The 50550-nt window shown below is 74.6% G+C and carries 41 protein-coding genes and 5 tRNA genes (1 of these 46 running past the window's edge); 9 read left to right on the top strand and 37 right to left on the bottom strand.

Annotated features, from left to right (window positions below):
* The 6 genes from HCK00_RS17575 to nsdA form a co-directional block, all read right to left on the bottom strand.
* Nucleotides 1–432 carry the 5' portion of a hypothetical protein gene (locus tag HCK00_RS17575; RefSeq protein WP_168102929.1) on the bottom strand. 186 nt of this gene lie to the left of the window's left edge, so only the first 432 of its 618 coding nucleotides appear in the window; the start codon lies at nucleotides 430–432; the stop codon falls past the left edge of the window.
* A 756-nt stretch (nucleotides 433–1188) separates the two neighbouring features.
* A complete protein-coding gene (gene ffh, locus HCK00_RS17580; RefSeq protein ID WP_168102930.1) occupies nucleotides 1189–2736 on the bottom strand; it encodes a signal recognition particle protein in 1548 nt (515 codons plus the stop codon).
* A gap of 123 nt (nucleotides 2737–2859) precedes the next feature.
* Nucleotides 2860–5418 (bottom strand): [protein-PII] uridylyltransferase, encoded by a 2559-nt coding sequence (locus HCK00_RS17585; protein ID WP_168102976.1) that lies wholly within the window; start codon nucleotides 5416–5418, stop codon nucleotides 2860–2862.
* 106 nt (nucleotides 5419–5524) lie between these two features.
* The gene (locus tag HCK00_RS17590; RefSeq protein WP_168102931.1) at nucleotides 5525–5863 is read right to left on the bottom strand and encodes a P-II family nitrogen regulator; all 339 of its coding nucleotides are present in this window, start codon (nucleotides 5861–5863) and stop codon (nucleotides 5525–5527) included.
* On the bottom strand, nucleotides 5860–7146 hold the full coding sequence (locus HCK00_RS17595; protein WP_168102932.1) for an ammonium transporter: 1287 nt from the start codon (nucleotides 7144–7146) through the stop codon (nucleotides 5860–5862). The genes HCK00_RS17590 and HCK00_RS17595 overlap by 4 nt, the downstream gene beginning before the upstream one ends.
* Before the next feature lie 298 nt (nucleotides 7147–7444).
* Nucleotides 7445–8929: a transcriptional repressor NsdA gene (gene nsdA / locus HCK00_RS17600; RefSeq protein ID WP_168102933.1), complete on the bottom strand. Its 1485-nt coding sequence runs from the start codon at nucleotides 8927–8929 to the stop codon at nucleotides 7445–7447.
* Between the two features lie 681 nt (nucleotides 8930–9610).
* Between nsdA and HCK00_RS17605 the strand changes: the two genes are divergently transcribed.
* Entirely contained in the window at nucleotides 9611–10294 is a 684-nt protein-coding gene (locus tag HCK00_RS17605; protein ID WP_168102934.1) for a bifunctional DNA primase/polymerase, read from the top strand.
* Nucleotides 10295–10498: 204 nt separating this feature from the next.
* Here HCK00_RS17605 and ftsY read toward each other — a convergent pair whose 3' ends face one another.
* The 5 genes from ftsY to HCK00_RS17630 form a co-directional block, all read right to left on the bottom strand.
* Nucleotides 10499–11704, bottom strand: coding sequence for a signal recognition particle-docking protein FtsY (ftsY, locus tag HCK00_RS17610; protein ID WP_168102935.1), 1206 nt, complete (start codon nucleotides 11702–11704; stop codon nucleotides 10499–10501).
* A gap of 116 nt (nucleotides 11705–11820) precedes the next feature.
* Nucleotides 11821–13245 (bottom strand): sugar porter family MFS transporter, encoded by a 1425-nt coding sequence (locus HCK00_RS17615; protein ID WP_168102936.1) that lies wholly within the window; start codon nucleotides 13243–13245, stop codon nucleotides 11821–11823.
* Nucleotides 13246–13496: 251 nt separating this feature from the next.
* The gene (gene smc, locus HCK00_RS17620) at nucleotides 13497–17096 is read right to left on the bottom strand and encodes a chromosome segregation protein SMC (protein WP_168102937.1); all 3600 of its coding nucleotides are present in this window, start codon (nucleotides 17094–17096) and stop codon (nucleotides 13497–13499) included.
* Between the two features lie 221 nt (nucleotides 17097–17317).
* The gene (locus HCK00_RS17625; protein ID WP_168102938.1) at nucleotides 17318–17524 is read right to left on the bottom strand and encodes a hypothetical protein; all 207 of its coding nucleotides are present in this window, start codon (nucleotides 17522–17524) and stop codon (nucleotides 17318–17320) included.
* A gap of 381 nt (nucleotides 17525–17905) precedes the next feature.
* The gene (locus HCK00_RS17630; protein WP_168102939.1) at nucleotides 17906–18232 is read right to left on the bottom strand and encodes an acylphosphatase; all 327 of its coding nucleotides are present in this window, start codon (nucleotides 18230–18232) and stop codon (nucleotides 17906–17908) included.
* 372 nt (nucleotides 18233–18604) lie between these two features.
* Here HCK00_RS17630 and HCK00_RS17635 point away from each other — a divergent pair, with 372 nt between their 5' ends.
* Nucleotides 18605–19408 carry a CAP domain-containing protein gene (locus HCK00_RS17635; RefSeq protein WP_168102940.1) on the top strand — a complete coding sequence of 268 codons (804 nt, stop codon included), beginning with the start codon at nucleotides 18605–18607 and terminating at the stop codon, nucleotides 19406–19408.
* Nucleotides 19409–19453: 45 nt separating this feature from the next.
* Here HCK00_RS17635 and mutM read toward each other — a convergent pair whose 3' ends face one another.
* The 9 genes from mutM to HCK00_RS17680 form a co-directional block, all read right to left on the bottom strand.
* Complete coding sequence (mutM, locus tag HCK00_RS17640; protein ID WP_168102941.1) at nucleotides 19454–20362, bottom strand: bifunctional DNA-formamidopyrimidine glycosylase/DNA-(apurinic or apyrimidinic site) lyase; 909 nt, start codon at nucleotides 20360–20362, stop codon at nucleotides 19454–19456.
* Nucleotides 20363–20668: 306 nt separating this feature from the next.
* A complete protein-coding gene (rnc, locus tag HCK00_RS17645) occupies nucleotides 20669–21589 on the bottom strand; it encodes a ribonuclease III (protein WP_240965652.1) in 921 nt (306 codons plus the stop codon).
* A gap of 19 nt (nucleotides 21590–21608) precedes the next feature.
* Entirely contained in the window at nucleotides 21609–21782 is a 174-nt protein-coding gene (gene rpmF, locus HCK00_RS17650) for a 50S ribosomal protein L32 (RefSeq protein WP_168102942.1), read from the bottom strand.
* A gap of 2 nt (nucleotides 21783–21784) precedes the next feature.
* The gene (locus HCK00_RS17655; RefSeq protein ID WP_240965653.1) at nucleotides 21785–22474 is read right to left on the bottom strand and encodes a YceD family protein; all 690 of its coding nucleotides are present in this window, start codon (nucleotides 22472–22474) and stop codon (nucleotides 21785–21787) included.
* Between the two features lie 229 nt (nucleotides 22475–22703).
* Nucleotides 22704–23894, bottom strand: a complete 1191-nt coding sequence (locus HCK00_RS17660; RefSeq protein WP_168102943.1) for a cell division initiation protein — start codon at nucleotides 23892–23894, stop codon at nucleotides 22704–22706.
* Between the two features lie 103 nt (nucleotides 23895–23997).
* Nucleotides 23998–24507, bottom strand: a complete 510-nt coding sequence (gene coaD, locus HCK00_RS17665; RefSeq protein WP_168102944.1) for a pantetheine-phosphate adenylyltransferase — start codon at nucleotides 24505–24507, stop codon at nucleotides 23998–24000.
* The gene (gene rsmD / locus HCK00_RS17670) at nucleotides 24488–25132 is read right to left on the bottom strand and encodes a 16S rRNA (guanine(966)-N(2))-methyltransferase RsmD (RefSeq protein WP_168102945.1); all 645 of its coding nucleotides are present in this window, start codon (nucleotides 25130–25132) and stop codon (nucleotides 24488–24490) included. Before rsmD ends, coaD begins: the two co-directional genes overlap by 20 nt.
* Before the next feature lie 407 nt (nucleotides 25133–25539).
* Entirely contained in the window at nucleotides 25540–27807 is a 2268-nt protein-coding gene (gene recG, locus HCK00_RS17675) for an ATP-dependent DNA helicase RecG (RefSeq protein ID WP_206320494.1), read from the bottom strand.
* A 46-nt stretch (nucleotides 27808–27853) separates the two neighbouring features.
* A complete protein-coding gene (locus HCK00_RS17680) occupies nucleotides 27854–29815 on the bottom strand; it encodes a DAK2 domain-containing protein (protein ID WP_168102978.1) in 1962 nt (653 codons plus the stop codon).
* A gap of 265 nt (nucleotides 29816–30080) precedes the next feature.
* On the opposite strand from HCK00_RS17680, the gene rpmB reads away from it, so the two are divergent.
* The gene (rpmB, locus tag HCK00_RS17685; RefSeq protein ID WP_168102947.1) at nucleotides 30081–30266 is read left to right on the top strand and encodes a 50S ribosomal protein L28; all 186 of its coding nucleotides are present in this window, start codon (nucleotides 30081–30083) and stop codon (nucleotides 30264–30266) included.
* 358 nt (nucleotides 30267–30624) lie between these two features.
* Here rpmB and thiD read toward each other — a convergent pair whose 3' ends face one another.
* Nucleotides 30625–31443: a bifunctional hydroxymethylpyrimidine kinase/phosphomethylpyrimidine kinase gene (gene thiD / locus HCK00_RS17690; RefSeq protein WP_168102948.1), complete on the bottom strand. Its 819-nt coding sequence runs from the start codon at nucleotides 31441–31443 to the stop codon at nucleotides 30625–30627.
* 48 nt (nucleotides 31444–31491) lie between these two features.
* Nucleotides 31492–32460, bottom strand: coding sequence for a thiamine-phosphate kinase (locus HCK00_RS17695; RefSeq protein ID WP_168102949.1), 969 nt, complete (start codon nucleotides 32458–32460; stop codon nucleotides 31492–31494).
* Between the two features lie 236 nt (nucleotides 32461–32696).
* Here HCK00_RS17695 and HCK00_RS17700 point away from each other — a divergent pair, with 236 nt between their 5' ends.
* Both HCK00_RS17700 and HCK00_RS17705 read left to right on the top strand, forming a co-directional pair.
* A complete protein-coding gene (locus tag HCK00_RS17700) occupies nucleotides 32697–32930 on the top strand; it encodes an Lrp/AsnC family transcriptional regulator (RefSeq protein WP_168102950.1) in 234 nt (77 codons plus the stop codon).
* A gap of 51 nt (nucleotides 32931–32981) precedes the next feature.
* On the top strand, nucleotides 32982–33551 hold the full coding sequence (locus HCK00_RS17705; RefSeq protein ID WP_375781974.1) for a DUF3515 domain-containing protein: 570 nt from the start codon (nucleotides 32982–32984) through the stop codon (nucleotides 33549–33551).
* 17 nt (nucleotides 33552–33568) lie between these two features.
* On the opposite strand, the gene HCK00_RS17710 is transcribed toward HCK00_RS17705, so the two are convergent.
* From HCK00_RS17710 to HCK00_RS17720, 3 genes are all read right to left on the bottom strand, one after another.
* Nucleotides 33569–34798, bottom strand: a complete 1230-nt coding sequence (locus HCK00_RS17710; protein ID WP_168102951.1) for a D-alanine--D-alanine ligase family protein — start codon at nucleotides 34796–34798, stop codon at nucleotides 33569–33571.
* A 233-nt stretch (nucleotides 34799–35031) separates the two neighbouring features.
* Entirely contained in the window at nucleotides 35032–36033 is a 1002-nt protein-coding gene (locus HCK00_RS17715; RefSeq protein ID WP_168102952.1) for an NAD(P)H-dependent glycerol-3-phosphate dehydrogenase, read from the bottom strand.
* A complete protein-coding gene (locus HCK00_RS17720) occupies nucleotides 36030–36803 on the bottom strand; it encodes a lysophospholipid acyltransferase family protein (RefSeq protein ID WP_168102953.1) in 774 nt (257 codons plus the stop codon). The genes HCK00_RS17715 and HCK00_RS17720 overlap by 4 nt, the downstream gene beginning before the upstream one ends.
* Nucleotides 36804–36970: 167 nt before the next feature.
* Here HCK00_RS17720 and cofC point away from each other — a divergent pair, with 167 nt between their 5' ends.
* Together cofC and HCK00_RS17730 are read left to right on the top strand one after the other, a co-directional pair.
* Nucleotides 36971–37606 carry a 2-phospho-L-lactate guanylyltransferase gene (gene cofC, locus HCK00_RS17725; RefSeq protein ID WP_168102954.1) on the top strand — a complete coding sequence of 212 codons (636 nt, stop codon included), beginning with the start codon at nucleotides 36971–36973 and terminating at the stop codon, nucleotides 37604–37606.
* A gap of 25 nt (nucleotides 37607–37631) precedes the next feature.
* On the top strand, nucleotides 37632–37868 hold the full coding sequence (locus tag HCK00_RS17730; protein WP_168102955.1) for a hypothetical protein: 237 nt from the start codon (nucleotides 37632–37634) through the stop codon (nucleotides 37866–37868).
* A 514-nt stretch (nucleotides 37869–38382) separates the two neighbouring features.
* Here the strand turns inward: HCK00_RS17730 and HCK00_RS17735 are convergent.
* The 4 genes from HCK00_RS17735 to leuC form a co-directional block, all read right to left on the bottom strand.
* Nucleotides 38383–39003: an HU family DNA-binding protein gene (locus HCK00_RS17735; RefSeq protein WP_168102956.1), complete on the bottom strand. Its 621-nt coding sequence runs from the start codon at nucleotides 39001–39003 to the stop codon at nucleotides 38383–38385.
* Between the two features lie 134 nt (nucleotides 39004–39137).
* A complete protein-coding gene (locus HCK00_RS17740) occupies nucleotides 39138–39371 on the bottom strand; it encodes an SCO5555 family protein (RefSeq protein WP_168102957.1) in 234 nt (77 codons plus the stop codon).
* Nucleotides 39372–39544: 173 nt separating this feature from the next.
* Nucleotides 39545–40138, bottom strand: coding sequence for a 3-isopropylmalate dehydratase small subunit (gene leuD / locus HCK00_RS17745; RefSeq protein ID WP_168102958.1), 594 nt, complete (start codon nucleotides 40136–40138; stop codon nucleotides 39545–39547).
* Between the two features lie 6 nt (nucleotides 40139–40144).
* Nucleotides 40145–41569 carry a 3-isopropylmalate dehydratase large subunit gene (leuC, locus tag HCK00_RS17750; protein ID WP_168102959.1) on the bottom strand — a complete coding sequence of 475 codons (1425 nt, stop codon included), beginning with the start codon at nucleotides 41567–41569 and terminating at the stop codon, nucleotides 40145–40147.
* A gap of 229 nt (nucleotides 41570–41798) precedes the next feature.
* Between leuC and ndgR the strand changes: the two genes are divergently transcribed.
* The gene (ndgR, locus tag HCK00_RS17755) at nucleotides 41799–42527 is read left to right on the top strand and encodes an IclR family transcriptional regulator NdgR (RefSeq protein WP_168102960.1); all 729 of its coding nucleotides are present in this window, start codon (nucleotides 41799–41801) and stop codon (nucleotides 42525–42527) included.
* A gap of 287 nt (nucleotides 42528–42814) precedes the next feature.
* Here ndgR and HCK00_RS17760 read toward each other — a convergent pair.
* The 8 genes from HCK00_RS17760 to HCK00_RS17795 all read right to left on the bottom strand — a co-directional run bounded on the left by HCK00_RS17760 (nucleotide 42815) and on the right by HCK00_RS17795 (nucleotide 46276).
* Nucleotides 42815–42887: transfer RNA gene (locus HCK00_RS17760), tRNA-Glu, on the bottom strand.
* Between the two features lie 51 nt (nucleotides 42888–42938).
* A tRNA-Gln gene (locus HCK00_RS17765) sits at nucleotides 42939–43010 on the bottom strand.
* A 13-nt stretch (nucleotides 43011–43023) separates the two neighbouring features.
* A tRNA-Glu gene (locus HCK00_RS17770) sits at nucleotides 43024–43096 on the bottom strand.
* A 56-nt stretch (nucleotides 43097–43152) separates the two neighbouring features.
* Nucleotides 43153–43225: transfer RNA gene (locus HCK00_RS17775), tRNA-Glu, on the bottom strand.
* A 59-nt stretch (nucleotides 43226–43284) separates the two neighbouring features.
* Nucleotides 43285–43356, bottom strand: a tRNA-Gln gene (locus HCK00_RS17780).
* Nucleotides 43357–43589: 233 nt separating this feature from the next.
* A complete protein-coding gene (gene gltX, locus HCK00_RS17785; RefSeq protein ID WP_168102961.1) occupies nucleotides 43590–45083 on the bottom strand; it encodes a glutamate--tRNA ligase in 1494 nt (497 codons plus the stop codon).
* Nucleotides 45076–45858 carry a fumarylacetoacetate hydrolase family protein gene (locus HCK00_RS17790; RefSeq protein ID WP_168102962.1) on the bottom strand — a complete coding sequence of 261 codons (783 nt, stop codon included), beginning with the start codon at nucleotides 45856–45858 and terminating at the stop codon, nucleotides 45076–45078. Before HCK00_RS17790 ends, gltX begins: the two co-directional genes overlap by 8 nt.
* A gap of 226 nt (nucleotides 45859–46084) precedes the next feature.
* Nucleotides 46085–46276 carry a hypothetical protein gene (locus HCK00_RS17795; RefSeq protein WP_168102963.1) on the bottom strand — a complete coding sequence of 64 codons (192 nt, stop codon included), beginning with the start codon at nucleotides 46274–46276 and terminating at the stop codon, nucleotides 46085–46087.
* Nucleotides 46277–46847: 571 nt separating this feature from the next.
* Between HCK00_RS17795 and HCK00_RS17800 the strand changes: the two genes are divergently transcribed.
* Nucleotides 46848–50549: a sensor histidine kinase gene (locus tag HCK00_RS17800; protein ID WP_168102964.1), complete on the top strand. Its 3702-nt coding sequence runs from the start codon at nucleotides 46848–46850 to the stop codon at nucleotides 50547–50549.
* Nucleotide 50550 lies beyond the last annotated feature (1 nt).

Consider the following 50550-nt stretch of genomic DNA (forward strand, 5'->3'; position numbering starts at 1 on the left):
CGCCGGCCCGCGGAAGCTGCGGCCGGCGTCCCCGGCGGTGGCGGCCGAGTGGGCCTTCAGCGCGCGGCCCAGCCGCTCGATCGTCGGCCGGTAGCGGCGCTTCGCCTCGGGGGTGAGGGCCACCAGGGAGAAACCGCTGCTCGGGTGCGGCTCCTCGGAGTGGTCCAGCCCGAGTTCCTCGGCCACCGCAAGGAATCTGCGGTTGTGGTAGCGGCCGGCCCGCGAGGTGTCGCGGATGCCGCGGGCGGCGGCGATGCCGTGGACCGCTTCGTGCAGCAGTCGTTCGAAGGAGAGCCCCACGCCGCAGGCGGAGGAGGACTCCCCGATCAGGGATTCGGGCGCGGCGAGATCCGGCAGCTCCGGGTGGTGCCGTTGAATATCGGCCCACGCGTGCGCCAGTTCCGCGGCGAGAACTGGTGGTGTCGTGCTCACGTCGTAAAGAACGAACCGGGACTGTCCGGTGTTCCGATACCGGGCATCCCAAATAATTTGCACGTACCAGTCAGTTTCCGCTCTGTTACGGAACCGCGGCGTCCCAGGACGGCGGCGCCCCCGGCGCGAAACCTCCGCCGGGGACGGAACCGGGGCGTCCGCGGTATGGCGGAGTCCCGGCGGCGGTGGCAGGCAGGCTGAGAGCGCAGCGGTGCTCCCCGCGCACCCCGCGTTCGGACGCGGCGGAGCGGCCCGGGGAGCGCCGGGCACTCCGCGGGCACGCGCCGGAATGACGGACGCGACGCCCTGGAGGACTCGGCCCGCCGGGCCGGGCTGCGGCCGGACGGCCCGGGCCGGGTCTCCCGCCCGTTCGGCTACGCCGACCTCGACAGCGCGGTACGCGGCCTGCTCTCCACCGGGCCGTCCGGCACGGAGGGGGCGGCCACGGAGCGGAACCGGGACCTGGCGGAGAGGGAACTCGCCGCGGCGCTCCGCCCTCACCGCCGGGCGGACGGCACCGTCTGGCTGGAGAACGTCTTCCGCCATCTCGTCGCCCGGACCTGACGGCCGGGCGCCGGACCGTCGCCGTGCCCGGCCGGGAGGCGCCCGGCCGGGGAGCCCTCTGGCCGTTCCCGCGGACAGCGGCTCCACCCCACCAGGCCCCGCGGCGGAGACCGCGGCGCGGGACCACGGCCGGTTCAGCGGCCCGCACGGCCGGCCGAGATCACCGGCAGGCCGGCCGAGGCCACCGGCGGGTCAGCGGGTGAACTTCTTGAACTCGTCCGGCAGTTCGAAACCCGGGCCGCCCTCGCCGCCCTGGGGCAGCCCCAGCGGGTTGGCGGCCTGCTGCTCGCGGCGCGCCGCGGCGGCCTGCTCCTCGGCCTTGCGCTTCATCGGGTTGCCACTGCGGCGCTTGCCCTTGGCGGGCTTCTGCGGCTTCTTCTTCCGGCCGCCACCGCCGGGCATCCCCGGCATCCCGGGCATCCCCGGCATGCCGCCGCCCTGCGCCATGCGGGACATCATCTTCCGCGCCTCGAAGAACCGTTCCACGAGGTTCTTGACGGCGCTGACCTCCACGCCGGAACCGCGCGCGATCCGGGCCCGGCGCGAGCCGTTGAGGATGACCGGGTCCTGCCGTTCGGCCGGGGTCATCGACCTGATGATCGCGGCCGTGCGGTCGACGTCCCGGTCGTCCAGGTTGTTGATCTGTTCCTTCATCTCCCCCATGCCCGGGAGCATCCCGAGCAGCTTGGAGATGGAGCCCATCTTCTGGACCTGTTCCATCTGGGCCAGGAAGTCCTCGAGCGTGAACTCCTTCGGGCCCTTGGCCAGCTTGCCGGCCATCTTCTCGGCCTCGGCCTGGCTGAAGGTCTGCTCCGCCTTCTCGATCAGGCTGAGGACATCACCCATGCCGAGGATGCGGGAGGCCATCCGGTCCGGGTGGAAGGCGTCGAACTCGTCCAGCTTCTCGCCGTTGGAGGCGAACATGATGTTGCGGCCGGTGACATGCGCGATGGAGAGCGCGGCGCCGCCGCGCGCGTCGCCGTCGAGCTTGGAGAGCACCACGCCGTCGAAGCCGACGCCGTCCCGGAACGCCTCGGCGGTGTTCACCGCGTCCTGGCCGATCATCGCGTCGACGACGAAGAGGATCTCGTCCGGGCGGACGGCGTCGCGGATGTCCGCGGCCTGCCGCATCAGCTCCTCGTCGATGCCGAGACGGCCGGCGGTGTCGACGACGACCACGTCGTACTGCTTGGCCCGGGCGTGCTCGACGGAGTCCTGGGCGACCCGCACCGGGTCCCCGACACCGTTCCCCGGCTCCGGCGCGAACACCGCGACACCCGCGCGTTCGGCGACGACGGAGAGCTGGTTCACCGCGTTGGGACGCTGGAGGTCACAGGCGACCAGCAGCGGGGTGTGGCCCTGGCCCTTGAGCCAGCGGCCGAGCTTGCCCGCGAGGGTCGTCTTGCCCGCGCCCTGCAGACCGGCGAGCATGATCACGGTCGGCGGGGTCTTGGCGAAGCGCAGCCGGCGCGTCTCGCCGCCGAGGATGCCGACCAGCTCCTCGTTGACGATCTTGATGACCTGCTGGGCGGGGTTGAGCGCCTGGGAGACCTCCGCGCCGAGCGCCCGCTCCTTGACCTGCTTGATGAAGGCCCGGACGACGGGGAGCGCGACATCCGCCTCCAGCAGGGCGATACGGATCTCGCGGGCGGTGGCGTCGATGTCCGCCTCGGACAGACGGCCCTTGCCCCGGAGGTTCTTGAACGTCGCTGCGAGGCGGTCGGAAAGAGTGTCGAACACGGCGGTCGCGAATCCTCGGATCGATGGGGGCGGGCATCCAGCTGACCCCCAGGGTATCCGCACGCTCCCGGTACGGTCTCCCCCCGCCGCCGGGTCGCCGTGCCGGAGAGCGGTCAACCGCCGTCAGGACAGCGCGTCCTGGACCGCGCGCGCCAGCTCGGCGGCCCGGTCACCGGGGAGCGGGGAGCCGTCGGTGGCGGTGAGGTAGAAGGCGTCGACCGCGTTGGAGCCGAGCGTGCTCACGTGCGCGCTGCGCAACCGCACCCCGGCTCCTTCCAGGGCGCGTCCGATGCGGTGCAGCAGGCCGGGGGCGTCCTGGGCCCGGACCTCCAGGACGGTCGCGTGGTGGGAGGCCGTCGCGGGTGCCACGGTCACCTGGGGCGGCGGGGGCCGCACACCGTGGCGGCGCGGCTGGGCGGACTCGCGCTCGGCGAGCCTGGCGGCGACGCCGAGCGAACCGTCCAGCGCGCGCAGCAGGTCGGCACGGAGCCGGGACTCCTCGGGCGCGGAGCCGTACTCCGCCGCCACCCGCCAGCTCAGCAGCAGTACCGGGCCGTCCGCCACCCCGCCCGTCCGGTCCGGGGCGCCGGTCCGGGGCACCCCGGGCGCTCCGGGGTCGAGCAGACGGAGTTCGGCGGAGCGCACCGTGAGCCGGTGCAGGGCGAGCAGCCCGGCCAGCAGCGGCAGCAGCCCTGGGCGTTCCGGGGCGGCGACCACGAGTTCGGCGCCGCCCGGCTCCGGGGGCCCGGGGGATCCCTCGGGACCGGACGCACGGGGGGAGCTGAGCGCGAGGACGGGCCCACCGGTCCGCAGCGCTTCTCCGGCCAGCCGGAGTTCCGTGGGCGTCCACGCGGCGTCGTCCTCGCGGCGGGGCGCCGGCTCACCCGCGAGAACGGCCGAGGTGCGGCGCACGAGGTCGGTGACGAGGAAGGCGCGCCAGGCGCTCCAGGCGGCGGGCCCGGTGGCGAGGGCGTCCGCCTCGGTGAGGGCGTGCAGCAGGGCGAGGGTCTCGTGGTCCCCGACGGCGTCGGCGACCGTCCGGACGGTCGCCGGGTCGTCCAGGTCCCGCCGGGTCGCCGTCTCCACCAGCAGCAGATGGTGGCGGACGAGCGTGGTGACCGTCCGGACATCCGCGGCGCCGAGGCCGATCCGGCCCGCGATCCCCTCCGCGAGGACGGCGCCCGCGGCGGAGTGGTCCCCGGGCCCGCCCTTGCCGATGTCGTGCAGCAGCGCGGCGGTCAGCAGCAGATCGGGGCGGCGGACGCGGCGGCTGAGAGCGCCCGCGCGCACGGCGGTCTCCACCAGATGCCGGTCGACGGTCCAGCGGTGCACGGCGTTGCGCTGCGGCCGGCAGCGGACCAGCTCCCAGTCCGGCAGCAACCGGGTGACCAGCCCTTCCGCCTCCAGCGCCTCCCACACCCGCACGGCGGGCGGGCCCGCGCCCAGCAGGGTCACCAGCTGTTCCCGGGCCTCGGCGGGCCAGGGCACCGGCAGCGGGGCGGAGGCGGCCGCCAGGCGGCGGACCGAGTAGGGCGACAGGGGCAGCCCCGCGCGGGCCGCCGCCGCGGCGGCGCGCAGCGGGAGCACCGGGTCGCGCTCCGGCCGGGCGGAGCGGGCCAGTACGGCCTCGCCGTCCTGTTCGACGACGCCCTCCGCGAGCGGCGTGCGCTCCGCCGCCCCGCCGGGGCCGGACGCGGCCCGCGTCCGGCCGGGGAGCAGCCGGCGCACCCCGGCGCGGGCGGAGCGGGCGCGGAGGACCCGCCCGACCTCGCGCCAGGTGACCTCGTCGGCGTAGGCCACGGTGCGGGCGGCCTCGTAGACCTGGCGGAGCAGCTCGTCGGCGCCGGGGAGCGCGAGGTCGGCGGCGACCTGGTCCTGCTCCTGGAGGGCGAGCCGGTCGGTGGCGCGGCCGGTGGCGAGATGGAGGGCGTCGCGGGTGTCCAGCAGCCGGGCCCGCGCGCGGTCCAGCCCCGCCCGCGGTGCGTCCGCCAGCCAGGAGGCGGCCACGGCGCGCAGAGCGGTCAGATCGCGGAGGCCGCCGTGTGCCTCCTTGAGGTCGGGTTCCAGCAGGAACTGCAGGTCGCCGTGGCGACGGCGGCGCTCCGCGCCCAGCTCGCGCAGTTCCGGCAGGCGCCGCGGCGCCTGGTTGCGCCAGTCGGCGAGCACGTCCCCGCGCAGCGCGGAGGTGAGCGCCGGGTCGCCGGCGAGGTGGCGGGCGTCCAGCAGCCCGAGCTGCACCTTGAGGTCCTCGCGGGCCGTGGACCGCGCCTGGGCGACGGTGCGCACGGAGTGGTCGAGGGAGAGGCCGAGGTCCCACACCGGGTACCAGACGGCGTCGGCGACGGCCGCCACGGTGCGCGCGTCGAGCCCGGTGTCGTGGAGCAGCAGCAGGTCGAGGTCGCTGCGCGGGGACAGCTCGCCCCGCCCGTAGCCGCCGACGGCCACCAGGGCCGTTCCGGGCGGCGGGCCGGGCCGCTCCGCCGCGTCCGCCCGGTCCGCCGGGGTGCCGGCGGACGCGAGCAGGGCGGCCAGCCAGTCGTCGGTGAGCCGGGAGAGCGCGGCCCGGCGCGGCCGGCCCGTGTCCTCCCCCTCCCGGAGCAGCCGGGCGCGGGCCGCCGCGTACCCGCCGGGCGGCGGGCCGGGCCGCTCCGCCTCACTGCCGTTCCCCGTACCGCTCCGCACGCCGTTCCTCACCGGATGATCCCCTTGCCGCGGCCCCGGGGCCGCTGTCTCGCGCCGGGTGGCCGGGCGGGCCCGCGTCCGTCTCGCGGGCCCGCCCGGGGTCCCGTCAGAGCGCGTCCGGGCCGCGCTCGCCGGTCCGTACCCGGACCGCGGTGTCGACGGGTACGGACCAGACCTTGCCGTCGCCGATCTTGCCGGTGCGCGCGGCCTTGACCACGACCTCGAGCAGCTGCTCGGCGTCCCCGTCCTCGACGAGCACCTCTATCCGCACCTTGGGCACCAGGTCGACGGTGTACTCGGCGCCGCGGTACACCTCGGTGTGCCCGCGCTGCCGGCCGTAGCCGCTGGCCTCGGTGACGGTCAGGCCCTGCACCCCGAAGGCCTGGAGGGCCTCCTTGATCTCGTCCAGCCGGTGCGGCTTCACGACCGCCGTGATGAGCTTCATGCGTCCACCTTCTTGTTCCGCGGCGCCGCGGCGCCCGTGCCCGTGAGGTCCTGCACCGTGTTACGGGAGGCGGGGGTGCCTCCCACGGTGGAGAAGTCGTACCCCGTCTCGGCGTGGAAGGCCTGGTCGAGCCCGGAGGTCTCCTCGTCCTCGGTGGCGCGGAAGCCGATGAGCTTGTCCACCAGCTTCGCCAGCAGCCAGGAGACGACGAAGGAGAAGGCCATCACCGAGAAGGCGCCGATCGCCTGCTTGCCGAGCTGGTTCAGGCCGCCCACGCCGTCGATCGCGAGGACGCCCACGAGCAGGGTGCCGATGACGCCGCCGACCAGGTGGACGCCGACCACGTCGAGCGAGTCGTCGTAGCCGAGGCGGTACTTGAGGCTGACCGCCCAGGAGCAGACGGCACCGGCGACGATCCCGATGAGGATGGCGCCGAGGGCGTTCACATGGGCGCCCGAGGGCGTGATGGCGACGAGGCCGGCGACCGCGCCGGAGGCCGCGCCCAGCGTGGTGAAGGCGCCGTGCCGGACGCGCTCGTACACCAGCCAGCCGAGCATCGCGGCACCGGTGGCGACCTGCGTGTTCAGCGCCATGGTGGCGGCGGTGCCGTCGGCGGCCAGGGCCGAGCCGGCGTTGAACCCGAACCAGCCGAACCACAGCAGGGCCGCGCCGAGCATCACCAGCGGCAGGTTGTGCGGGCGCATGGGCTCCTTGCGGAAGCCGATGCGCTTGCCCACGACGAGCACGGCGGCGAGCGCGCCGACACCGGCGTTGATGTGGACCGCGGTCCCGCCCGCGAAGTCGATGACGTCCAGCTGGTACAGCCAGCCGTCCTCCTGCCACACCCAGTGCGCGACCGGGAAGTAGACCACGGTCACCCAGAGCGCGATGAACAGCGACCAGGCGGTGAACTTCACCCGGTCGGCGAGGGCGCCGCTCATCAGGGCGGGGGTGAGCGCGGCGAACATCAGCTGGAAGGCGGCGAAGGCGAAGACCGGTATGCCCTCGTCGCCGCCCGTCAGTGTCGTGGCGTCGATGCCGGAGAGGGCGAGGTGGTCGAAGTTGCCGAGCAGGCCGCCGCCGATGTCACCACCGAAGGCCAGCGAATATCCGTAGAGCACCCAGAGGATGCTGACGATGCCCAGGGAGACGAAGGACATCATGAGCATGTTGAGAGCGCTCTTGACCCGCACCATGCCCCCGTAGAAGAAGGCCAGGCCGGGGGTCATCAGCATCACGAGCGCGGCACTGATCAAGACGAAAGCGGTATCTGCGCCATTCAATGTCGATCTCCTCGAAGCGACGGCCCGTGCGGGATGGGCGTGAGGTGGGCCGGTTTCCCTTTCGAGACTGACCGGGCGCGGTTTCCGTCGATGCCCGTCGGTGTTTCCGCGCCGTGACGAAGGCCACGCCCGTGTTACACGGAAATGAACCGCCGGGCGGCGCGCGCGGGCGTGCCGTCACCCTCGCGGCGGGGCCGCCGGTGGCCGGAACCCGACGGAGCCGGCCGGGCCCGGGTACGGCCCGTGACCGTCCGGTCGCGACGGGACGGGAGCCGCCCGCGGGCCGGGCCGGGCCGCTTCACACGGCCCGCGGCACCTCGGCGCAACCGGGCAGCTCACGCGCGAGCAGTTCGGTGACCTCGGTGACCTCCACGACCCCCGGGTACTCCCGGGCGACGTGGTCCACGGCCTTCCGCAACCGGGTGTTCACCCGCTCGGACCGCATCCGCCGGGCCACGGGGACCGCCTGCCCGGCGAGCGCCGCGGTGCGCTCGGGCTCCCTCTTCAGCAGATGCACGGTGGCCATACCGATGAGGTTGAGCGCGTAGGAGCGGCGGTGCTCGTCGTCCTGGCCGAACAGCTCCACGGACCGCTCCATCAAGGGCTCGGCCAGCGAGGCGTAGGCCGGGCTCCGGCCGGCGACGTAGGCGAGATCGCGGTAGGAGTGGGCGTTCTCGCCGTTCAGCTCGGCCTCGGAGAAGAAGCGGATCCAGTCCGGGTCACCGTCGCCCGGGGCGGCCTCGGCGAAGGTCTCCTCGGCCATCCGCACGGCGCGTTTGCACCGGCCGGGGGAGCCCATGTTGGCGTGGGCACGGGCCTCCATCGCATACAGCATGGCCTGGGTGCGGGGGGTGGCGCGGTCCCGGCTGCCGTACTGGGCGAGATGGATCAGTTCCAGCGCGTCGTCGGGCCGGCCGAGGTGGACCATCTGGCGGCTCATGTCGGCGAGGACGGCGGAGCCCAGCGGCCGGTCCCCGGCCTCCTTCGCCGCGTGCAGCGCCAGCACGAAGTACTTCTGCGCGATCGGCTGGAGACCGATGTCGTGGCTCATCCAGCCGGCGAGCTGGGCGAGTTCGGCGGCGACGGCGAACAGCCGGTGGCGGACGGGCGAGGGATGCGGCTCGTGCAGCAGGTCGGTGACCTCGTGGAGCTGGCCGACCACGGCCTTGCGGCGCAGGCCCCCGCCGCACTGGGCGTCCCACTGCCGGAACATCCGGGTGGCGCTCTCCAGCTCGGCGAGTTCGGGTTCGCAGAGCCGGGTGGCGCGGCGGCGGCCGTCGCGGCCGGGGACCGGTGCCTCCTCGGGCCGGGTGGTGGGCTCGGGCACCAGCCAGCGCTGCAACGGCTCGACGAGAGCGGGCCCGGCGGCCAGCGTCAGCGAGCTGCCCAGGAAGCCGCGCCGGGCCAGCATCAGATCGCTGCGGGAGAACTCGCCGAGCAGGGCGCTGGTGCGCGACCCGCTCCACGGGAGGTCCACGGCCGAGGCCGACGGGGACGGGGGCGGGGTACGCAGACCGAGGTCCTCGATGGAGACCACACAGCCGAAACGCTCGGAGAACAGCTCGGAGAGGATGCGCGGAATCGGCTCGCGCGGCTGCTCCCCGTCCAGCCAGCGGCGGACCCGCGAGGTGTCGGTGCTGACGTGGTGGGCGCCCAGCTGCCGGGCGCGCCGGTTCACCTGGCGGGCCAGCTCGCCCTTCGACCAGCCGCTGCGCAGGAACCACGAGCCCAGGGGCTCGTTGGGGTGCTTGTCAGCGTGCGTCGCACTGCCGCCGGTGCCCACCTGAACGCCCCCGTTCTGCCACTGCTGTACGAGCGCCGGGCACCGGACGCGCGCGGTCCCGCCCCGGGGCGCCCGCGGGTGGGCGGCGCGCGGACCGGCCGCGCACCGGCCGGCCTGACCGGCGCCGGCGGCCGGACGGCACCGGACCGTTCCGGCCGCCTCTGATCCCCGCCGGTCGCCCGCCGGACGAATCCGCCCACCGGAAGCGGGAAGGCCGCACCGCATCTACCCGACCCCATGGGGACCGGCCGGCCCCGGCGACTCCCCCGCCGCCGCGGAACCGGCCCGCCCCCGGGCGCACCGGCACCCCGGGAGAAGGCGCCGGCCGCTCGCCGGCCGCTCCCCGGAGCCCTGGCACACCGCTGGTACACCATGTGCGCACCGAAAGTAATCCTACGATCACCTGTGTGACGAGCGGATGGAAGGAAACGCCACCATTCGCCACCCCATGGAATGAACTGACGCCTTATTCATCGCGATTGACTTGACACCGCGGAAGAGGCCGGGCGGGCGGCGGCGACCGGGCGCACGCGGCGCACCGCCACCACCCCCCGCGCCCCACCGCGCCGTATACAGCGCCACCATTCGCGACAGACGGTGATGGGGCGTTGCCATGCGGTGACCGGGGCCGGGACGGCACCGCGTCGCCGGCACCGGTCCGAACGACCCGATGGAGAGGGCATGGGCTTCACGATCGGCGGGATCCGGGATCTCCGGCCGCGCCCGCGGCGCCGCGGGCGCCCGCCCGGGCACACGGTGGTGGCGGAGTACACCGGCCTCCACGGCTGGGACGTCCTCCCCGGAGCCCACCTCCGGCCGGTCACGGGCCACCCGGGCGGTCCGGCGCGGCGGTGTTCCTGCGCCGCGCCGGACTGCCCCTCCCCCGGAGCCCACCCGCTCGACGGCGCGCCGGTGGTGCCGGCCGGTGCGACGCCGTGCGAGGCGGCCGCCGTCTGGGCCGCGTTCCCGGGGGCCGCCGTCCTGTTGCCGGTGGGCCGCTCGTTCGACGTCATCGAGGTCGGCGAGGCGGCGGCCCGGCACGCGCTCACCCGGATGGAGCGGATGGGGCTGCCGCTGGGGCCCGTCATGGTCACCCCCGGGGGCCGGGCCCACTTCCTCGTCGCGCCGGGCGCCTGTGCCGGGCTTCCGGAGCTGCTGTACCGGACGGGCTGGGACGGCGCCCGGCTCGACCTGCGCTGCCTGGGCCCCGGCAGCCACATCACCGCGCCGCCCTCGGACCTGGCCGGGCTGGGGCCGGTGCGCTGGCTGCGCCGCCCGGAGCCGGCCACCGCAGGCCGCCCGCCGCACGTGCGGCTGCTGCTCGGCGCGCTCGCCTATGTGTGCCACCGCGCGGCGGCGCTCTGAACGACACCCGGGACCGGGCGGGCCGTTCCCGTCCCCGCCGGACCGGGCCGGCGGCCCCGCGCCCGGTGTCATGCCCGGGAGGGGCCGCGCCGGTCCCGGCTCCTCCTCCCGGCTCCCCCTGGGTACGGCGCCGGGCCGCCGCCCGGCCGGCGCGGCGCGTACCGCGTACCGGCCCCGGGCGGCGGCCCGGCGGAACCATCCGGTTCACTCCCCCAGCAGCGCGTCCACGAAGGCCTCCGGCTCGAAGGGGGCGAGGTCGTCCGGCCCCTCGCCCAGCCCGACGAGCTTGACCGGCACGCCCAGCTCCCGCTGCACGGCGATCACGATGCCGCCCTTGGCGGTGCCGTCCAGCTTGGTGAGCACGATTCCGGTGATGTTCACGACCTCGGCGAAGACCCGGGCCTGCACCAGCCCGTTCTGCCCCGTCGTGGCGTCCAGCACCAGCAGCACCTCGTCCAGCGGGCCATGCTTCTCCACCACCCGCTTGACCTTGCCGAGCTCGTCCATCAGCCCGGTCTTGGTGTGCAGCCGGCCGGCGGTGTCGACCAGCACCACGTCGGCGCCCTCGGCGATGCCCTCCCGGACGGCGTCGTAGGCGACCGACGCCGGGTCACCGGCCTCGGGACCGCGGACGGTACGGGCCCCCACCCGCTCGCCCCAGGTCTGCAACTGGTCGGCGGCGGCTGCCCGGAAGGTGTCGGCCGCGCCGAGCACCACGCTGCGCCCGTCCGCGACGAGCACCCGGGCGAGCTTGCCCGTGGTGGTCGTCTTGCCGGTGCCGTTGACCCCCACGACCATCACGACGCCCGGGGTCTCCAGCCCGCCCTCGGTCCGCACGGAGCGGTCGAGATCCGGGCCGATCAGCGTGAGGAGTTCCGCGCGCAGCAGCGCGCGCAGCTCGTCGGGGGTCCGGGTGCCCAGCACCTTCACCCGCTGCCGCAACCGCTCGACCAGCTCCTGCGTGGGGGCCACGCCGACATCGGCGGTCAGCAGGGTGTCCTCGATCTCCTCCCAGGTGTCCTCGTCCAGGTGATCCCGGGAGAGCAGCGTGAGCAGTCCCTTGCCGAGCGAGTTCTGCGAGCGCGAGAGCCGGGAGCGGAGGCGGACGAGCCGGCCGGCGGCCGGTTCGGGCACCTCCACCGGCGGCGCCTCGGGGACGGGGAGCACCGGTGGCTCGGCGACGGTGGCCCCGGCGCCGGGCAGCCCCACCTCCTCGATGGTCCGGTGCTCTTCGGGGGCGGACGGCCCGGCCTCCTCACCCACATGGGGCTCGGCGGGCGGTGCCGTGACGGTCGGCGCTGCGGGGGGCGGAGGGGCCGGCCGCTTCTTCCGGCGGCCGGTCACCACCAGCCCGGTGATCGCGCCGACGGCGACCAGGGCGATGACGAGTGCGAGGATGACGAATTCCATAACCCTCCCAGTATCGGCCACCCCCGCCGCGCCGTACCCGCCCGGCCGCGTGCGCGCGGCGGCCGGGGCGGGCCCGCAGGTGACGGGGGCGGCGGTGTACGACGGCCCCGGGCCGGTCAGCCCATCTCCTCCAGCGACTTGCCCTTGGTCTCGGGAACCCACTTCAGGACGAACGGGATCGAGAGCACGGCGAAGACGGTGTAGATCACATAGGCACCGGAGAGGTTCCAGTCCGACAGGCTCGGGAAGCTCACGGTGATCAGCCAGTTGGCGACCCACTGGGCGGCGGCGGCCAGGCCCAGCGCCGCGGCGCGGATGCGGCCCGGGAACATCTCACCCAGCAGCACCCAGACGACCACACCCCAGGAGAGCGCGAAGAAAAGGACGAAGGAGTGCGCCGCGACGAGCGCCACGGTGCCCTGCGCGTCGGGGATCGAGAGGTCCGTCCCGCTGCCGGTCTTGTGGGAGAAGGCCCAGGCGGCCAGTGCGAGGGAGACGGCCATACCCACGGACCCCACCAGCAGCAGCGGCTTGCGGCCGAACCGGTCGACGAAGATCATCGCGATCACGGTGCCGATGATGTTGATGATCGAGGTGGTGAACGAGTAGAAGAACGAACTCGTCGGGTCGATCCCTACGGACTGCCACAGCGAGGCCGAGTAGTAGAAGATCACGTTGATCCCGACCAGCTGCTGGAAGACCGACAGCCCGATACCGACCCAGACGATCGCCGGCAGCCCGAACCGCCCGCCCGTCAGGTCCCGGAGGTTGGACTTGCGGTCCACGCGCATCGCCTCGCGGATCTCGGCGATCCTGCCGTCCAGGTCCGCCGCCGTCCCCTCGACCGTCCGCAGCACTTCCCTGGCCCGGTCCGTACGGCCGGCGGATATCAGGAAGCGGGGCGACTCGGGGATCACGAAGGACAACAGGCCGTAGATCAGCGCCGGGACGACCTCGACACCCAGCATCCACTGCCAGGCCTCCAGCCCGAGCAGCGTCCCCCGCTGATCCCCGTCGGCGAGGCCGAGCAGCGCGAAGTTCACCAGCTGGGAGACGGCGATGCCGATGACGATGGCCGCCTGCTGGAACGAGCCGAGCCGGCCGCGGTACGCGGGCGGGGAGACCTCCGCTATGTAGGCGGGGCCGATCACGGAGGCCATACCGATGGCCACACCGCCGACCACCCGCCACCAGGCGAGGTCCCAGATGGTGAAGGGCAGCGCGGAGCCGATGGCGCTGGCCGTGAAGAGGACGGCGGCGATCTGCATCACGCGGATGCGGCCGATGCGGTCGGCGATCCGGCCGGCGACCGCCGCACCGAGGGCGCAGCCGATCAGCGCGGCGGCGATGACCTGGGCCAGGAGTTCCGAACCGGCGTCGAACCGGTCGCGGATCGCCACGACCGCGCCGTTGATCACGGAGCTGTCGTAGCCGAAGAGGAAGCCGCCCATCGCGGCCGAGGCCGTGATGAAGACGACCTGGCCGATGTGGTCCGGTCGCGCGCCGCGGCCCGCGGCGGCCGGGGAGGGGGTGCTGGACACGGTGTCTCCTGGGCCCGGCGGCGGACGGGCAGACGCGGGGAACCTTCAGGGACCGGGACCGCCGCAGTCAAGCCTTGAAGGCGTCTGATGCGCAGCCGGGACTTGATGTTCAGCTGTTGACATCACCAGGCTGGCCTCTGCGCTGCTTCCCCCTGGCCGGTCACTCATGCGCCGTCCCCGCCCGGGCCCCGGGGGAGACCGCGCCCCGCGTGTTCCGTGCCGTCTCCGGGGCCTCCCGGGCCCGCCGTCCCTCAGCGCAGGCGCTGGCTGATGACCTTGGAGACGCCGTCTCCCTGCATGGAGACGCCGTAGAGCGCGTCGGCGACCTCCATGGTCCGCTTCTGGTGGGTGATCACGATGAGCTGGGAGCTCTCCTGGAGCTCCTCCATGATGCGGATGAGCCGCTGAAGATTGGTGTCGTCGAGCGCGGCCTCCACCTCGTCCATGACGTAGAACGGGCTGGGCCGGGCCTTGAAGATCGAGACCAGCATGGCCACGGCGGTCAGCGACCGCTCACCGCCCGACAGCAGGGAGAGCCGCTTGACCTTCTTGCCCGGCGGCCGTGCCTCGACGTCGACACCGGTGGTCAGCATGTTGCCGGGGTCGGTGAGCAGCAGCCGTCCCTCCCCGCCGGGGAAGAGCCGGGAGAAGACGCCCTCGAACTGGCGGGCCGTGTCCTGGAACGCCTCGGTGAAGACCTGTTCGACGCGCTCGTCGACCTCCTTCACAACCTGAAGGAGGTCGGCCCGGGTCTTCTTCAGGTCGTCGAGCTGTTCGGTGAGGAACTTGTGCCGCTCCTCCAGCGCCGCGAACTCCTCCAGCGCCAGCGGGTTGACCTTGCCCAACTGCTGATAGGCGCGCTCCGCCGCCCGGAGCCGTTTCTCCTGGGCCGCGCGGTCGTAGCGGACGGGGCGGTTGCGGGGGTGGTCCGGGTCCTCGGGCAGCGTCTCGCCCTCGGCCGGCGGCGACGGCGGAACGGGCTGGTCGGGGCCGTACTCGGCGACCAGCACCTCCGGTTCCACGCCCAGCTCCTCCAGGGACCGGCCCTCCAGCTGCTCGATCCGCAGCCGCTTCTCCGCCCCCAGCACCTCACCGCGGTGCACCGAGTCGGTGAGCTTGTCCAACTCGCCCTTGAGCTCCCGGCCGCGCCGCCGCTCCGCGGCGAGCTCCGTCTCCCGGGCGGCCTTGGCCCGCTCGGCGGCGGCCCGCTCCTCCTCGGCGCGGACCAGGGACACCTCGATGTGCGCCAGCAACTGCCGGGCGCCGTCCGCGACGGCCGAGGCCACCTCCGCCTCGTACCGCAGCCGGGCCCGCAGCCGCTCCGCGCGGGCCCGCGCCTCCCGTTCGGCGCGCGCCGCCCGGTCCAGCGCGTCCGCCCGCCCGGCGAGCCCCTTGACCCGCTCCTCGTGCGTCCGGACCTGGAGCCGGGCCTCCATCTCCGTCTGCCGGGCGTTGGCCCCGTCGGCGGCAAGCCGGTCCCGGGCGGCGGTGTCCGGCTCCTCCTCGGCGCCGTCCGCGAGAGCCGCCTCCTCCGCGGCGAGCAGGCGCCCGGTCAGTTCCTCGGCCTCTTCCACCGCCCGCCGCAGCGCCTCCTCGGCGCGCTCGACGGACGCGGAGGCACGTTCGGCCTCGCCCTGCGCTCCCCGGGCCTGCCCCGCCAGCCGGCCCAGGGACTGGGCGACGGAGGACTTCTCCCGGTCGGCCGCGCTCCGCCGGGCCGCCAGCTCCTCGACGAGCGCCGCGCACTCCGCGCGCCGAGCGGTGGCCCGCCGCTGGCCGGCGGCCAGCTCCTCGCAGCGGACGGCCAGCCGGCCGAGTTCCGCGGCGGCCTCGTCCACCGAGGCCTGGACCTCCAGCTGGCTCGGCGCCCCGGCCGAGCCGCCCTGCGCGAAGTGGGCGGACAGGACGTCCCCCTCGGCGGTCACCGCCGTCAGCTCCGGATCGGCCGCGACCAGGTCCTCGGCGTCCTCCAGGGTGGGCACCACCACCGTCCGGCCCAGCAGCCGGCGCACCGCGGGCAGCAGGCCGGGCGGGCCGCTCACCAGGCCGGCGGCGCTCCGCCGGCCGGAGGACCGCCCCTCTCCGGGCTCGGTGGCGAGTGCGGCGGCGGGTACGCCCGGGACGGAGTCCGGCGCACCCGCCGGCAGCAGCGCCGCCCGGCCGGCGTCGGTCTTGCGGAGCAGGCGCAGCGCCTCGGCCGCCGTGGCCGGGGAGTCGGCCGCGACCGCGTCGGCCGCGGCCCCCAGCGCCGCCGCCACCGGGACCTCGTAGCCCGGTTCCACGGTGAGGAGTTCCGCCGCCGGGCCGAGCAGTCCCGCCGGCCGGTCCACGGCGGTGAGCAGCGCGCCGGTGCCGTCCTTGCGGCGCAGCCCCAGGGCGAGCGCCTCGTGCCGGGCGGCCGTCGCGGCGCGCCGCCGCTCGGCCGCGGTGGCCTCCTCCCGGGCGGTGTTCACGGCCTCCTCGGCGGTGGCCAGCTCCTGGCGTGCCGCCTCGTACCGGGCCGCCAGCTCGGCGTCGTCCGCGTCGAGCCCGTCGACCTCGGCCCGGAGCTGCTCGTACTCCTCCTGTGCGGAGGTGGCGCGGCGCAGGGCGCCGTCCCGGGTCTCCGCCAGCCGGCCGATCTCCGCCTGGGCCGAGGCGGCCCGCCCCCGCGCGGCGCTGACCTGGCCGTGCAGCCGCGCGAGCCCTTCCCGGCGGTCCGCGATGGCGCGGGCCGCGTCCCGGAGACGGCGTTCCTCGGCCGCCAGTTCCCGCTCCAGCTCGGACCGGTGGGCGACGGTGTCCTCCAGGGCCCGCCGCGCGGCCTCCAGCGCGGCCTCCAGCTCCGCCTCCTGCTCGCGGACGCGGGCCGCCTCACGCTCCATGTCCTCCGGGTCCCGGCCGCGGCGTTCCTCGGCGGGGGCCTTGGTGGCGCTGGTGACGCGCGCGTCGGCCAGGCTCGCGGTGGAGCGCACCCGCTCCGCGAGCTGGGAGAGCGCGTACCAGTTCTGCTGGGCGCGCTGGAGCCGGGGCGTCAGCCGCCGGACCTGCTCCTCCAGCTCGGCCTCGCGGTGCTGCGCCTCGCGGTGCTCCGCCTCGGTGGCGTCCCGGCGCCGCTTGAGCGCCGCCTCGTCCGCGACCTCGGCGCGCAGCGCCTCCCGCAGGGTGACCAGGTCGTCGGCGAGCAGCCGCAGCCGGGCGTCCCGCAGATCGGCCTGGATGACGGCGGCCCGGCGGGCGACCGCCGCCTGCCGGCCCAGGGGCTTGAGCTGGCGCCGCAGCTCGTCGGTGAGGTCCTGCACCCGGGCCAGGTTGGCCTGCATCGCGTCGAGCTTCCGCAGCGCCTTCTCCTTGCGCTTGCGGTGTTTGAGCACACCGGCGGCCTCCTCGATGAAGGCCCGGCGGCCCATCGGGTCGGCGTGGAGCACCGAGTCAAGCTGCCCCTGGCCGACGATCACGTGCATCTCGCGGCCGATGCCGGAGTCGGAGAGGAGTTCCTGGATGTCGAGGAGGCGGCAGGTGTCCCCGTTGATCTGATACTCGCTGCCGCCGTTGCGGAACATGATCCGCGTGATGGTGACCTCGGCGTAGTCGATGGGGAGGGCGCCGTCGGCGTTGTCGATGGTGAGGGAGACCTCCGCGCGGCCCAGCGGCGGCCGGCCGGTGGTGCCCGCGAAGATGACGTCCTCCATCTTGCCGCCGCGCAGCGACTTCGCCCCCTGCTCCCCCATCACCCAGGAGAGCGCGTCCACGACGTTCGACTTCCCGGAGCCGTTGGGGCCCACCACACAGGTGATACCGGGCTCGAACCGGAGGGTCGTGGCCGAGGCGAAGGATTTGAACCCGCGCAGGGTCAGGCTCTTGAGGTGCACGCCGCCGGACTCTACCGCCCACCCCGCGAGCGTCACCGGTCCCGGGGACGGCGGTTCACGGTCGCCGCCCCCCGGCTTTCGGTTTCACCCAGGAGTGTGAGGGGCACATCAGGTGGGAGGGAAAGCAGCTGAAGGGGCGGAGGAAAAGAACGAAGGGACGCCGAAGCGTCCCTTGCAGATTCTCAGCGGTGGCCGGCCACGAACCGGCCGGGAATCCCGCGTCAGGTGAGCGCGGGCTCCGCCTTGGAGACGTCGAAGCCGTCGAGCAGCGAGTCACCGTGGTGAGCGGCGGCGGACAGCGCGTCGTTCTCGGCCTGCATCCGTACGAGCTCGGATTCCAGGTCCTGCACGCGCTGCTGAAGCCGTCGCATCTCGGCGATGATTCGCGGGTCGGAGCCACCGACGTAACCGAGAAGCGCCTTTGCCATGATGGATGGTCCTCCACACTGAGTGACCGACCGATGCGGTGTGGGTCGTGAGCTGATCGCACCCGCGACGCCTGCCACCACCGTCATTCCCGGTGCTGAACAGGTCGGGTGCGGGGGGAATTCCAGCGTCTCACCAAATGGTTTGACGGTCAACACGATCACACCCCGCATCGGCGGGCGTTCCGGGGGCGCACCGCGTTGACGTGCGGCGCCGCTGCTCACCGGAGGGCCGGCCGGGGGGCGGAGATCATCCTTATGGCGGCAGCCTTGCATGGTGTCGCGCTCTTGGCAACCACCAGGTCACCGCGGCCTTCCGGGGAGGTTTGCGGCGGTGGGGCACCGTCCGGCGCGGGTGCCGTGGGGCGTCCGGCCCGCCGGGGCTCAGCGGATCACGAAGTCACGGTAGCCGCCGCGGGGTGTGTCCCATATCTCGGTGACGCCCTCGACCCGGCCCGGCGTGTCCCCCGTACGCAGCCAGTCGAGCAGCCCCTCGCAGCGGTCCCGGGGGCCTTCGGCGACGACCTGGACCCGGCCGTCGCCGAGGTTGGAGGCGAAGCCGGCGAGGCCGCCGATCTCCAGCGCGCGGGCCCGGGTGAACCAGCGGAAGCCGACGCCCTGGACCCGGCCGCGGACCCAGGCGGTGAGGCGGACGTCCCCCGGCTCCGCGGTCCGCTCGGCGCGGCGGGTTCCCTGCGTGGCTTCCTGCATGGCGGCACGCTATCCCGTGCGGCGACCTGAAGGCACACCGAGGCCGTCCGTGATGGCGTACAGTCCCGCGTCAACGAAAGTCCACCCGTTCGGGTGAGACGGTGGAGCGACGAGCGGGGGAGCCAGGGCATGGGCCGCCACCGACGCGACGACCCGCGGCCGGCCGCTCCGGCAGCCCCGTCACCGGCGCCCTCCCCACCGGAGTCCTCCCCGCCGTCCCCGCCGTCCCCGCCGTCCCCGCCGTCCGGGCGAGTCCCGCCGGCCGGGGCCGTGCCGGTTCCCGCCGAGGGCGCGTCCGGGCGGTACGAGCGGGCCGGGCCGTCCGTATCGGGAGGGCGGCGCCCGGCGCCGGTGCGGAGGGGGCTGCTGGGTATGGCCGCCGCCGTCGCGGTCGGCGTGGCGGTCGTGGCCTCAGGGGTGCTGCCGGGCGGTGGGAGCTACCTCGTGGATGCCACTCCCGGCACACCCGGGGCTCCCGCTGCCCCCGGGACGGGCGGCGGGCCCGGAGCGGACGGATCCGCGGACCAGGAAACCCGGCCGCCGAACGGCACGCGCCCGGAGCCCACCGAGGGGCGGAACGGGCCCGGCCGCACCCCGGCGGAGGAGGGGGAGGGCGCCTCCGCCCGGCCGGGCGGTCCTCCGGCGGGCCGAGAGGGTGAGAACCCCTCCCCCGCCCCCACGCCCCGCGCCTCCGGGACCGCGTCCACCGCGCCCCGCTCCGGCGACGGCCGGCCCTCCGCCCCCGGCCCGGCGGCGGAGCCGGAGACCCGCCGTGCCGAGGACGCGGCGGAGGAGACGCGGCGGGCCGCCGAGGCCCGGGTGAGGGTGCTGGTCAACCGTGAGCGGCGGCGCGCGGGCTGTTCCCCCGTCGCCCTGGATCCCCGCCTGACCGAGCTGGCCCGGGCGTTCAGCGCCGACATGGCCGAGCGCGGCTTCTTCACCCACACCGACCCCGACGGGGCGACCCCCTGGGACCGCGCCGCCCGGCTGGGCATCGAGGAGCTCGGCGGCGAGAACATCGCCCGCGGGCAGACCACCGCGGAAGCGGTGATGGAGGCCTGGATGGCGGCCCCGGAACACCGGGCGAACATCCTCAACTGCTCCTACCGCACCCTCGGGGTCGGCGCCCATTTCGCGGACGGCGGCCCGTGGTGGACCCAGGATTTCGGCTACTGACCCGCCCGCCGGGCACCGGCTTCCGCGGGCCCGGGCCACGGCCGCTCAGCCGGTGGTGCGGGGCGGACGCTGGCAGCGGGGGCAGTAGTAGCTGGAGCGGTTCATCCAGGGGCGGCGGCGCATCGGGGTGGAACAGCGGCGGCAGGGGCGGTCCTCGCGGCCGTAGGCGTCGAGGGAGCGGTCGAAGTAACCGGACTCGCCGTTCACGTTGACGTAGAGGCTGTCGAAGCTGGTGCCACCCGCGTCCAGGGCGGCGTGCATCACGTCCCGGACGTGGCCGAGGAGTTCGGTGCTCCGGTGGCGGGTGAGGCCCGCCGTGGGCCGGTCGTAGTGGAGCCGCGCCCGCCACAGCGCCTCGTCGGCGTAGATATTGCCGACCCCGCTGATCAGGCTCTGGTCGAGCAGGGCGCGTTTGACCGTCGTCCGGCGGCGCCGGAGCGCCGCGTGGAAGGCCACTTCGTCGAACGCCGGGTCGAGGGGGTCACGGGCGATGTGGGCGATGGCGTCCGGCAGCCCGTGCGGGTCGCCGGGCACCCAAGGGTGCAGCGAGAGACCGCCGAAGGTCCGCTGGTCGACGAAGCGCAGTTCGGTGCCGAGTTCGTCGGCGAAGGCGAAGCGGACCCGCAGATGCCGCTCGTCCGCCGACCAGGCCGGCTTGACCAGCATCTGGCCGCTCATGCCCAGATGGGCGAGGAGGGAGACGCCGGTGGCGGGGTCACCGGGGTTACCGGGGTCCTCGGCCGGGACCGGTCCGAGGGGGAGCCACAGATACTTGCCGCGGCGCCGCGCGGTGCCGAACCGCCGGCCTTCCAGCCGGGCCGCGAAATCCGCGGGGCCGGGGGCGTGGCGGCGGACCGCCCGGGGGTGGCGCACCTCGGCCGAGGCGATGGCGCGGCCACTGATCCAGCGCTCCAGACCGCGCCGGACCACCTCCACCTCGGGCAGCTCGGGCACGGTCTCTCCTCCCCCGGGCCGGACGGGGCCGCGGGCCGTACGGGCACGGGCCGGGCCCGGCCGGGTGGTCGTGGGTCGTGGTTCGCGTGGCCGGGCCGAGGCGGGCGCAGCCCGGCAAGGACGCGGGGAGGCGGGGCTTGCGGTCTCGGCGCCGAGCACCCGCCGCCGTGTACGCGGCGGCGGGTCGCCGGCGCGGGCGTCGGCATGGAGCGGGCGGCATCCACCGCTCCGCGCCCTTCCGCGCCGTCGCGGGAGCCGGCGGGCACCGGTACGCCCGGGCGATCGGCCCCGGCGTACCGGTTCCGCTCAGCGAGCGGCGGTGCCGGCCCCCTCACCGGCGGAACCGCCCACGGGGCCGTCCACGGTGCCGTCACCGGCGGAGCCGCCGGCGCGGGCGTCGCTGACGGCACCGCCGTCCGCCCCGGCCGAGGCCCGCGCGGTGGCGACCTCGGCGGCCGTCGCCGCGGCGGCGGTCTCGGCGGCCTCCGCCGCCTCGCTGATCGCGCGCCAGGCCGCCTCGGCCGCCTGCTGCTCGGCTTCCTTCTTGCTGCGGCCGGTGCCGGTGCCGTACGCGACACCACCGACGCGGGCGGCAGCCGTGAAGGTCTTCTCGTGATCGGGCCCGGTCTCGCTGACCAGGTACTCGGGAACGCCCAGCCCTTCGGTGGCGGTGAGTTCCTGGAGGCTGGTCTTCCAGTCCAGTCCGGCGCCGAGGTTCGAGGACTTCTCGATCAGCGGGTCGAAGAGGCGGTGCACCAGTTCCGCGGCGGCGTCCAGCCCCTGGTCGAGGTAGACCGCGCCGATCACCGCTTCGAGGGTGTCGGCGAGGATCGACGCCTTGTCCCGTCCCCCGGTGCCCTCCTCGCCCCGGCCGAGCCGGATGAAGGAGCCGAGTTCCAGTCCGCGGCCGACCTCCGCGAGCGCGCGCGAGTTGACCACCGCGGCCCGCAACTTGGCCAGCTGCCCCTCGGGCAGGTCGGGGTGGATGCGGTAGAGGGTGTCCGTGACCACCAGGCCGAGCACGGAGTCCCCGAGGAACTCCAGCCGCTCGTTGGTGGGCAGCCCGCCGTTCTCGTAGGCGAACGAGCGGTGCGTCAGCGCACGCACCAGAAGGGCGGACTCGATCCGGTAGCCGAGCCGCCCTTCCAGTACCGCGTGCGACGAGGCCGTGTCCGCCTGGGCCGATTCGCTCCCGCGCTTGCGGGAGGATGTGCCGGCGTCCGACATAGAGCCTGTCACCCGCCGATCAGACCTCGAGGACCTGGCGGCGGTTGTAGGTCCCGCAGTGGGGGCACGCGATGTGCTGCAGCTTGGGCTCATGGCAGCGCTCGCACGACACCAGGGTGGGGACCGCAGCCTTCCACTGCGACCGGCGGTGGCGCGTGTTGCTGCGCGACATCTTCCGCTTCGGAACAGCCACGGCTACTTCTCCTGCTTCTCGTCGGCGCCCGCTCCGGCGCCGTTCACGTCGTTCCTCCCGCCGACCCGGAATGAGTCGGCGAGTCCCTGCAGTGCCGCCCAACGGTCGTCGACGGCGTCGTGGTGGTGGTCCGGTTCGTCCGCGAGCCGTGCCCCGCACTGGGTGCACAGGCCCGGGCAGTCCTCCCGGCACACCGGCTGCAGCGGCAGTGCCAGCACCACCGCGTCCCGCAGCACGGGTTCGAGGTCGATCAGGCCGTCCTCGACGGAGAAGGTCTCCTCCTCGGCGTCGTCCTCCGGATCCGCCACGGGGCGGGCCCGGCTGTCGGCGTCGGGGTAGGAGAACATCTCCTGGAAGTCGGTTTCGAGCGTCCGCTCGACCGGCTCCAGACACCTTACGCACTCCCCGGTGAGCGGCGCACGGGCGGTACCGGTGACCAGTACCCCCTCCATGACCGACTCCAGCCGGAGGTCCAGCTCCACCGTCGCCCCGGCGGGCACCCCGATGACCTCGATACCGAGGTCCGCCGGGGCGTCCACGGAACGGGAGAGCCGCTGCATCGCGCCGGGACGGCGGCCCAGCTCGTGCGTGTCGAACACGAGCGGGTTGCGGTGGTCGGGGCGGGCGTTCAGGGCTTCCTGCTTTCCACGGTGGCGGTACGGGCGGCCCGGCGCGCCGTGCCGTACGGGCAGTACGGGTACACGGACCGTGCGGGTGTGCACAGGTACACGTCGTGCACGGTGTGCACGGAATGCACAGGTGCACGGGTGCACAAGTGCACGGAGTGCGCGGGCAGCCGCGATCGCGGATGTACACGACCGAACAGTCAGGATACTGGACGGTCCGCCGCAGACCCAATCGGCGCCGGGCGGGGTGGTGCCGGACCGGCCGCGGCCGGTGCCGCGCGGGGCGCGCCGGGGGTCAGCGGCCCTGCTCGTACGCGCGCAGCCGGTCGAGGTCGATGACGCTGGTGTCGAAGAGGCTGGTCTCGTCCAGAGCGGTGGGGTCCGGCGCCGGGCTCCCCGGTGCGGGCTGCTGTCCGTACTGCGCGGCCGCGTAGTCCTGGCCGCCCTGCTGGTGCCCCCACTCCTGCCCGCCGTGGCCCTGGCCGTAGCCCTGCTGGGGCTGCCCGTAGGGGTCCTGGTAGCCGTAACCGGGGGCGGGGAGCTGCTGCCCGTCCTGGTAGCCGCCCTGGTAGGCGTCCTGGTAGCCGTAGGGCTCCTGGGGATACGCGGCGGCGGCCGGGGCGTACGGGTCCTGGTATCCCTGCCGGCCCGCGCCGGAGTGGTCCTGACCGGCCGGGACCACCTGGCCCGGCTGGCCCGCCTGGCCCGGCTGCCCGGTGGGCGCGGCGGGCTCCGCGGGAGCGCCCGGGGCGGTCCGCTCGCCCGGCCGGCCGGCGAGGCCCGCGAGGTAGTCGGCGTCGCTGGTCCGCAGGTGGTCGACGCCCTCCTGGGCGGCGAGGTGGCTGCCCAGGTCATCGATGGCGCGCCGGCCGTGCAGCTTCTGCCGCCCGCGGCCGACCGCGTCCAGGGTCTTGGAGAGCACCGCCTCGAAGGCGCCGAACTTGGCGTCCACATAGGCGTCCGCGCGCTCCCGCAGCGTCTCCGGGTCGGCGGTGGGCTCGGGGGCCTCCTCGTCCGCGTAGCCCTGTTCGTCCAGCCCGGGGCCGCGGCCTAGCAGCTTCTCGCGACCCCGGTCCACGGAGCCGAGGGTCTTGGTGAGGACGACCTCGAAGTTGGCGAGCTTGCTGTCGACGTAGTCGTCGGCCTCGGCCCGGATCTCCTCGGCCTCCCGGCGGGCCTCCCCGAGGATGCGGTCGGCCTCGGCCTGCGCCTGACGGACGACGTCGGTGGCCGACACCAGCCCGTTCCGTTCGGCGTGCGCGGAGGCGACGATGCGCTCCGCCTCCCGGCGGGCCTCCTCGACCACCTGCTCCCGGCCGCCCAGCACCTCCTCGGCCTGGGCCAGCGAACCGGGCAGCGCGTCGCGGATCTCCTCCAGCAGGTCGAGCAGATCGGCGCGGTTCACCACGCAGGACGCCGACATGGGCATGGAGCGGGCGCTCCTGACGGCGCCGACGACCTCGTCGAGCTTCTTCTGCACGTCCACGGGGATGCTCGCACTTCCTGGGCGGGACCGGGCGGTCGGGGCGGAACGGGACGACTCTACGCCCGACGGTGACACGCCGACAGCGGCGCAGGCCGACGGCCCGTCAGCGCCGGCCGAGCCGTTCGGTGAGCGCCGTCAGCACCTCCGGCGGGACCAGGTGGGAGACGTCGCCGCCCCAGGTCGCGACCTCCTTGACCAGGCTGGAGGAGAGGAAGCTGTAGGTGGGGTTGGTGGGCACGAAGAGTGTCTCGACGCCCGAGAGCCCGTGGTTCATCTGCGCCATCTGGAGTTCGTAGTCGAAGTCGCTGACGGCCCGCAGCCCCTTGACGATCGCGGGGATCTCCCGCTCCTTGCAGAAGTCGACCAGCAGGCCGTGGAAGCTCTCGATCTCGACGTTGCCGTACTCGGCGGTGGTGCGGCGGAGCAGGTCCAGCCGCTCGTCGATGGTGAAGACGCCCTTCTTCGATTTGTTGATCATCACGGCGACATGCACCACGTCGTACAGTCGCGACGCGCGCTCGATGATGTCGAGGTGCCCGTTGGTGACGGGGTCGAAGGATCCCGGACAGACGGCACGGCGCAACACAGGTCCCTCACTCTCCGGTGCGGTCATGACCAGCCCCCGGTTCGGCGTGACCGCCCGCCGGGGCGCGGGTCGAGGCGGCGCGACCGTACCAAAAGGTGCCCTCGCCGTACCGGCGGGCCCGGAGCGGTTCGAACCCCGGGGGCCAGTCGAAGGTCCCGCCCCGCGTGGGACGTTCCACGGTGACCAGGGCCTCCCCGGCCAGCCAGCCGTGATCGAGGAGTGTGATCAGGATCTCGCGGAGCGACGCGTCGGTAACGGCGTAGGGCGGGTCCAGGAAAACGATGTCGTAAGGGTCGGAGGGGTCGCCGGGCGGCGGGCCGGCGGGCACCTGCTCGGCCCGCGCCACCCGCACCTGGGCGCCGGGCAGGCCGAGGGTGGCGACGTTCGCCCGGATGGTGCGGGCGGCGCGGGCGTCGGACTCCACCAGCAGGACGTGCCCGGCCCCGCGGGAGAGCGCCTCCAGCCCCACGGCTCCGGAACCGGAGTACAGGTCGAGCACGCGCAGCCCGTCCAGCGAGCCGGGCCCGCCGAGCAGCGACTGCCAGGTGGAGAAGAGTCCCTCACGCGCCCGGTCGGAGGTGGGACGGGTGCCGCCGCCGGGCGGTACGGCCAGGCGGCGGCCGCCGGCGGAACCGGCGATCACGCGGATCATGAGCTGGGCCCTTCGCGGTGGAGCGGGGCGGTGACCGCCCCCGGCCACCGCCCGGGAGCACGGTCCCGCCCCACGATAGCCACCGGGGAGAGCCGGCCGCGCGGTGGCTCCGCCGCCCCGGCGGCCCCGCCCTCCCCCGGCACGCCGGACCCGGCCGGAGCCGGAGAGGCGTGGCGCGGCGTGGCGCGGCGCGGCGGGACCAGGAGAGACAGCCCTCGGGCGGGGGCCGGAGCGGCGGGGGTCGTGCCCCAGCTCGGCGCGGACGGAGCCGGGCGTGCGGCCGGAGCGGACCGCTGTCCGGGCGATGCTCTCGCGCGCGTGGAAGCGGCGGGCGGGATCCTCCTCGTGGCCCGGCACCCAGGGGGGCGCCGTCCCTCCTCCCGGACGGCCCGGGCCCCCGCCCGGTCTCAGCCCTTGTCCAGGTAGCGCTCGCGCTCGGCGTCCAGCAGGGCGTCCAGGGCCGTGCGCAGCTCCGGGTGGTGCTCCAGCTCCGGGTCGGCCGCGACCAGCGCGGAGGCCTCGTCCCGCGCCTCCGCGATGACCTCCTCGTCCTCGATGACGGCCAGCATCCGGAGGCTGGAGCGGACGCCGGACTGGGCCTGGCCGAGCACGTCCCCCTCCCGGCGCTGCTCCAGGTCGATCCGGGAGAGCTCGAAGCCGTCCAGGGTGGCGGCGACCGATCCCAGCCGGGCCCTGGCCGGGCTCCCCTCGGGCATCTCGGTGACCAGCAGGCACAGCCCGGGCGCGCTGCCCCGGCCCACCCGGCCGCGGAGCTGGTGGAGCTGGGAGACGCCGAAGCGGTCGGCGTCCATGATCACCATCACGGTGGCGTTGGGGACGTTGACGCCCACCTCGATGACCGTGGTCGCCACCAGGACGTCCACCTCGCCCGCGGCGAAGCGGCGCATCACCTCGTCCTTCTCGTCGGGGTGCAGCCGGCCGTGCAGCACCTCCACCCGGAGCCCGGCCAGCGGCCCGGACGCCAGCCGCTCGGCGACCTCGACGACGGCCAGCGGAGGACGGCGGTCCGCACCGGCTCCGGCGCCGTCGTCACCGTCGTGGCCGCCGTCACCGCCGTCACCGCCGGGCTCCTCACCCGCCGCCGCCCGGGCACCCTTCCCGGCGGGTTCCTCCGCCTCGTCCCCGATCCGGGGGCAGACCACATAGGCCTGGTGGCCGGCCTCGGCCTCCTCCCGGATCCGCTCCCAGGCACGGGCGAGGAAGTGCGGCTTGTCGCCCGCCGGGACGACATGGCTGGCGATCGGTGACCGCCCGGCGGGGAGCTGGTCCAGGACGGAGGTCTCCAGGTCGCCGAAGACGGTCATGGCCACCGTGCGGGGGATCGGGGTGGCGGTCATGACGAGCAGGTGGGGCGGTTGTTTCCCCTTGGCGCGCAGGGCGTCGCGCTGCTCGACGCCGAACCGGTGCTGCTCGTCCACGACGACCAGGCCGAGGTCGTGGAAGCCCACCTTGTCCTCGATCAGGGCGTGGGTGCCCACGACGACACCGGCCTCCCCCGTCGCGAGGTCCAGCAGCGCGGAGCGGCGCGCCGCCGCGCCCATCGAGCCGGTGAGGAGCACCACCCGCGTGGCGTGCTCGGCCGCGCCGAGCCGGCCCCCTTCGGCCAGGTCCCCCAGCATCTCGGTGATGGAGCGGTGGTGCTGCTGCGCCAGTACCTCCGTGGGCGCGAGCAGCGCGGCCTGCCCGCCCGCGTCGACCACGGCGAGCATGGCCCGCAGCGCCACCAGCGTCTTGCCGGAGCCCACCTCGCCCTGGAGCAGCCGGTGCATGGGGTGCTCGGTGGCCAGGTCGCCGAGGATCTCGGCGGAGACCCGGAGCTGGCCGTCGGTGAGGGTGAACGGCAGACGGGCGTCGAAGGCGGCCAGCAGGCCGTCCGGCCGGGGCACCCGCGCCACGGCGGGCAGCCGGGTCTCCGCGTGCCGCCGCCGGGCCAGCGCGGTCTGGAGGACGAACGCCTCGTCCCACTTCAGCCGCTGCCGGGCGCGGTCGACATCGGCCCGGTTCGCCGGCCGGTGCACCCGGCGGAACGCCTCGGGGAGCGGCGCGAGGTCCCGCCCGGCGCGCAGGCGCTCGGGCAGCGGGTCGGTGACCCCCTCCCAGCCGGTGGCCTCCAGGGTGTCCAGGAGGGTGGAGACGGCCTGGGAGATCTTCCAGGACTCCATCTTCGCGCAGGCCGGGTAGATCGGGATGATCTCCTCGGCCCACGCGCGGGCCGTCTCGGCGTCCCCCTCACCGTCCATGAGCTGGTACGCCGGGTGGGCGAGCTGCCGCCGGTGGTTGAAGACGCCGACCTTGCCGGAGAACATGCCGCGCCGGCCCGGCAGCAGCTCCCGCTGGTGGTGGCGGGAGGCCCGGCCGAAGAACACCAGCTGGAGGCGGCCGGAGCCGTCGGTGAGGGTGACCTCCAGCCGCGTGCCCCTGCCCTGGTTGAAGGTGTGCAGGCGGGCGTCCTCGACGCGGGCGACGACGGTGACGTGCTCGTCGAGCGGGAGGTCCGCGAGGCGGGTCAGCTCACCGCGCTCCGCGTAGCGGCGCGGGTAGTGGTGGAGCAGATCGCCGGCGGTGCGCAGGTCCAGATGGTCGGCGAGCACCTTGGCGGTGGGGCCGCCGACCGTCTTCTTCAGGGGTTCGTCCAGGGCGGGCACGCCGTCCATTGCACACCATGGGTGCGACAGCCGCGGCCGGACGCGGCGGCGGGGGTCACTCCACGCCGATGATCAGCGGCACGGAGGGCTGCCCGCCGTGGTAGACGACGGTGTCCACCGCGAGGTGGCCGCGGCGCACCCGTTCCTCCAGCCGGCCGGCCAGGGTCTCCGGCGCGTCCGCGCCGAGCACGAGGGTGACGAGTTCCCCGCCGGCCGCCAGCATCCGGTCCAGCAGGGCCTCGGCCGTCGTGGCGAGGTCCTCGCCGATCACGGCGACCTCGCCGTCGATGAGCCCGAGCACGTCCCCGGCCCGGCAGACGCCGGCCATCGTCCAGGAGCGGTGCTCGGCCACGGTGAGGTGCGCGTGGCGGGTGGCGCCGGCGGCGGCGGTCATCGCGACCACGTCCTCGTCGAAGCGGCGCTCGGGCTGGTGGACGGCGAGCGCCGCGAGCCCCTGGACGCAGGAGCGGGCGGGGATGACGGCGACACGGATCCCCTCCGCGCGGGCCTGCTCGGCCGCCGCGGCGGCGGTGTGACGCAGCCCGGCGTCGTTGGGCAGCAGCACCACCTCACGGGCGTGCGCGCGCCAGACGGCCTGCACCAGTTCACCCGCGGCGGGCGGCTCCCCGGGGCGCACGGTGACCACCACCGCGCCCGCCTCCCGGCACAGCTCCGCCAGCCCGTCCCCGGGGAGGACCGCCACCACGGCCCGCGCCGCGCGCGGCGGCTGCTCCGTCCGCCCGGCCCCGAGGTGGCTGATCCGCACCCGGTGGGGCCGGCCTGCCTCGATGCCCGCCTCGACGGCGGCTCCCGCGTCGTCCACGTGGACGTGGACGTTCCACAGCCCGTCCCCCCCGACCACGACGAGCGAGTCGCCGAGCGGGTCCAGCCGCCGCCGGAGGGCCTCCACGGCCGCGTCGCCCGCCTCCAGCAGGTACATCACCTCGAAGGCCGGGCCCGCGGGGGCGGTGACGGGGCCGTCCCCGGCACCGGCCTCCCCCGCCGCGCAGGGACGGCCGCCGGCCGGGGCGGCGGGCTCCTCCGCCGTTCCCGCCTCCGGCGGGTACCGGACCGGACGCTCCCGGGAGGATCCACCGGGCGGGCGCGGGGCCTCGCCCGTCACCGCCTCCAGCAGGGCGCCGACCACCGCCACCAGGCCGCAGCCCCCGGCGTCGACCACCCCCGCGCGCCCGAGGACGTCGAGCTGCCCGGGGGTCGCCTCCAGCGCCGCGCACGCTCCCGCGTAGGCCGCGCGCACGACCTCGGCGGGACCGCCCGGCGCCGCGCCGGCGGCATCCGCGGCGGCGGCGGCCACCGTCAGCATCGTGCCCTCGACGGGGTGGGCGACGGCCCGGTACGCGGCGTCGCCCGCCGAGCGCAGCGCCCGCCGCAGCCGCTCGCCGGACGGGTCCCGCCCGGCGTCACCCGCCGGGGCGGCTCCCTCGGCCGCCCCGGCCGTCCCGGCCGTCCCGGCCGTCCCGTCGTGCGCGGGGGCCCCGGCCGTCCCGGCTCCCCCCGGGACGGGGCCGGCGCCGGGAGCGCCCCCGCGCTCCGGGCCCCCGGCGCCCTTGGCCTCTCGCACGTCCCCGGTGTGCCGCGCGTCCTCCGCGCCCCGGGAGTCCTGGGTGCCTTGGGCACCCGGGTCCCCCGGCTCGGCGAGGACCTCGGCCAGTCCGCGGAGCATCTGGGCGAGGATGGTGCCGGAGTTCCCCCGCGCGCCGATCAGCGCGCCGTGGGTCATGGCCCGCAGCGCCTCGGCCGGCGAGGGCAGCCCGCCCGGGGCCCCCACCCCGTCGCTCCCGTCCCCGCCGCCCGCCCCGTCCCGTTCCGGGCCGGCCTGGTCCCCCGCCTCGTGGGCGGTGAAGACCGCCTCGACGGCACGGGCCGCGGACTCGACGGTGAAATAGAGATTGGTGCCGGTGTCCCCGTCGGCGACCGGATAGACGTTGATGGCGTCGATGTCCTCCCGCGCCTTCCCCAGCGCCTCCAGGGCGAGTCCGCACCAGGCGCGCACCATGGCGGCGTCGGGGGTCTGGGGCACCGGTGTCCTCCTTGGGCCGGGGCGGCGGGCCCTCGGCAGCGTAGCCGCGGAGCGGGCCCCGGCCGGAGGGGGGCCGTGGACTCCCGTGGTAGTTTCGCTGTACGGGAGCGGCCGTTGTATGCTGCTCCGGTTGCCCGACCTGGGTCGGGACATTCCCCCCTGGCAGCGCCGGTCGCCGAAGACGGATCCCGGCGCGCCCGGGGATTCACCGTACGTGCATCTGAAGTCTTTGGAGTGACCCGTGGCTGCCAACTGCGACGTCTGCGGCAAGGGGCCGAGCTTCGGCAACAACATCTCCCACTCGCACCGCCGCACGCGCCGTCGTTGGAACCCCAACATCCAGACGGTGCGCGCCGTGGTCGGTCGGACGCCGAAGCGGCTCAACGTCTGCACCTCGTGCATCAAGGCCGGCAAGGTCTCGCGCTGACGTCCCTGTCGTAGCGCGGCCCTTCCCCGGTCGCCGAAGCCGGTCCGCCTCCGGGTGGGCCGGCCTTCGCATGTCCCGCGGCAGGTGGCGGCGGTTACCACCCGGCACCGCGCACCGCCGGGCCCGGCGCCGGCCAGGGACGCCGCCCACCCGCCCTGATGCCACCGGTGCCGTGACCGGGACGGTTCACCGCACGGCTCCTCCGGCGCCCCCGTCCGGCTCAGGTACCGGAGCCGGGCGCGGAGGACGACGCGGCGAGGTGCCGTTCCGGACGCCGCGAGCCCGGGGCCTTCGCGGCACCTTCGTTCGCCCGGCCCGGAACGGCCGCGGAGCCGGGCACCGCCCCGCGCGCCCGGGCTCAGCCGCGCAGCCGCCAGGCGTGGTCCACCGGCCCGATGCCCGAGCCGAGGGCGAACCCGCCGGCGATCGCGCCGGTGACGTACTCCTTGGCCGCCGCGACCGCGGCCGGCACCCGCGCGCCCTTCGCCAGCTCCGCCGCTGTGGCGGCGGCCAGGGTGCAGCCGGTGCCGTGGGTGTGGCGGTTGTCGTGGCGGGGAGCGCGCAGCCAGTGCTCCGCGCGGCCGTCGGTGAGCAGGTCCACCGCCTCGCCCGGCAGATGGCCGCCCTTGACCAGCGCCCACCGCGGGCCGAGGGCGAGCACCGCCGCCGCGGCCTCGCGCAGCCCGCCCTCGTCCACCACGCGCACCCCGGTGAGCTGTTCCACCTCGGGCAGGTTCGGGGTGGCGACGGTCGCCACGGGCAGCAGCTTGGTCCGCACGGCGTCCAGCGCGGACGGGGCCAGCAGCGGATCGCCGTGCTTGGAGACTCCCACCGGGTCCACCACGACCGGCGCGCCGCAGTCGGCGAGGAGGCCGGCGACGGTCTCCACCAGCGCGGCCGAGGAGAGCATCCCGGTCTTGACCGCGTGCACCCCGATGTCGTCCACGACGCTGCGGAACTGGTCGCGGACCGCCTCCCCGGGCAGCTCCCACGCGCCCTGCACGCCCCGGGAGTTCTGGGCGGTGACGGCGGTGAGCACGCTCATGCCGTGGGTGCCGAGCGCGAGCATCGTCTTGAGGTCCGCCTGGATGCCCGCGCCGCCCCCCGAATCCGAGCCCGCGACGGTGAGCACGAGCGGAGGGGCCTGACCGGGGGCGGGGTTCCGGGATGTGTCCACGGCGGCGAATCTACCCGGTTCGGCCCGGCGCCCCGCCGGTGCCCGGGGTTACCCGGGCTCCCCGTCGCCGCCGAAGTGGTCCCAGCCGGCCGTCCCCCAGGGCGCTCCGTCCACCGTGACCCGTGGCAGCGCGGAACGGCCCAGCACCTCGCCGATCACCCGCCAGCGTGCGGGCAGCTTGGTGCCTGCCGGGAAACAGGCGACGATCGCGTGGTCCTCCCCGCCGCTGAGCACCCAGTGCAGCGGGTCGACCCCCACGGCCTGGCCGATGTCGGCCATCTGGGAGGGGATGTCCACGGCACCGGAGCGCACATCGACACCGGCCCCGCTGGCCGCGGCGATGTGCCCGAGGTCGGCGATCAGCCCGTCGCTGACGTCGGTCATGGCGGTGGCGCCGAGCGCGGCCGCCGCCGGCCCCGCGTGGTACGGCGGCTCGGGCCGGCGGTGCGCCTCCACGAACGCCCGGGGGGAGCGGAAACCGCGGGAGAGCACGGCGTGCCCGGCGGCGGACCAGCCCAGCCAGCCGGTGACGGCCACCACGTCCCCGGGGCGGGCCCCGGAGCGGGTGACGGGACCGGCACCGCGGAGATCGCCGAGCGCGGTGATCGAGACGGTGATCGTGTCCCCGCGGACCAGGTCTCCGCCGACCACGGCCGCCCCGGCGACCTGGCACTCGTCGCGCAACCCGTCCATCAGCTCGGCGGGCCAGGTGGCCGGCAGCTCGGCGGGGACGACCAGCCCGAGCAGCAGCGCCGTCGGGACCGCGCCCATCGCCGCGATGTCCGCCATGTTCTGCGCGGCGGCCTTCCGCCCGACGTCGTAGGCGGTGGACCAGTCACGGCGGAAGTGCCGCCCTTCCAGCAGGACGTCCGTGCTGGCGACGACGCGTCCGTCCGGTGCCGCGACGACCGCCGCGTCGTCGCCGGGTCCCAGCGCCACGGCCGGGGTGGTGGTGAGCCGGGCGGTCAGCTCTCTGATGAGGCCGAACTCGCCCAGCTCCCCCACGGTGCCCTTCATCCCTGTGCCCCTATCTCAGCTGTCTCGGCCCGGCGGGCACGACGGCCCCCGCCGGTGGGCCCCGCCGCCGGGCCGCGGTGCCGGCGGCCGTCCCCGGGCTGCTTCCCGTACGGTGCGCCACCGCGGGCACCGCCGGCGCCCCGCGGTCCGTGCGGGGTCTCCCCGTGCCGCCCGGCGGCGCGGTACCGTGGCGTCCCTTCTTTCCCCATGATCCTCGTAGCCGCCCTGGAGGTTCCGTGGTACAGGCGTACATCCTGATCCAGACCGAGGTCGGCAAGGCCTCCGCGGTCGCCGAACGCGTCGCCGAACTGCCCGGGGTGATCAAGGCCGAGGACGTCACCGGCCCGTACGACGTGATCGTGCGCGCCGAGTCCGAGACCGTCGACGAGCTGGGACGGCTGGTGGTGGCCAGGGTTCAGCAGATCGAGGGCATCACCCGCACGCTGACCTGCCCCGTCGTCCACGTCTGAGCGGCCGGGCACCCGCCGGGCCGGCCGCGGGCCGCCGGTATTGTCGGCCCGGTGAGCACCGTTCCGCACCGCCGCCCGCCCCGTCTCGGCGATCTTTCCCGTCCGCCCGCTCCCTCCCGCCCGGCCCGGCTCTCCCGCCTGTCCGGCCTGTCGGCCCTGTCGGCGGGGGCGGCCACCGCCGCCGTACTGCTGTGCGCCACCGGCTGCTCCGGCCAGAGCGGCTCCCGCCCCGTCCCGGCCCCCGGGCCCGAGGCCGCGAAGCTCTGCCGCGCGTTGCAGCAGGAACTCCCCGAGCGGGTGGACGGGCTGGGGCGCAGCTCCTCCGGGCCGGCCTCGGACTACGCCGCGGACTGGGGTGATCCGGCCGTGCAGCTCCGCTGCGGGGTGCCGCGCCCCGGGATCCTGGTACCGGACAGTGAGCACTACGACCCCACCGCCGACGGCATAGAGGTCAACGGAGTGCTCTGGCTCCCGGAGCGGCAGCCGGACGGATACCGCTTCACCACCACGCTGCGCGAGACGTATGTGGAGGTGACCGTCCCCTCGGAGTACGCGCCCGAGGTCAACCCGCTCACCGACCTCGCGGACGCCGTCGGCCGGACCATCCCCGAAACGCTCTGACCCCGCCGCGGGGCGGTTCAGCGCAGCCCGGTCGGCCGCCGCAGCGCGGCCTTGATCAGCAGGTCCACCAGCTCGGGATAGCTGACGCCGCTCTCCTGCCACATCCGCGGGTACATGGAGATGGGGGTGAAGCCGGGCATGGTGTTGATCTCGTTGATGACGAACTCGCCGTCCTCCCGCAGGAAGAAGTCCGCGCGCACCAGGCCCTCACAGGCCGCGGCGTCGAAGGCGCGGACGGCCAGCTCCCGCACCCGGGCGGTCTGCTCCTCCGTCAGCGGCGCGGGCACCAGCCCGGCGGCCGAGTCGATGTACTTGGCCTCGAAGTCGTAGAAGTCGTGCGCGGTGACGGGCGGGATCTCGGCGGGGACGCTCGCCCGCGGCCCGTCCTCGAACTCCAGCACCCCGCACTCGATCTCCCGGCCGCTGAGGGCCGCCTCGACCAGCACCTTGGGGTCGTGCCGGCGGGCCTCGGCGAGCGCCGCGTCCAGCTCGTCCGGGCCGCCGACCCGGCTGATCCCCATGGAGGAGCCGGCGCGGGCGGGCTTCACGAAGACCGGCCAGCCGTGCTCCGCGGCGAATTCGATGATCTTCGCGCGGGCGGCGGCGCCGGGTCCGTCGCCACCGTCCCGCTCCCACTCGCGGGGCCGGATCACCGTGTACGGGCCGACGGCCAGGCCGAAGGAGGTGAAGACCCGCTTCATGTACTCCTTGTCCATGCCCACCGCCGAGGCGAGCACGCCGGAGCCCACATACGGCACCCCGGACAGCTCCAGCAGCCCTTGCAGGGTGCCGTCCTCGCCGTACGGCCCGTGCAGCACGGGGAAGACGACGTCCACCTCGCCCAGCGACTTGGGCACCTGCCCGGGCTCGCTGTAGACGACCTCGCGGCCGGCCGGGTCGACCGGCAGCAGCACCCCGCCCTCGGCGGACTCGGCGAGCCGGTCCACGCTCGGCAGCGTCCGTCCCTCGATCGCCATGCGCGCGGGGTCGTCGGCCGTCAGCGCCCAGCGGCCGTCCGTGGTGATGCCGATGGGCAACACCTCGTAGGCGTTCCGGTCGATGGCCGCCATCACGGCGCCGGCGGTGACCACGGAGATGGCGTGTTCGGAGCTGCGCCCGCCGAACACGACGGCGACGCGCGGCTTCCGGGCCCCGCCACCGGCGGGGACGGGGCTCACGCTGGGGTTCACGCTGGGGCTCCGGCTGTGGCTCCGGCTGGGGCTCTGGGGAGAGGACTCGCTGCTCATATCGGCCTGAGACTACCCTGCGCACCCGGCGCCGCGTCAGCCACGGGCACCCGGTCGGCGTGGGCGGGATCCGCCGGTTCCGCCGGACGGCTCCGCGCGGGCGGATCGCCGCCGCGAACGCCGCGTGGAACCTCGTGGGCGACGGCACCGCGGCGGCACCGTGACGGCCCCGCCGGGGCGCCCGGCACGGCGGTCCCCGCGGCGGCCGCCGGGGGACGACGGGTGACGGCAGGTCAGTGGCGCTCGGGTTTGGCGCTCCGCGACATCAGGTCCTTGAGGGCGACCATCGGCGGCTTGCCGTCGTGGACGATCTCCACCACCGTCTCCGTGATCGGCATGTCGACGCCGTGCCGCCGGCCCAGGTCGAGCACGGACTCGCAGGACTTGACGCCCTCCGCGGTCTGCTTGGTCGCCGCGATGGTCTGTTCCAGCGTCATGCCACGGCCCAGGTTGGTGCCGAAGGTGTGGTTGCGGGAGAGGGGCGAGGAGCAGGTGGCGATGAGGTCGCCCATCCCGGCCAGCCCGGCGAAGGTGTGCGCGTCGGCGCCCATCGCGGCGCCCAGCCGGCCGGTCTCGGCCAGGCCCCGGGTCATCAGCGAGGCCTTGGTGTTGTCACCGAGCCCCATCCCGTCGGCGATGCCCACCGCGAGGGCGATGACGTTCTTCACGGCGCCCCCCAGCTCGCAGCCGACCACGTCGGTGTTGGTGTAGGGGCGGAAGTACGGGGTGTGGCAGGCGGACTGGAGCCGCCGGGCGACGGACTCGTCGGCGCAGGCCACGACGGCCGCGGCCGGCTGACGGGCGGCGATCTCCGGGGCCAGGTTGGGCCCGGTGAGCACGGCGACCCGGTCCGCCGGCACCCCGGCGACCTCCTGGGCGACCTCGCTCATCCGCTTGGCGGTGCCCAGCTCGACGCCCTTCATCAGGCTGACGAGCACGGTGCCCGGGTGCAGCAGCGGCGCCCAGGCCCCGAGGTTGGCGCGCAGGGTCTGGGACGGGACGGCGAGCACCGTGAAGTCGGCGCCGCGCGCGGCCTCGCCGGGGTCGGTGGTGGCCCGCACGGTCGGCGGGAGTTCCACACCGGGCAGGTACCCGGGGTTGCTCCGGGTGGTGTTGACGGCGTCGACCGGTTCCCGGCGGCGGCCCCAGAGGGTCACCTCGCAGCCGGCGTCACCGAGCACCATCGCGAAAGCGGTCCCCCATGATCCCGTTCCGTAGACCGCGCAGCGCGTCACGCGCCATCTCCCTGTCCTCGCCGGTGTGGGCTGCCTCCGCCCGGCCCGTGCCGCTGTGCGCGGGCCCTGCCGTGATCGTAGAGCTCCCCGGGCACCGGTTCGCCCCGCACCTCGGCGAGGAGTTCCGTGATCGCGAGCATGACGGTCTCGGTGGCCTCACGCAGCACCTGGGGGTTGAGTTCCTGCCCGTAGTAGGCGGAGAGGTCCACCGGCGGGCCGGCCGTGACCCGCAGCGTCTTCCGGGGGAAGAGGCGGACCCGCTTCGTCCTGGCGTACGGCGGCACCGCCTCGTTGGCACCCCACTGCGCCACCGGGATCACCGGGGCCTTGGTGAGCAGGGCGACCCGGGCCACCCCGGTCTTGCCGTGCATGGGCCACTGCTCGGGATCGCGGGTGAGCGTGCCCTCGGGGTAGAAGGCCACGCACTCACCACGGTTGACGGCGTCGACGGCGGCGCGGAAGGCGCTGGCGGCGTCCGCCGATTCCCGGTAGACGGGGATCTGCCCGGTGCCGCGCAGCACGCTGCCGACGAACGGGACCCGGAAGAGGGAAGCCTTGGCGAGGAATCGCGGCACCCGGCCGGTGTTGTACTGGAAATGCGCGTACGAGATCGGGTCGAGCGCGGAATTGTGGTTGATCGCGGTGATGAACCCGCCGTCCGCCGGAACGTGCTCCGCCCCGCGCCACTCCCGCTTGAACAGGAGGAGGAGCGGCGGTTTCGCGATGACCGCGGCCAGGCGGTACCAGAAGCCGATTTTGCGGCGGGACACTCGGACACCCTCCTCGTGGGACCGTACTGCGCTGCGGGTGGGCAGCCGCACAAGTGTCGCCCCAGGGTCCCGCTCTGTCGAGGACACGGTAACCCCGGGGTCGAGCAGAGGTTCGGGCGCGGGTGAGAATGCGGGGGTCGGCACACCGCGCGAGGAAGGGACCGGGCGTGGAGTGGTCACTGGTGGTGCCGGTGAAGCCCCTGACCGTGGCCAAGAGCCGGCTGGCGGATGCCGCCGGCGCGGCGCTGCGGCCGGGACTGGCTCTGGCGTTCGCGCAGGACACGGTGGCCGCGGCGGTGTCCACCCCCGGGGTGCGCGAGGTGACGGTGGTCACGGACGACCCGCTGGCCGGCGCCGCGCTGTCCGGCCTCGGCGCCCGGGTGGTGCCGGACACGCCCCGCGCGGGGCTGAACGCCGCCCTGGAGCACGGCGCCCGGTCGGTACGCCGGGCACGGCCGGGGGCCGCCGTGGCGGCGCTCAACGCGGATCTGCCGGCGCTGCGGCCGGTGGAACTGGCGCGTGTGCTGGCCGCTTCGGCCGCCTTCCCCCGCGCCTTTCTGGCGGACGCGGCGGGCGCCGGTACGACGTTCCTGGCCGCGGCCCCGGGCCGGGAACTCGGCCCGGCGTTCGGCGGTCCGTCCCGGGAACGCCACCTCCGGTCCGGCGCCGTGGAGCTCACCCCGCCCTCGGTCGCCTCGGTACGGCAGGACGTGGACACCGGGGCGGACCTGCGGGCCGCCCTCCGGCTGGGCGTGGGTCCCCGCACGGCGGCCCTCACCGGGCGGCTGCTCATCGCCGACTGACACCGGCGGCCGTTACGCTGCGGCCATGCAGGCCACCGCGTACACCTATGACCCCGAGACCCGCTCCGGCAGCGTGCTCCTCGACGACGGGACGCCCGTGGAGTTCGACGCGGCGGCCTTCGACGCGGGCGGGCTGCGGCTGCTCCGCCCGGGCCAGCGGGTCCGCATCGAATACGCGGCGGCCGGGCCGGCGGAGGGGGAGGGCGGGGGCGGGCCCGGCGGCGGACGGCGCGTCTCCCTCGTCACCTTGCAGACGTTCTGAGTCCTGGGACCCTCCGGCCGCCCGGCCCGCCCCCCGTCGGCCCCCCTCCGGCCGGTTCGCCCCGGCCCGTTCGCCCGGGTACCGGGCGGCGCACCGGCCACGGCGTCCGCCCCGGGGCCGCGCCCGTCCGCTTACTCCCCGGGCCGTCGCGCCGGACACCGGCCGCCGCCGCGCCCCCGGCCGCTCCTCGGCGCGCCCCGCTCCGGCCACCGGCACCGCTCCCGCGCCCCGGGCTCCTGCGCCCCCGGCCTCCCGGAATCCCGGCCTACGGGAGGCCGTCCCCGGAGGCGACGGCCGAACCGGCGCACGCCGGGCAGCGGTCCCGCGTCGCGGCGCTTCCGCCACCGGTCCCGCGGGGTCCCCGTCCGGCGGCGAGCCGGGGCGCACCGCGCCGGCCCGGGTCCCGCACATGCCGCGGGCCGGGCTCGCAAGGAGCCCGGCCCGGCGATGGGGGGTACGGCTGCCGCCCTGCCCCTCGGTCGATCCGGCGGTGCCGGCCGGCCGAGGAGGCCGCTCACTTGGAGCGGGCGGCCGTCTTCTTCGCGGCGGCGGTGCGCGAGGTGGCCTTGCGGGCCGGCGCCTTCTTGGCGGTGGTCTTCTTCGCCGGTGCCGACTTCTTCGCCGTCGTCTTCTTCGCGGCGCCGGTCTTGGCCGCCGCCTTCTTGGTCACCGTCTTCTTCGCGGGGGTGGCCTTCTTGGCGGCCGTCTTCTTGGCCGTGGCGGTCGTCCGCTTGGCCGCGCTCTTCTTGGCGGCGGCCTTCTTCGCCGCGGCCTTGGTGGTGGTGCGGGTCGTGGCCCCGCCCGTGAGACTGCCCTTCGGCGCCTTCTTCACGGCCACCTCGCCTCCCTTGGGGAGCTTCTTGCTGCCGCTGACCAGGTCCTTGAACCCCTGGCCGGCGCGGAAGCGCGGCACGGAGGTCTTCTTCACCCGGACCCGCTCCCCGGTCTGCGGGTTACGGGCGTACCGCGCCGGGCGGTCGACCTTCTCGAAGGAACCGAAGCCGGTGACCGAGACCCGGTCCCCGGCGACCACCGCACGGACGATCGCGTCCAGCACCGCGTCGACGGCCTCGGCGGCGTTCTGCCGGCCGCCGAGCTTGTCCGCGATCGCTTCTACGAGCTGCGCCTTGTTCACGTCTTCCCCTTCGGAAACAAAACTAGCCAGCCCGAACCAGGCAGTTCGGGCGATTTCGCACGTTAGGCAGATATATACCGCAAATCAAAGACGAAACGGTCTAATCACCCTTGTGCCGCAATGAATCACGATCTTTACGCAGAGAAGGGGCGGCGTAATCGGCTGTCGTCGAGTTCCTGCATGAAGCGGTCCAGACGCCGTGCCGCGCGCGGGAGATCGTGTTTGGCCGCGGCCGTGATGGCGAGCAGCTTCCGGGAGAGCGCCATCCGTTCGCCCTCCGGGATACGCAGCGAGCGCACGCGGGCGTGCGCTTCCTTGAGGCGGCTCGCGACGAGCTCGTAGAGCTGGAGTTGGGCGTCGCGGTCCATGCACAGATTGTGCCATCTGAGGCGAGTTGTTACCCCGCGGGGCCGCAACCCGGTCCAGGGAAGAGGTTCGCACACCACCGCGCCCCCAGCCGGAAGGCGGGGGGCGCGGTGTGCCGTTCGGGTCCTGGCCGGGCCTCCCGCCCCGGCGGGGCGGGAGGCCGGGAACGGGCCGGTCAGACGAGGGTGGTGCGCGGCTTGAACGCGGGCCGGGCGCTCTCGTAGGCGGCGATGTCCGCCTCGTTCCGCAGGGTGATCGAGATGTCGTCGAGCCCGTTGAGGAGGCGCCAGCGGGAGTTCTCGTCCAGCTCGAAGGGGGCCGTGACGCCCTCGGCCCGCACCTCACGCGCCACGAGGTCCACCGTGATCGCGGCGGCCGGGTCCCGCTCGGTGAGCTGCTGGAGCGCGTCCACGATCTCCTGCTCCAGAACCACCGTGAGCAGGCCGTTCTTCAGCGAGTTCCCCCGGAAGATATCGGCGAAGCGGGAGGAGATCACCGCCTTGAAGCCGTAGTTCTGCAGCGCCCAGACGGCGTGCTCCCGGGAGGAGCCGGTGCCGAAGTCGGGTCCGGCCACCAGGACCGTCGCCCCCTGCCGCTCGGGCCGGTTGAGCACGAACTCCGGGTCCCGGCGCCAGGCCTCGAACAGCCCGTCCTCGAAGCCGTCCCGGGTGACCTTCTTCAGCCAGTGGGCCGGGATGATCTGGTCGGTGTCGACGTTGCTGCGGCGCAGCGGCACCGCCCGGCCGGTGTGCGTGGTGAAAGCTTCCATGGTTCCTCAGGCCTCCACGAGAGCCGGGACGTCGGACAGGTCGGCCGGCGAGGCGAGATGCCCCAGCACGGCGGTGGCGGCGGCCACCTGCGGCGACACCAGATGGGTCCGGCCGCCCTTGCCCTGCCGCCCCTCGAAGTTCCGGTTGGAGGTGGAGGCCGCCCGCTCCCCCGGAGCCAGCTGGTCGGGGTTCATGCCCAGGCACATCGAGCAGCCGGCGTGCCGCCACTCGGCACCCGCCTCGGTGAAGACCTTGTCCAGCCCTTCCTCCACGGCCTGGAGCGACACCCGGACCGAGCCGGGCACCACCAGCATCCGTACCCCCTCGGCGACCGAGCGCCCGCGGAGCACGGCGGCGGCCGAGCGCAGGTCCTCGATGCGGCCGTTGGTGCAGGAACCGACGAAGACGGTGTCCACGGCGACCTCACGCAGCGGCCGGCCCGGCTCCAGCGCCATGTACTCCAGGGCCTTCTCGGCGGCGTACCGCTCGCTGGGGTCGGCGAAGGAGGCCGGGTCGGGCACGGACGCCGAGAGCGGCGCACCCTGGCCGGGGTTGGTACCCCAGGTGACGAAGGGCGCCAGCTCGGCGGCGTCGATGACGACCTCGTGGTCGAAGACCGCGTCCTCGTCGGTGCGGAGCGTCTCCCAGTACGCGACCGCCGCGTCCCACTCCTCGCCCTGCGGGGCGTGCGGGCGGTCCCGCAGGTAGTCGAAGGTGGTCCGGTCCGGAGCGATCATGCCCGCCCGGGCGCCGGCCTCGATCGACATGTTGCAGATGGTCATCCGGGCCTCCATCGAGAGCTTCTCGATGGCCGGGCCCCGGTACTCGATGACGTAGCCCTGCCCGCCGCCGGTGCCGATCCGCGCGATGATCGCCAGGATGAGGTCCTTGGCCGTGACGTCCGGGGGCAGCTCGCCCTCGACCGTGACGGCCATGGTGCGGAACGGGGCGAGCGGCAGGGTCTGGGTGGCCAGGACGTGCTCGACCTGGCTGGTGCCGATGCCGAAGGCGAGCGCGCCGAACGCGCCATGGGTGGAGGTGTGGCTGTCACCGCAGACCACGGTCGTCCCCGGCTGGGTCAGCCCGAGCTGCGGTCCCACCACGTGGACGACGCCCTGCTCCACGTCACCGAGCGGATGCAGCCGGACACCGAAGTCCGCGCAGTTCTTGCGGAGGGTCTCCAGCTGGACCCGGGAGACCGGGTCGGCGATGGGCTTGTCGATGTCCAGGGTGGGGGTGTTGTGGTCCTCGGTGGCGATGGTCAGGTCGAGGCGCCGCACCCGGCGGCCGCTCTTGCGGAGCCCGTCGAACGCCTGGGGGCTGGTCACCTCGTGCAGCAGGTGCAGATCGATGAAGAGAAGGTCGGGCTCGCCTTCCGCGCGCCGGACGACATGGTCGTCCCAGACCTTCTCCGCGAGTGTCCGTCCCATCGCTTTCCCTCCGGCCGGCGGCTCTGCCGGCCCGTCTCGGCTGTCGTTGCCGTCCCGCGGTGATCCGCGGGCGGTTGCGCGACCTGGCGCCGCCGGGCGGCCGCCCGCCCGGAGCCCGGTGTCCGGCGGCCGTACCGCCGTCGTTTCCCCCGGGCCGCTTCCAACAGATTGGCGGCTTCCGGGGAAAAGTGAACTTGCGTTTCATACTCTGAGACGCGAATATCGAGCCATGGACAACTCTAGCGGCTCCAGCGGGGTCGGTGTTCTCGACAAGGCGGCTCTGGTACTGAGCGCACTGGAGTCCGGCCCGGCCACCCTCGCCGGGCTGGTCGCCGCGACCGGGCTCGCCCGGCCGACGGCCCACCGGCTCGCGGTGGCCCTGGAACACCACCGGATCGTGGCGAGGGACATGCAGGGCCGGTTCATCCTCGGACCGCGGCTGGCGGAGCTGGCCGCCGCGGCGGGTGAGGACCGGCTGCTGGCGACGGCGGGACCGGTGCTCACGCACCTGCGGGACGTCACCGGGGAGAGCGCGCAGCTCTACCGGCGCCAGGGGGACATGCGCATCTGCGTGGCGGCGGCGGAGCGGCTGTCCGGACTGCGGGACACCGTGCCGGTCGGCTCGACCCTGCCGATGAAGGCCGGTTCGGCGGCGCAGATCCTCATGGCCTGGGAGGAGCCGGAGCGGCTGCACCGCGGGTTGCAGGGCGCCCGCTTCACGGCGACCGCCCTGTCGGGGGTACGGCGCCGGGGCTGGGCCCAGTCCATCGGCGAACGCGAGCCGGGCGTGGCCTCGGTCTCCGCACCGGTCCGCGGGCCGTCCAACCGGGTCGTGGCCGCCGTCTCGGTCTCCGGCCCGATCGAGCGGCTGACCCGCCACCCGGGCCGGATGCACGCCCAGGCCGTCATCGACGCCGCGGGCCGGCTCAGCGAGGCACTGCGCCGCAACGGCTCCTGAACCGGGCCGGCGGCCGGCGATCCGCGCGGAACCGGCTCCCACCGTGAACCGGCAGGCCCCGGCGGTCCCGGCGCGCCGCCCGGGAGGAGGCCGCGAGCCGGCCGTGGGCCGACGGCGAACCGGGCATGCGCCGGCGACGAATGACCGCGGGCCGGGGCGGACGGAACGCGAGCGGCAACGGCCGGCACACGGGCAACGGCGGATCCGCGGGCCCCGGCGGGCGGAGCCGTGAGCCCACAACGGCAGAAGACCCCGCCGGGGGCGGGGTCTTCTGCCGTTTCCTGCTGTACCCCCGACCGGATTCGAACCGGCGCTACCGCCTTGAGAGGGCGGCGTGCTAGGCCGCTACACAACGGGGGCCTGCGAGTCCTGTGTTCATCGCCGGGAACGGCGGACACAGGCGTGATCGCGCTGGGCTACCAGGACTCGAACCTAGACTAAATGAACCAGAATCACTCGTGCTGCCAATTACACCATAGCCCATGGTATAGACCAGTACCCCCGACCGGATTCGAACCGGCGCTACCGCCTTGAGAGGGCGGCGTGCTAGGCCGCTACACAACGGGGGCCCTAGACGACCCGGAACCGGCCACCCGGGAGCTACCCGGAGGCCGATGCGGATCCGTACCCCCGACCGGATTCGAACCGGCGCTACCGCCTTGAGAGGGCGGCGTGCTAGGCCGCTACACAACGGGGGCAAGTCACTGCACACACAGGAGATCACCTGCGCACAAGAGAGTTCCGACGAGATCTCTTGCTGGGCTACCAGGACTCGAACCTAGACTAAGTGAACCAGAATCACTCGTGCTGCCAATTACACCATAGCCCACCGAAACGCAACCCCATACAGACTGGACGGGGTTTTGCCTGGTCGCGCTGTCCGACCGGATCTTCCGGCCCGGGCGGGCGGCGCAGGAAGAACATTACCCGATCGTGGACAGCGCTCCAAAACGGCTTCGCCGCGGTGGCGGCGCCCCCGGGCGGGCCCGGATTCCCGTGGGAGCGCCGGGGTCCGGCCCCACCCCACGGCAGCCCGCGGTCCCGCCCCGGGAGCCCCGCACGTCAGGCGGTGGAGACCCGCTCCAGCGCGATCTGAAGCCGGCGCAGCGTCTCGTCACGCCCCAGCAGTTCCATGGACTCGAAAAGCGGCGGGGAGACCCGGCGGCCGGTGACCGCCACCCGCAGCGGGGTGAAGGCGTGCTTGGGCTTGATGCCGAGCCCGTCCACCAGCGCCTCGCGGAGTGCGGCCTGAATCGGGTCCGGGGTGAACTGCCGCAGGTCCCGCAGCGCCGCGAGGCTCGCCTCCAGCACGGGCCGGGCGTCCGGGGTCAGCGCCTTGGCCGCGTCGGCCTCGTCCACCCGGAACTCCTCGGGCCGTACGAAGAGGAAGCCGAGCATCCCGGTGATCTCGCTGAGGACCGTCATCCGCTCCTGGGTCAGCGGCGCGGCGCGGGAGAGCAGTTCCCGCTGCTCGTCCGTCGGCTCCTCGCCGGGGAAGAGGAAGGGGACGAGCCGGCGGGCGAACTCCTCCGCCGGCAGCGCCCGCAGGTGCACGGCGTTGATCGCCTCGCACTTCTTGAGGTCGAACCGGGCCGGGTTGGCGTTGACGTCCGCCACGTCGAAGGCGGCGACCATCTCCTCCAGGGTGAAGATGTCCCGGTCCTCGGCGAGCGACCAGCCCAGCAGGGAGAGGTAGTTGAGCAGCCCCTCGGGGAGGAAGCCCCGCTCGCGGTAGAGGTTGAGCGAGGACTGCGGGTCGCGCTTGGAGAGCTTCCGGTTCCCCTCCCCCATGACATAGGGGAGGTGCCCGAAGCGCGGCACGGAGCCGTTGCCCACGCCGATGTCGGCCAGCGCGCGGTAGAGGGCGATCTGCCGCGGCGTGGAGGAGAGCAGGTCCTCGCCGCGGAGGACGTGGGTGATCTCCATCAGCGCGTCGTCGACCGGGTTGACCAGGGTGTAGAGCGGCGCGCCGTTGGCCCGGACGATGCCGTAGTCCGGGACGTTCTCCGGGGTGAAGGTGAGTTCGCCGCGGACCAGGTCGGTGAAGGTGATCGGCTCGTCGGGCATCCGGAAGCGGAGGATGGGGGTGCGCTCCTCCGCGCGGTAGGCGACGATCTCCTCCTGCGTGAGCGCGCGGCACTTGCCGTCGTAGCCGGAGGGCTTGCCCGCGGCGCGGGCGGCGTCACGCCGGGCCTCCAGCTCCTCGGCGGAGCAGTAGCACCGGTAGGCGTGGCCGGCCTCCTCCAGGCGGCGCGCGACGTCCGCGTAGAGGTCCGTCCGCTGCGACTGCCGGTACGGCGCGTGCGGGCCGCCCACCTCGGGGCCCTCGTCCCAGTCGAGGCCGAGCCAGCGCATGGCGTCCAGGAGCTGCGCGTAGGACTCCTCGGAGTCGCGGGCGGCGTCCGTGTCCTCGATGCGGAAGACGAGGGTGCCCCCGTGGTGGCGGGCGAACGCCCAGTTGAACAGCGCCGTGCGGACCAGGCCGACGTGCGGGTTGCCGGTCGGCGAGGGGCAGAAACGGACACGGACGGGGTACGGGAGGGGTGCGCTAGTCACGCTTGATCACCTTGTTGGTGAGAGTGCCGATGCCTTCGATGGTGACGGCGACCTCGTCGCCGACGGTGAGGGGCCCGACGCCGGCCGGGGTCCCGGTGAGGATCACGTCTCCGGGGAGCAGCGTCATCGCCTGGGTGATGTGCACGACGAGATCGGCGACGGAGCGGACCATCTCCCCCGTCCGGCCGAGCTGGCGCTGCTCACCGTTGACCGTGCACATGATGCCGAGGTCGGACGGGTCCAGCTCGGTCTCCACCCAGGGGCCGAGCGGACAGGAGCCGTCGAACCCCTTGGCGCGCGCCCATTGGTCCTCGGCCCGCTGGACGTCCCGGGCCGTGACGTCGTTGGCGCAGGTGTAGCCGAGGATGACCTCGTGGGCACGGTCCCGGGGGACCTCCCGGCACATCCGGCCGATCACCACGGCCAGTTCGGCCTCGTGGTGCACCTCCTGCGAGAAGGAGGGGTACGGGATGGGGTCGCCGGGGCCGCTCACGGCGGTGGAGGGCTTGAAGAAGGTGACGGGTACCCCGGGCACCTCATGCCCCAGCTCGGCCGCGTGTTCGGCGTAGTTGCGGCCGATGGCGACGACCTTGCTGGGGAGCACCGGGGGCAGCAGCCGCACCTGGCTCAGCGGCACCTTGCGCCCGGAGCGCTCGAACTCGGCGAACGGGTGGCCCTTGACGATGTCGAGCACGGGGCCGTCCGGGTCGGACGGCTCCCCTTCCACGACACCGAAGGCGACATTGCCGTCGATGGAGAATCTTGCGATGCGCACGGGAAGCCGCTGCCCCTCACTGTCACTGGCCGGAGACTGACGTCCCAGGCTAACGCCGCCCCGGCGGCGGACGGCCCATCGCCGGGGCCGGGACCCGCGCGGCGGGCGCACGCCCCGGCGGAGCGGTCCGCCCGGTGGCCGCCCGCGCCCTCCGGGCAGGCGCTCCACCCGGGTGGGCGGCGGACCGGCGGCGCGGCCGGCGCGCGGCGGCCTCAGGGGCGGCGGCTCAGTGCCCGCCCCGCCCTTCCGGGACCTCGGTCAGCACGGTGCGGCGGGGGTTGGCGGTGGAGGCGGGGAGGGCGTCGGGCTCCCGGGACTGCTCGACCACGGTCGGGCGCAGCTCGTCGGCGTCCTCCAGGTGCGCCAGCGTGGTGCGTCGGGGGTTCGCTATGGTGCGGAACATCATGGTCGTCTTCACCGGTCGTACGGTCCCTCGCGCTTGTCGTTACGGTCGTCCCTGTCAACGGGAAGGCTAGACGCGCGTTCCCCACTCCCGGCGGAACAAAGCCAGGGAGACCATGTGATTTTACTCACTTACACCGGCGCAAAAGCGCCATTCCGGGCGACGGCGCCGCCCTCGCCAATGGAGTACCCCGCCACAAAAAGGGTCATTCCGCCCGCCATACAGCCGGGCGGGACAGCGGTCACTCTCAGTCCAATCGTTGGCAATTGTCCGTTATCACTGACCACTCCCCCCACATCACGTAACCCTTCCCGCACGCACCGTCACTCATATGACATGGGCGTCCCCGCCCTTGTTGGAGATCCGCCACTGTGCTGGAATCTCACGGACCGCCGCAGGATCCGGGCCGGCGCGGCACCAACCGGCGCCTCAACGGCGCCACGCGGCGGTGTCCGAATCTGTCCGACGACAACCGGGGGAACGCGCCGGTCATCGACGACCACCCTGGGAGCCCAGGCCCCCACAACTCGCCCACCGCCCCACCCGCTCACGCGACGGGGCGCCCGGTCCAGAGGTTGCGACGCTAGTGCAGGGACGTTTCAAGAGGGATAGCAGCGCTGCGGCGGACCCGGAGCTGCACGGCGGGGCCGACCGCGGCCTGACGCCCGAGCGCGGCCAGGGCCCCGGAGCCACACCCGCCGACCAGGCCTCCGGCCGCACCTCCCGGACGGGACCGCAGCCGGGGGGCGGCGCCGAGGGTGAGCCGGACGGTTCCCGGCCCGCCTACACGGGCAGCCGGCTCGCCCTGCGCAACTGGCGCATCTCCACCCGCCTCGTCTCGCTGCTGGCCCTGCCCGTGGTCGCGGCGACGACGCTGGGCGCGCTGCGGATCGACTCCTCCATGGACGATCTCGCGCAGCTGGAGAACATGCAGCTGCTCACCGAGATGACCAAGCAGGCCACGGAGCTGGCCTCCGCGCTCCAGGAGGAGCGCGACCACTCGGCGGGCCCGCTGGCCGGCGGTGACGAGAAGAACGACGACGTCGTCTACCCGCGGCAGCAGACCGACCGGACGAAGCAGTCCTTCCGCGAGGCGACCCAGGACATCGAGGCCTCCGACGACGAGGCGCTGATCGGCGTCAACTCCTCGCTGGTCAACATCCTGAAGCAGCTGGAGCAGCTCAAGCAGATCCGGGCCAACGCCTACCAGGAGAGCGACTACATCGCGCTCACCGTCACCCAGTACAACCAGCTGATCACCTCGCTGCTCTCGCTCTCCCAGGACATGGCGCAGGCGACCAGCAACACCGAGATGATCCGCGCCACCCGCGCGCTCGCGGCGTTCTCCGCCGCGAAGGAGTACGCCTCCATCCAGCGCGCGATGATCACCGCCGCCCTGGCCCACGAGCCCAAGCCCCGGCTCGTCCCCAGCGACCGCATCTACGGTGAGAGCGCGCTGCTCAGCGAGGAGTCCACGCTCGCCCAGTTCAGCCAGATCTACGCCGGCAAGCAGACCACCGAGGAGCTGCTCCGCGCCCTGGAGGACGGCGGCAGCGCCAACATCATCCTCGCGGACAAGTACGCCGCCCGGATGCTCAAGCCCGACAGCCCGATCGCCGGCGAGACGCGCTCGTACAAGGACTGGTACGACCAGGACACGGCGAAGATCGACGAAATGGCGAAGATCGAGCAGACCCTCCTCTCCGAGATGGAGGACAAGGCGCGCGAGCTGCGCGCCGAGGCCCAGCGGGACGCGCTGATCAACGGTCTGCTCATCCTGCTGGTGCTGGGCGTCTCGCTGGTCGGCGCGTTCGTGGTGGCCCGCTCCATGGTCCGCTCGCTGCGCCGGCTGCAGGACACCGCCCAGGAGGTCTCGCAGAAGCGGCTGCCGGAGCTGGTCCAGCAGCTCTCCGAGGCGGACCCGCAGGACGTGGACACCTCCGTGAAGTCCGTCGGCGTGCACAGCCGGGACGAGATCGGCAAGGTGGCCACGGCCTTCGACGACGTGCACCGCGAGGCGGTGCGGCTCGCCGCCGAGCAGGCCCTGCTGCGGGGCAACGTCAACGCGATGTTTACCAACCTCTCCCGGCGCAGCCAGGGCCTGATCCAGCGTCAGCTCTCGCTCATCTCCGAGCTGGAGAGCCGCGAGGCCGACCCGGACCAGCTCTCCTCGCTCTTCAAGCTGGACCACCTCGCCACCCGCATGCGCCGTAACGGCGAGAACCTGCTGGTCCTCGCGGGTGAGGAGCCCGGGCGCCGGTGGACCCGGCCCGTCCCGCTGGTCGACGTGCTCCGCGCCGCGGCCTCCGAGGTGGAGCAGTACGAGCGGATCGAACTGAGTGCCGTGCCCTCGACGGAGGTCGCCGGCCGGGTCGTCAACGACCTCGTCCACCTCCTGGCCGAGCTGCTGGAGAACGCCACCTCCTTCTCCTCCCCGCAGACCAAGGTCAAGGTCACCGGTCACGCCCTGCCCGACGGGCGGGTGCTGGTCGAGATCCACGACACCGGTATCGGGCTCTCCCCCGAGGATCTCGCCGAGATCAACGAGCGGCTGGCCTCGCCGCCGACCGTGGACGTCTCCGTCTCCCGCCGGATGGGCCTCTTCGTGGTCGGCCGCCTCTCGCAGCGCCACGGCATCCGCATCCAGCTGAGGCCCTCCGACTCCGGCGGCACCACCGCCCTCGTCATGCTCCCGGTCGACGTGGCCCAGAGCGGCCGCAGAGGCGGCCCCCGGCCCGGTGGCCCCGGAGCGGGCCACGGCGGGCAGCCGAACGGCGCCGGTGCCGGAGCGGGCAACGGCCAGCAGGCCGGCGGCCGGCTGGCGGGCATGGCGCCCCGTGGCCAGATGTCCGGCGCGGCGGGCCGGCCCGCCCTTCCGGGCCGTGACGGGGCCCCCGCCGGCGGTCCCGCCGGGCCCGGTTCCCGGCCGGGCGGCCCCGGCACGGGCTCCGGCCCCGCGCACCCCGGCTGGGCCGAGGGCGGCCAGGGAGCCGGTGGTGCCAACCTCTTCGGCGCCGCGCCCGCGGGCCCGGCCCGGGAGCCCGCCTCCGCAGCCGACGACCCGTTCCGCCGTCCCGGACCGTCCCAGGACGAGGGACCGCACGGTCCGCAGTCCGTGGCGCCGCCCACCGGCGCGCCGCGGCAGGCCCCCGGACGCGGTCCGGCGCCCGCCGGGCAAGGGCCCCGTCCCCAGATTCCGGCGCGCGGTCACGCGGGTGAGCTGCCCGGGCCCTCGCGGTCCGCGGCCCCGGAGCAGCGCGGCGTCGAGGCGCCCGGCGCGGGCTGGGGCGCCCGCCGCTCCTCCGGCGACGACTGGCCCGGTGGCGGCGGGAACGCCGACGGTTCCCAGGACCGCGGCCCGTCCCACGACCCGTACGGCTCCCAGGGCCCCCGCGCTCCCCACACCTACGAGGACGCGCAGAGCACGGCCCAGTTCCCGCGCCCCGATTTCTCCGACCGGCAGGGACCGCCGCCCGGTCCGGACCGGCAGCCGCGGCAGGGCCAGGACACCGGTGCCTACCCGGCCGCCCCCCACAGCCAGGAGTTCCAGGAGCGCCAAGGCCGTCAGGACCGTCAGGACACCGACGAGACCACCCAGTTCCCGCGCCCCGACTTCGGCCGGCAGGCACCGCCGCCCGCCCCGCAGCGGACGCCGCAGCAGCTCCCGGCCCAGCCGCAGCAGTTCCCGGCCCAGCAGCGGCGCGCCGAGCCGGAGGCCCTGCCGCCGGCCACCGGCCCCGGGGACGGCCGCACCCCGCTCTTCGAGGCCCTCGAATCGGACTGGTTCCGCGGTATCCGCGGCGACCGGCCCGGCGAGGGCCGCCCGGCCGGGCCCCAGGGCGACCGGCAGAACGGCGGTCACCACGCCCCGGCCGGGGTGCCGCAGCAACAGCGGCGCGAGCCCGCCCTGCCCCAGCGCGACACGGGTGCCCCGGGTGCCCCGGGTGACGCAGGCGCCGCGGCCGGCAACGGCGGCCCCGCCGGCGCGGGGTGGCGCACCTCCCCCAACGACGAGCTGGGACGGCAGGCCGAGCGCGTGCGCCAGCCCGCCGCCGGCGGTCTCACCACCTCCGGACTGCCGCGCCGGGTCCCCCGGGCGAATCTCGTGGCCGGTACGGCACGGCAGCCGGAGAACGTCCAGCCCGGTCCGCAGGTCTCCCGGGCGCCCGCCGACGTGCGCGGACGCCTGACCAATCTCCGCCGGGGCATTCAGCAGGGCCGCCAGGCCGGCCACAACCCGGCGTACGGCGATCACGGATTTGGTCCCTCTTACCATCAGGAGCGTTAGT

The organism is Streptomyces zingiberis, assembly GCF_012034935.1.
In the GTDB taxonomy this organism is placed as follows: domain Bacteria; phylum Actinomycetota; class Actinomycetes; order Streptomycetales; family Streptomycetaceae; genus Streptomyces; species Streptomyces zingiberis.

Bases quoted from the DNA above. Each gene is read 5' to 3' on its own strand.
- HCK00_RS17590 (WP_168102931.1), bottom strand. From the start codon at position 5,863: ATGAAGCTCATCACGGCGGTCGTGAAGCCGCACCGGCTGGACGAGATC.
- HCK00_RS17605 (WP_168102934.1), top strand. From the start codon at position 9,611: ATGGGCTTCACGATCGGCGGGATCCGGGATCTCCGGCCGCGCCCGCGG.
- ftsY (WP_168102935.1), bottom strand. From the start codon at position 11,704: ATGGAATTCGTCATCCTCGCACTCGTCATCGCCCTGGTCGCCGTCGGC.
- HCK00_RS17625 (WP_168102938.1), bottom strand. From the start codon at position 17,524: ATGGCAAAGGCGCTTCTCGGTTACGTCGGTGGCTCCGACCCGCGAATC.
- HCK00_RS17630 (WP_168102939.1), bottom strand. From the start codon at position 18,232: ATGCAGGAAGCCACGCAGGGAACCCGCCGCGCCGAGCGGACCGCGGAG.
- HCK00_RS17635 (WP_168102940.1), top strand. From the start codon at position 18,605: ATGGCCGCCGCCGTCGCGGTCGGCGTGGCGGTCGTGGCCTCAGGGGTG.
- rnc (WP_240965652.1), bottom strand. From the start codon at position 21,589: ATGTCGGACGCCGGCACATCCTCCCGCAAGCGCGGGAGCGAATCGGCC.
- coaD (WP_168102944.1), bottom strand. From the start codon at position 24,507: ATGACCGCACCGGAGAGTGAGGGACCTGTGTTGCGCCGTGCCGTCTGT.
- rsmD (WP_168102945.1), bottom strand. From the start codon at position 25,132: ATGATCCGCGTGATCGCCGGTTCCGCCGGCGGCCGCCGCCTGGCCGTA.
- recG (WP_206320494.1), bottom strand. From the start codon at position 27,807: ATGGACGGCGTGCCCGCCCTGGACGAACCCCTGAAGAAGACGGTCGGC.
- HCK00_RS17680 (WP_168102978.1), bottom strand. From the start codon at position 29,815: ATGGTGCGCGCCTGGTGCGGACTCGCCCTGGAGGCGCTGGGGAAGGCG.
- HCK00_RS17695 (WP_168102949.1), bottom strand. From the start codon at position 32,460: ATGAAGGGCACCGTGGGGGAGCTGGGCGAGTTCGGCCTCATCAGAGAG.
- HCK00_RS17710 (WP_168102951.1), bottom strand. From the start codon at position 34,798: ATGAGCAGCGAGTCCTCTCCCCAGAGCCCCAGCCGGAGCCACAGCCGG.
- HCK00_RS17730 (WP_168102955.1), top strand. From the start codon at position 37,632: ATGCAGGCCACCGCGTACACCTATGACCCCGAGACCCGCTCCGGCAGC.
- HCK00_RS17740 (WP_168102957.1), bottom strand. From the start codon at position 39,371: ATGGACCGCGACGCCCAACTCCAGCTCTACGAGCTCGTCGCGAGCCGC.
- leuD (WP_168102958.1), bottom strand. From the start codon at position 40,138: ATGGAAGCTTTCACCACGCACACCGGCCGGGCGGTGCCGCTGCGCCGC.
- leuC (WP_168102959.1), bottom strand. From the start codon at position 41,569: ATGGGACGGACACTCGCGGAGAAGGTCTGGGACGACCATGTCGTCCGG.
- ndgR (WP_168102960.1), top strand. From the start codon at position 41,799: ATGGACAACTCTAGCGGCTCCAGCGGGGTCGGTGTTCTCGACAAGGCG.